Origin of the sequence: Clostridium tanneri (assembly GCF_033659955.1) — a bacterium.
In the GTDB taxonomy this organism is placed as follows: Bacteria; Bacillota; Clostridia; order Clostridiales; family Clostridiaceae; genus Clostridium_AM; species Clostridium_AM tanneri.
This window is the reverse complement of record NZ_JARUJP010000024.1, coordinates 1-57,535: the sequence shown is the minus strand read 5'-3', so window position 1 is coordinate 57,535 and position 57,535 is coordinate 1. Positions and strand designations below refer to the sequence as shown.

The following is a 57,535-nucleotide window of genomic DNA, read 5'->3' as shown; positions in this document are numbered from 1 at the left end:
ATCTGAACTTTCTCTCTTGAAATACTTGACTTATAGTGTTTGCATTCTACAATGGTTTTGTATGTTACACCCATAAGTTTAAACTCAATATATCCATCAATTTGGTAATTGCCGTCATCAACTTCTATTATTTTATTATGTTGAACTTTGCAGTCACTCAAATGTTTTACTTGCTGTAATAATATTTGCAAAGAATACTTTTCAAAGTCTGTAGGACTCATATCAAGTACAGATTCATGTGTTGGTATAAACATAATCTCCCCCCTCCCCATAAACATTGTTGAAAAGCTATAGAAATACTGGACAAAGATATGAGTAATTAGACTATTACTCATATTAAGATTGACATAGATCCATAGACAAATTGGAATTTTTCTATTTTTTATTTTTGTTGTAAAAATCTATCATCATTTTTTCTATTATTTCAAATTCAAATGTTGGCACGGACAAACGATTCCCATCTGACATTCTACCACCAGTTTTTCTTCCCAAATCTGTTAATACCCAATCACCAAATTTGTCTTTAATGACCAAACCCATATCCTTCCACATATCATATACCCCTGTTGCTCTCATACCAACTTTTTGTGCTACAAACCTTGCTGACATTCTATTCATTTTGTTTCCTCCTTTACTTTTACAAATTCCTATTTGTCATTATTCCAATCACCACAACAAATTTATAATTTAACTGCAGCATTATGCTTATTTGATGAGGTTATGTACGAAAGCCCTCCACTATTTCTGTTGTTATTATTGTTGCTTTTTGAGTTTAACCGTTGTAGTCGTGCCCATAGCGGAAGCTTCATAGCTTAATACGCCGTTTTGGTATGTCATAATTTTAGTATCATCACTCGAAGCGAGCAAAGCACTTTCAGTTTTACTATGGTCATTTTTCGAAGTCCATGAATAAGGTTCGTCAGCAGTTGTTGGAGTGGAGAAAGAACCCGCCCAATAAAGTGATTTTGTGTTGCCATTATCACTTACCCAGTAGATTGTAATCGTATCACCACTTATTGTTGCAGCTTGATAAGAGTCATTGGATTTGCTATTTTCTTGTTTCCATTCCCCCATCAAGTCAGGTATTTTCTTTTCAGATGTCTTACCTCCATTGCCAGAGCTTGTCGGTGTAGAACTACACCCAGTAAATATTGTTATAAGCAGAGCCACGCAAAGGCTAGTTATCGCCAGTTTTTTCATTTTCATTATCCTCCTATATTTTTAGTCTAGTCTTAACTTAATCTAGCAGTCACCTTGTACTATATCAAGTAAAAGTACAAGTTAAATTACTATTTATCAAGTTATCTTTAATCTTCATTAAACTACTCATTATTAGCCTAATCAGCATACCATTAGCATGTCCAATTATTTGGATAATGAGAAGTTATACTAAGACTTATCAATACTATTATCTTTTCAGTGATATGTCATAATTTAAGAAAGTTCAGTCCGAATTGAATCTATAATTATGTTACCTCAACTCTACAAATTGGAATTTATTTGTTTAATCTTTTATGAGAATTCCAATCTTTTTTATCTTATGAGCGGTAATAATGGTATAACTATATGCATTAACTGTTATTTCACAATTATCTATGTCTATATACCAGTTTTTACCCTTTCTAACTATTATGGCATTGGAATTTAGTATTTTGTCGATACACCACTTTACTACATCGTCCACATCTAAAAAAAGATTCTTTTTAATCCGTCCAACTCCCAATTCGGTTGTGTGCAACTTATCTAAGTTTTGTATCACTTCACATTTATTATCATTCATTTTTGTCACCATGTATTTTCCTTCACAAAATTACTATTTATTGAGTGGTTTTTCATGTTTGATTAAACTTCCTATTATTAGCCTAATTAGAACACTAATTGTACCACATATTATATGGATAATGGGAAGTTACTACAACAAATAAAACTTCTCAGAACGATAGTATTTATTATCTTATAACTTCTGTTCCCATTCGTAATATTTGAGATTTTTTTCTATTGACTCCTGATATGCTTTATTAAATTTCTTGATCAACTCACAAACTTGATTTTGAATTTTTTCCAAATCTTCTTTCTCATTCATCTTTAAAAATATCGTATCTAATAATTCATTATTCCATTTGTCTTCATCTCCAATTGATATACCGGATATTAAGCAAGCACTAATTTTTAAAGGGCATATATATATAAACATTCTTCCCTCAGGAAAATATTGGTCATCAACTATGACATCAAGATAGGATTGAGGCAAATCCCAATCTTGTTCAATTGAATATTTTATTTTCTCAACTTCTGGCTCATGTGCGTCGAAAGGATTATATAGTGGATGATTGAATTTTAAAAAATTAGTTTGCTCTCTTTTCTGCTTATAAATTTTCTCAACTTTATATTCATGACTAACTTCAAACTTTCTACTTTTTAAATAATTTATTATTAAAGGCTGTAAATGAGATGGAATTTCATCAGCAGTTTGAATATCAGAAATAATAAGATCATTATCAAACTTCTCAATAGAATTTTGTTCATGTGTAATTTTATCATATATAAATTCAATATAATTTTTTAGTTTTTTAAGGTTGTCCTCATCTTTAATGCTTTTTATACTTCGTACTGCTTTAATTCTTGAAATTATACCATCTTTATTAGAATTTATTTGATTATCTTCTACTTTATCCTTCTGTTTTTCAATTGCTTTTTTCCTTCTTGCGATTGATATATTTCCTGCTATTGAGGAGTTAAATGTTGGAGTTTGTTTATTACCACTAGTACTATTCCATTTTAAAACTTTATCAACTACTTTTAACTTTAAAAGCTCTGGATATATTTCATCATCTTCATTAAATTCTTTGATGCTTTCTACTAAATAATAAGTAAATACGCCATGTCCAAATCCATTATTGGGATAACTATACTCATCTTCACGGCAAGACGCCAATGTAATCCACCCATCATTATTACTGTTTGCTATATCCTGCATAAATGTTTTATTGTCAATTTTACCTTTAGAACTTCTTACATCTTGTCCGGAATGGCAACAATCAAATATACGCACGTTGATTCTGTCATTTTTTCTTAATAATCCACTAATATCTCTTAATGGTAGTCCAGTCTGAGTAATATTGTCTCTTTGTGTATATGGTAAAACTAGATAAGATTCTCCATCAACATTATCCCCATGACCAGAATAATAAAATAGAATCGTATCTCCTGGTTCACTTTTATCAAGTAGTTTCCTTATTTCATCTAGTATGTTTTCAGGAGTCCTTTCATCATATATATTTAATAATTCACAATAAATATCCTGTTTCGCGAAATCACAACAATTGATAAGGGTCTCTTCTAATAAATTTACATCAGCATGACAATATGATATTGCTGAATAGTTTTTGTAATCTTTATACTCCTCACAACCTAAAAGTATAGCAAATCTTTTCACATTAATACCTCCATTTATTCTCTATTGATTTATTGTAACTAGAAAGTACTTATAAAATTATTAACTTAATGTTAAATTCTTCAGTTCTAATTATTAGCCTAATGAGGATTATAATTATTAAAAATTATAACGTTTCTAATTTCCGACGCCGAGAATCTTAGAAAGCTCTTTTATTAGCTTTTCAGGTGTAGCTTGGCTATCTTTTCAAGCCAAACTGAACGGAAATTTTTTGATAGATGAAGTACCTCTAAAGAGCATTATTAGCTTTTAACAATCCAGCAAGCTCTCTTTCCTGTATAATCCCTATCGGCCAGTTCATTTGATCCTGCAACTTCTTTATATAGTTTTCTAAGTTCTGTGAGCACTTCTTAGCAGTAATAAAAACTACAACACATTTTTCAAATTCAATGAACGGTCTGACGATTTGGTACGCTATTCCTACTGGAACTGAGTCTGTTTTTATCTCTTGCCCAGATTTAAAAGGCATACATAAAAATATCTTTTTGCCTTTGTAAAAAATCGGAATCTCCATATCAGATATCTCAAAAACTCCATGTGGTTTCTTAGACTCCCTATCTAGAATTACTGGATCTACACCATTAATAACAGAAGCTATTTTTTCTCTTAACTGATCATCATTTAATTGTATTAATTTATCAATATCTTCTTTAGTAACTTTTGTGCTTGAAATATATTGATATTTCTTATAAGTGTTTTTCATATAGTCATAAATATCTATTACCTCAAATGGCTCAAATAAATTCAACTCAACTTGCCCTGTTTCATTTGTTAGTAACAGATAATCTGCAATATTTCTGAGCAGTAAAGCTTTCTGTAATTCATTCATCTTTTCTATATTTTCTAATAATCTTTCAAATGTTAGTTCTAAACTTTTCTTAAAATACTCTTTATCTATTATTTTTAGACTAGTCAGTACTCTTAATAATTGGGTATTATCTAATTCCTTAAAATTAACATCTAATTCCTGGTTATCAACTACATCTTCATTCTTTGTTTCAGCATATAAATTTTTTTGAGATTTAATAAACATTCTTAAAGAGTGATTATCATCGATTAACTCTTTTAATTCTGAATTATTTAAGCACTTATTAACCAAGGTATAAATTTTCTCTACAAGCACAACACACTTCTCAGAAAATTTACTGTGTCCAGATAATATATATAAGCATAAACTCTGGTTTAGATTACAAATAGCATAGATTCCTGGTATATATAATTCATCTAATTTTTTATTTAATATATATTCTAGTCCCCATATACATCTATCCATTCTTGAAAAGAAATAGTTATCTGTAGAATTTCCAATTTCAGTATATCCTCTGCTAAAAGCTTTTATTTTTAAAAACATAGCCATAGTATCTAAATTTATCTTTTGTAAACTTATTTCCTGCTTTTCTAAATCAGACCCTTTCATTGTTGAGTAAGCATAATAAAAACTATTATAATAACTTAAAGATTCTTCATCATAAACAATTTGATAAGCTTTATTAAATGCTCTATCTAAAAGTACCTTTTCATGTGGAATTAAAACGTTGCTATCTGCTAAAGCCGCCACAGCTAACGCTGATTCTGCTATTCCTTGTCTTTCTCTCATACTTAATCGTTCTCTAGTTTTTCTATCTAAAATGACTTTATGAATATCTCTCACTAGGTCTGGTAATATTACTTTAATTTTATCTCTCATAAATAATTCTCCCTTCATTCGTAATGCTTTTTATAAAATCTCCATTTTCCAATAATACTTTTTCATATTCTTTCTTTGTCAAACAAATCGGATCAATATTGTACCTACTTAGAATACATCTTTTAACTATACTCCTTCTTTTAAAAGTCGAGAAATCGTAAAAATCATCTGAAACTACAAGTAAATCAATATCTGTATGACTACCCATCAAACTGCTTCCGAACAAAATTATTCTGTTAATTTCTAAATATTTAATTAAATAATCAATATTTAATCCCATCTCAAACTCCTTAAACTGTATTTCATCTAACTACGGTATTTGTAAAACTCTTAAAACAAGTATTCATATTCGCTTTTTCAACTACGCATTATAGACATAATCTGCAGTACTTAGAGGTGTTGAATATATTTACTTTCATAGTGTTTTTTACAATATAACTCATATTTTACCATAAAACCAACAAAAAATATATAAAAAGTAAGAGTACTGTCGTCACTTCACAGCACTCTTACTTTCCAAACCATATTAAACTTAATATACCTACTTCTTATCTTCCTTAGAATTAATCACTCCAACAAGCGCATCAATACTAGTAGCTATTCTAGCAATATCCTTAGTTATAACTTTCAAATTAGTAAGAATATCCTTCATATCCTTCAAAAGTGTTTCAGATGCATTGGGAGATAGATTCAAAGTTGCTTGAGTAAGGTACTTTTGAAACTCTTTATCATCCTCTTCACCTAAAAATTCTAAATAGTTAATTTGGTTGTCCCTTTGCCATTTATTTTCATCTTTATTCCAAACTAACTCCAGATTTATATAAACATATTTCTTAAATCTAGCTAAGTTTGTTATCGTACCCTCTAACTTAATTTTCTTTAATTCTTCTAGTATTTCTTCTGGACTAAAGTTCTTATCAATGTAGTTACCTATTATATTGTTTTTAACTTTAGATATCAAATATGAAAAGGACTCATAATTTTTATTCAGAACAAAGCACCTCTTAATTCTTTTTACCTTACCATTTTATTTTCTATAATTATGTTATATACTATTTTCATTAAAGAATTTGCTTTCAACTCTTTGCATTACTATGTCTTATAGCAATTATTCATTGTATAATTTAATGATGAATTTATATACTGTTGAGGTGGGTAAGGAGTCCATCACGGTATACCGTGATAGACTTCTTACCCACCTCAACACATTAAAAATACCTCCCTAAAAATTCAAATGAATTCGGGAGGTAAAAATACAATTTCTTTTATGTTTGCTTTTTTATTTTCTTTATCATACTCTATTTCTATAGTGTCAATAAAGTTAACTATAAACTCTCTTCTAATTCTAGTTATTTCTTTCATATTAGGTTTCATAAATAATGCTGGTATAAACATATAAACTATGTTATCAAATTCACCTCTAGCCATCTTCTTAACCTTTAGTTTAGTTTTCAGCATTTCTCTTGTACGTTTATAGTTTTCCATTAAATTTCCATATACAGCGTATTGAAGCTGAAAAATTTCTTTTAAATTTTGTTCTTTTTCAACTTCTATTTGATTTTTAATTTTATTTAGTGTTTCTTCAGTTTCTTTTTCTTTATCTGTAACTAAATCTATAGTACTAACTATATCTTCTACTCTCTTGTCAAACTCTAAATTATAGCATTCCCAAAATCTATCTGTATTTTGAAATTTGAATAGATCCATTGTTAAATATTTCATAAATTCGTCTTCTGCAATACTGCATGGAATAATGATATTACACTTTTTTCTTTCTTTTTTATTATTTGCACATTTATAAACCGTGTTTCTATTTACACCAGGATACTTAGGTTTCATAGCTCTTTTGCATTTAGAACATATTAGTTTTCCTTTTAAAATGTACTCTGTATCATAATAAAATGGGTCCTTATTCTCAGCCCTTTGACACCTTTCCTGTAAGATTTCATTCCAGTGATCTTTATTGATAATAATATTTTCATCACTTAAATAAGACTTAATTGGCTCATAATCATGCTTACCCGGATTTCTCCTTCCTCCTCTTCTGTCCCATAACATTTGACCAGTATAAGTTTCATTTTTAATTATTGCTTCAACTTTACTCTTGCTCCATTTAATAAAGCTGTACTTTTCATTCATCTCTTTAGCAATTTTTCTGTAACCTAATCCAGAAGCGTATAAGTCAAATATTTTTTTTACTAACTTACTTTCAAGTTCTGATACTTTAAGCTTTGTATAATTCTTTTTCTTATCTTGTAAATCTCCTAAATGTCTATCCGCTACATAACCAAAGGGAACTTTACCTCCTGGCCAATTACCTTTTGATATACAAGCTTTTCCCCCTTCTTTTACCCTAGTTGAAAGTAAATTAATCTCCATTTCAGCAAGACTTGTAAATATGATATGCAGAAGTCTTTTTACTTTTGGATTAGAATCTTCAAAGTCTTCTCCTTCTTTAACATAATGTATTTTGACCTTACATCTTTCAAAAAAAAGTTCTAGTGCTATTGCATCTTCTACAACTCTTGATAGCCTATCTCTTGAATATATGATTAAATGCTTAAATTCTCTTCTCTGGGCCTTGTGTAATAATTCTGTAAGTTCTGTTCTTCCTCTAAAGTTATCTATAATATTTAATTTATCAAACTTTTTACCTGATACTTTAGTTGCGGGCTTTTTCTCTTCAAATATCAGTGAGTCTTCTAATATCCATTTTTTATATTCAGCATAATTTTTTGCAGCACTTAGTTGACTTTCTATAGAGTTCCCCTCTTCTCCCTGCTTTGTAGTAGATACTCTTAAATATGCTGCAGCAGTTATTTCATATTTATTTTTATTAGCGTTGTTTAATTTTAATGGCTTTTCCATCAATTAGAATCTCTCTAATATCTGTATTTAATAGCATCTCTAAAATAGCAGGGTGGTTATTTACAAGATCATCTATAATTATAGTTACATAATCTGATTGCATTATTGGTAGAATTATAGATTTAAAATTTTGTTCTAAGAAGACAATTTTATTTTCAAGTTCTTCAATTTCTTTTTTTATTTTTAATTGGTCATCATTAGCGGTTAGTATACTTTCTCTAAGCTTCTTATTACTGTTATCCTTTAAATAGCTTTCAACATCAGCACTTTGATTTTTTATAATATTAACTAATTGTTTTTTACAATTTCTTTTTCTCTGACTTAATTCGGATATAACTACTTCTAATACACTGTCAATTTTATATCCAAAAATAAGTTTTTCAAATAGACGCTCTATCAAATTCTTAATAAATTTGTCTTTTCTTATTTTTATACAATTTTTAGTTTCACACTGAAAAAAATCACCCTTTGATTTAATGCTTTTAAAGCATTGCTTACAGTAAAGCATACCACTAAACAAGTTTTTTTCTTTCCTGGGTTTTATATTTCTTACCTTTTTATCACTTCTATAACCATTATATTTAACCCATTTGTTAGCTGCTGCCAACCATTCAAAAGGCTTTATCAAAGCATCTACATTCGTACATGAATGAAAGTGATCAATATCTAAATCTAAAATTTCCTCATCATATTCTATTTTAAAGTCTTCATATTTATACTCTAAGTACTTAGTCTGTAACCCAGCATATATAGGTCGGCTTATTATACTTTCTATTTTTGTGTTATCTAACTTATATACTTCGTTAATATATTCCTCTCCCTTTCCTTCAGATTTTAGTCTAAGTTTTACTTTTATATCTTGTGGATTCTTTACATCATCTGTATCTAAATAGATATCAAATATATTCTGTACAATTTCTGCTTTAATTCCATCCTTTACATATTGATTTTTTATTTTATCGCGATAATGTCCAAAAGCTGCTCTTTTGTCATATGTTCTCTCTCCTCTTTTAACTTTCATCCCTGCTAATATTCTTTCTCTAATATTTTGTGGTTCTAATTCAGCAACTGCCATAATTAAATTTTCTATAAAATTCGATGCATAGTCTTTGGTTTCTGTTAACTGAACATCATTACTATAAAGTATCTCAATTCCTAATTCTTTAAAAGTGTTTTTTATGTCTATATAATCTTCAAATCTTCTTGTAAGTCTATCTCTTTTAGTCACAATTATTTTCTTAAAACAACCTTTTTCCGCATCTTTAATGAGCCTTAAAAATTCACTTCTCATCTTATAATTCTTTTGTGAAGCTGAAATGAATTCTTCATACACATCGTATACAAGCAAATTGTTTTCTGCTGCATATCTCTTATTTGTTATAACCTGAGTTTCTAATCCTGACTTATAACCTTTATTGGATTCTCTAGCATATATCGCAACATATTTATAAGCATTATCTATCATGTTTTCTACCGTCTTTTCTATAGTTGGAATCTTCAACTTCATCCAAAATCACCTTAAATACTTCATAGTTATCTAGTATTTTATTTATTATAAAATTTATAAGTTTATTCGTTGATTCTTCATTATTTTTAAATATAACTTCAATATTTTCTTTTCCTTCTATCTTTTTCATTGGTACCTCCAAGAATCTTTTTATATGATAGATTTTTTAATTTCCTATAATATTAATTGGAAAATTAATTTGCACTTATAAAATTATTCATCAAAATAAAGGCATAATTAATATCTATATTCCTAATAGTTTTAGTAACCTTTTTATTATAGTTTAAATAGTAGTAACTTATATAACTTGGATATAGATTAATCTGATAGTATACTAGTATCATTGTTAGTGCACATCTTAAGTCAAGAGGAAAATCATCAGCGTGCCTCCTAACATATCCACTCTTATAATCTATAACCTCTATGCTTCCATCTGCTCTCTCAATAACTTTATCTACTTTAGCAAATAAAGTTACTCTTTTATTAATCTTTTTTCTTAGTGTTTTATTTGTAATTAGGCTATCAATACCAATATCTTGTGGATTGTAGTAGTAGCTTAAAAGCATATTGTGTGCTCTAATTTTAAACCTTCCCTCCTCTCTGTATGACTCATATCCTTCTTCAATCCAATTTCTCTCAAGTAAATTTAACAGCATTTTTATTGTCTTTTCTTCTCTATCTATAATCATATTAAAATCAGCCATTGTTTGATGAATGCTTTGATCGAAAGATAAAAACTTATTACTTTTTAGTACTTTACTTTTATTACTATTTCTTTTTACTAAAACAGAATTGAAAAATTCTTTTCTAAGATATTCAGAATATAAATTGCTGTAACCCACTGCTACACCTCAACATTAATTAATCATTAAACTTTGCTACGATGATGTTTAATATTTGATACAAAATGAGAATATTTTTTAAAATTTAATTGGGCAAATTAAATTCCTTTTAATTAGAATTTTTAAATGACTTAACTCATTTCCGACGCTTAATGCGTCAATTAAATTATATAACTGACGCATTATAATATTCAATAGAAGTTTATGGTATAGTTTCCTATAAAAACATTGCATAAATATATAGTTTTCAATAAAATAGTTTTAGGTATATTTTTCCTTTAATATAAATTCGGCAGTGTAATTTCACTGCATAGTTAAGAGGTGCAATTGATGAATAGTTTCTCAGAAAGATTTAAGCTGTTGAGAGTTGAGAAGGATTTATCTCAACATCAGTTAAGTATAGAATTAAATATTCCCAGGACAACTATTTCGTCCTGGGAATTAGGTAGAAGATCACCTGATATTAAAACAATTGAATATCTTGCTGATTTTTTTAAAGTTTCAATAGATTACTTATTAGGTAAAAATGACACTCGCAATCCATTACATTTAACTGAAATAGCAAATAGTATATACAGTACAATTAAAGAGGATGTTGAACTAGCTCAGTTCATAGAAAAGCTTTCTAACTGTAAAGAGTTGCAAATTGTATCAAAACAGATAAAAGATTTATCAAAGCCTACCCTTATGACCCTAAGTAAAATAATTAAAGCCTTAGAATCTGATGAAACCACTATTAAATAAGTCTTTGAACTAGTGTTATTTTTTACGCTTGTACCTATCATCTAGTTCTGGCCAGTTTACCTTGTGCTTTATTCTAGATTTTTCAAATTCATCACAAAAGTACTGATATTCTTCATCTGTAAGTTGCTCTTTATTGAATTCTTTACCGTCATCTGTTACGAAAACTGTCTTTAATAGTTTCAACGAATCTTTCTCTGATATAAGAATCACCCCCTTGTTCAAAATATATGAACAAGGGTTTTCTTATACCACAAAATATAACCATGTACCGGTAAATAATACCTAAGATAAGTATATATATTTTTTTATGCAATAAATATATATTATAAGCTACCAAATATACTAGATGCTTGATTATAATTTATAAACAATTTTGTCGAATGAAATGTTATAATCAACTTAGGCAAATTAAAAATGTACTTAGCTATAACTAAAAAACAATAATATACTCTTAAAATAATAAGCTGCGTCACTTTTTGTTTCAATAGTGCACATATGATGTTTTTGATACAGCATGAGAACTTTATGGAGTGATAGTTATGGCAGATCTAAAACTTAACAATAAAAAGGCTGTTTTATACGCCCGTGTAAGTACTGAAGAGCAGGCATCAAGAGATAATTCTATTCCTGCTCAGATAAAAGCTATTAAACAATTTGCATTAAAAAATGATTTAAATATAGTTAACGAATATGTAGACGAAGGAAAATCTGCAAGAACTGCGGACAGGCCTCAGTTTCAACAGATGATTAGTGACGCAAAGAAAAAAGATAAAAACTTTTCAGTAATATTGATACACAAAACAGACCGTTTCGCTAGGAATAGATCAGATTCAGTTATTTATAAAACACTTCTCCAAAAGGAATGCGGGGTTGAAGTTATAAGTATTACAGAAATATTTGATGATTCTCCTACTGGTAAGCTACTTGAGGGAATGATGGAAGTGATAGCTGAGTTCCACTCTCTAAACTTAGCACAGGAAGTCATGAAAGGAATGAAACAGAAGGCTGGAAAAGGTCTGTATGTTGGACGAACCCCCTTTGGATATTTTTTAGATGAAGATACAAAAAAACTAATGGTTAATGAAAAGGAAGCTGACGTTGTAAAACAGATTTTTCACATGTACTCCAATGGAGATAGCTTTGCAACAATTAAGGCTCATTTAAATAATGCCGGAATTTTTACTAGAGAAAATAAGCCTTGGGATTCATCTGCACTCAGACGTATGATTAATAATCCGGTATACACAGGAAAATATATATGGAATAAAACTAGACGTTCCACGAATCTTAAAAAGGATTCTTCAGAATGGATAACCGTTGAAGATTCGCATACTCCAATTATTACGAAAAATTTATATGAAGAGGTTCAAAGCGTAGCTAAATCTAAGTCTACTATTAAAGGCAAAGCTGCTAAAAGTATTTACCTACTATCCTCTATGATAAAATGCGGTCATTGTGGTCACAATATGATAGGTGATAAGAAGAAACACGTCTCTGGTAAGACATATTTTAGGTATGTGTGCGGCAATTATCTTAATCATAGACTGTGCTTTTACAATTTTGTTCATAAGGATGAAATTGAGAAGTTAGTATTTGAAAATATAAGAGAAATAGTTAGGACAGGCATAGTAGATCCTAAAAATATAATAGTTGTGGAATCTAACGCTTCTAATTCTGAACTGGACATCTTAAATGCAAATCTGAAGAAGATAAAACAAAAGTTTCAGAGGCAGTTTGAAGCTTTTGAAGCTGGCATTATATCACTTGATGAACTTCAAGAGGCTAAAAATAGAGTGTTAAGTGAGGAGAAAGAGGTAAATCAACAGATTAATGCCTTAAAGAAAAGCTTACAGAGTACTGATGCTAGTAGCAGCCTTAAATTGACTTTTAATGGGATTGAAGATATCCTAGAATTAAATGATCCCACTAAAATAAAGCTTTGGTTAAAGGAACGAATTTATAGTATTGAAATATTGAATAAGAGGGATATTATAATAAAATATAAGTTGCCAATATAATTCATTAAATATATTAGTTAGACGGATTGATTTTCATCTCGGTCTAACTAATATATAAATTAAGTCATATATTTCTTAGGAAAACTATTCCTATGCCTATATACGCTCTTCATAAAAAGATTCTATGTTTCAGTTTAATAAACAATCTACTACCTTAATGCTAAAACTGTGATTAAAGATTTATAAAAAGTTATTTCATATTAATAAATGGCATTAGTTACACAATGTGAATTGTAGATTATTACTTAAAATTTTTATCAATATCTCAATTCTTTAATAGGCTTGTCTTTTTCTCCGTCTTTATACTTCCAAAACACCCACCCATTTGTAGCTGTATCTTTCCCTGATATTTTTTTCTTTGCCTCAACTGCTGCTGTAGATACTGATTTATATTTAATTCCGTCTAAAAACACTTCTTGTGTTTCTCTATTGAATTTAGCATTAATGACTTTCTTGTTATATATAGCAAATATATCGATATTATTGCCAATTGACTTTTTCTTTTCTTTGTAATATGTTTCTTTAATCTCATCTTTCTTATCTATAATATGCTTTTTTATACATTGAAAAATTTTTTTAGCTCTATCTTCGATAAAAACTGAAAAAAATTCATTATAGACACCATCCATAATTTCAATTGGTATCATATGTTTTTCTAATGATTCTTTTAGTTTGTCATTTTTATGGTATAATTCATTCAAATACTTATCTGGAGCGTTTTTGCCTACCTTAATATTCGTAATTTTAGGAACCAATGTTCTGTTGACAACACAATCAATATATGTAAGGTCCTCATCCTCTGAAACATACTCTTGTAAATAAGCTTTGGGGAATATGTGATGATCATCAACCTTTTCATTAAATAATATCTTAGAATTATTCTTCCAATCTGTTAGCCCTCCAGAAATATAATTTATAAAGGTTAATATTCCTTTATATACAGCACTACCTTTTTTGCTGAAACTATATAAATCTTCTGGTTGGTCAAATACTATCTTGAAATCCTTAAAATAACTTTCATTAAATATTTTTTCTTCTCTAGCTATAAGTGTCAACACTTTACTATCGAGAATAATTATTTCATTAGTTGCCCCACCCGTATATCTTTGAGCAAATATTGACCCCCAATACCAATATCTAACGAATTCTAATTGGTATTCATTCATTTGATTAAATAATTTATTTGGCAGATTCTCAAGAAATATCATCAACGGAATCAACATATTACTATGTGGTATCCAATCTTGTGTCATAATAAAATTATTCTTATACAAAAAATCTAGTGTGTTTATGTATAATTTACATATATTATTCCAATATAAATTAAAATGCTCACAAGTTAAAGTTGATAATATATACCCTTTATCTACATGCTGTCCTTCGCTTACAATAAATGCAACAGTTCTTACCAATATCTCCCTTTCAATATTATATCCTGTCGAATTCTTCAATTTCTCTAATTCTGTTCTTAATCTAAAGCCACTATTTAGCTTAGCTACTAGAATATCAATAAAATCTAACCTAACTCCTAAGCTATTACTTCTTTCAAAAAATAAGGCAAACTTTTCTGAACTCATATCTAAAAGAAAATATGACACCATTTTTTCAGCTTTAAATAAGTCCTGCAACTTACCAACTACTATTAAAAACCTTTCGAAATAGTAATCTATATTTTCACTGTCTAATTGCTGTACAAAATCGAGGCTGTTAAAGTATTTTTCTTGAAGAGGTTTTTCTCTCATTTTATTTTCAATCATTTCAAAGGCGTCACCAACATTTATAGATAACCTAGAATCAGATTGTTTTCCAGAAAATCCATGCATTATTTCTTCTAACGACATTTCATTAAAATCTTTATCCCCATCAATCTCATCATCTTCTTTTAATATTAACCATACGTTATCAATTTTTTTAAGCGCCCTATAAATAGATGTAATTCTTTGTTGTCCATCTAATACTGCCCTAAATTTACCTATTTTAACTTTCTCATTTATTTGTTCCTTAGTAAAAAATAATGATTTTAAAGCTTCACGTTTTTTACCTTTGGATTTTCTAGGTCTAGTATCTATCTCTCTAACAGTTATCTCAAAAGAAGGTATTCCATAAATAATTGATCCTATAAATATGTCTCTTACTAATGAGTCAAATAATTCGTAAGTTTTACTTTCATCCCATACAAAATCTCTTTGGAAATCTGGTAAAACTATTTGCTTTTTATCTATTTCCTTTACTATATCTTGTATTGATTCTGTATTTTGTCTATTATTTTCATTCACTTTTCCTTCTCCTTACCTAGTTATTTCTTCTACATAACTTGTTTGCTTTGTAACTTTTATACCAAAACAGAAAAGTTTTTATAAATCTATAAGGTTCCATTCTGTCCTAGGAAATCTTAGCAAAGACTTAGTTTTAACAGTATTAGGAATAGCTATTGCTACTATTCGCTTGGCCCTAGTCATTGCAACGTATGCGGTCCTTATTTCTTCACTTTTGATTGGGTTAGTATTTATAACATTACTTGTTAATTTCCCTCTACTTTGAATAAGCAATAGAACTGCATCAAATGTCCTTCCTTTCACTGCGTGTATTGTAGAATTCAAATATTCAGACTTAAAACTTGTTGCATAAAAATTCTTTATCGGCTGTTGTTTAAAATCTTCAAATTTATTGTCCCTTGTTTTTATTTTAAGTTCAGCCCCATCTAAAACTTGAAGATTATATTTTTTAGATATTACTAAAATAAGCTTATTTAAATTATCTTTCCATAACCCTAATTTCGTATCTGCATTGGGCATACTTTTACAAAACTCAAATGTTAATTTTCTCCAATCTTCGAGTGAAACTGTTTTTTCAATGGCGTTCTCTCTCTCATTGCTTTCATTTATTATGGTTTCATTACTAATAAAATATAAAAACAACCCTTTTTCCACTAGCTCTAAGGCCTTTCCTACAGACTTATAATCTCTTTCATAACTTGCTTGTGAGAATAATCTCACTTCCTGAGATTGCCACAAATTTTGTATCTTACTATAATCCTTACCACATAATCCTGCCTTCCCTCTAACAAGCACAGCTACACTTTCTGGAGATATTCTAACACTATTTTCCTTGCACAATTTTAAAAAATAATCTATTGCTGACTCCTTGTCATCTTTATCATACATTATAATTTGCGGCTTAAAATCACATAACGAAGCTTCGCCTGATGCCTTTGATATACAACTTAAAGTTGAAAATACCTTTGTAGCATTACAGATTTTTTGTGAACACCTAAAGTTATCATTTAATTCCTTAGGTTCCCATTCAGTATCTTCAAATTTATTTAAAAATACTGATGGGTCAGCATTTCTCCATTCATATATAGCCTGATCTGGATCTCCAATAAGCATTATATCTTTAACTCCACATTTAGATAACAAATCAATTACTTTCATTTGGTATTTCGATGTATCTTGTGCCTCGTCTATTATTATCATTGGAAACTTTTTTGCTAATAGAATTCCTATTTGGGGGTATTCTTTTAACAATCTTAAAGCTATTATAGTAGCATCTTGATATGTTGCTAGTCCTTTTGAATATAAACTGTTCTTTAACACCTCACATGGCTTCCTACCGATAACATAGCATCCATGTTCACCATTAATATGTTTCACAAAACCTGCCTCATCAATATAAAAATCTAATATATCGCACTTATTTGTATGACACTCCTTTTTCCACCTTGTATCTGCTAGCTTCTTGATACTTATTGAATAATCTTGAAGTAATGCCGGTCGCTCACTGCACTTCATTATCAAATGTCCAAATGGAAGAAACAAAAATTGAGAAATAAAGCTGTCTAATGTTCCAGTGTAATGAGGGTACTCAATCTTATTTACTCCTGACAATGCATTGATCTGTCTGATAACTTCTTCATGCGCAACATTAGTAAATGATAGGAGTGCTATTCCTTTGTTTTTATATTTCCATCTATTCATTTCTTTTATCATCTTACTAGCAACCACGAAAGTTTTACCGCTCCCAGGACATGATTTTAAAATAGTTTTACCTGATGACTCTATGGCTAACTTTTGTGATTCCGTAAACACTTTAGCATTCATTTTTAAAATCCTCCATTATTGAATCAAAAAGTTAATTGCACTCTGAATATAATTAGGAACTTTAAACTTTTTATCTCCTTGCTCGCATATAGTTATCTTATTTATCTCACTTGCAAGACGTTGAGCAAATGCTCCCTTACAATCCCTAACTGCAAGCCAAATCATGATTGCAATTTTTTCTTGTTCCTCACCCTTTTCTATAAGTCCTTTAATTTTAGCTGAATTTTTAGGATGAATCTTATCTAACACTTTTAATAAAGTTTCAGTATTCTCTTTAGGTAATGCTAATTCATATTCTAATGTCTTCATTGCCAATTTAACAAGTACATTATCTCCACTAAATCCATTAAGTTTTTGGGCTCTGCTTGAGATCTGTCCTTTTTTAAGTTTATCTCTTATTGCATTTATATCTGCTTTGGAAAATGTTAGTTCATCATTTTTAATAACATATTTATCATCTTGATTTGTGCACCTATCATCGTCTGAAATAATTGCGCATAAATGCTTTAGATTTTTATGATCTCCGTTATCTGCGAATAATTTCGCAAACGGTTCAAAATCTACTCCATCAATATTTACCACCTCTACGGAATATTTATCAAATGGTTTTCCCATTAAATTCGCAAATTCACTAAGTAATATTGCTTCACTAATTCCTTCCACAAACACTATCCTTTTAGCGAAGAATAACTGCGATTTCGTAACATCTAAATATCTTTTTAAATCCTCTTTATCTTCATCTAATAATTGTAACTGACTTAATGATGAGCAATTTACTTTGCCATCTTGATTGTACATAATATTTAAACTATCGATATCTGCCTTGGAAACTAATGTAGGTGAATGTGATGTCATAAATATTTGTATCTTGTTCGATTTATCCGACTGCCTAAAAAAGTTAAATAGCAACTCTAGAAGCTGAGGGTGTAAATGTGATTCTGGTTCTTCCACAAGGAAAATTGATATCTCTTCATCTGATGGTTTCTTTTGAAGATCACCTAATGTAGTAGCCATAGATAGCAAATTATTGTATCCCAATCCATTTTGTCTTACAGCTAAATTATTTCCTTGTATTTTACTTATCAGTTCATTATATAATTTTACTAATTTACCATCTTCCTTTAACTTTTTAACATCTACCTTGATATAATCTTCATCTACATCTGATACTACATGACTTAAATCACTTATATCAAAGTGTTCTCTCAATTTTTTCAATTCATTTCTTAATATTTTTATATATCTTCTTGGAAACTCATAACACAAATCTAAATTACCAGCTATTGATTCAAATGTTGGAGAAATTAAATTAATGGATATTTGTTGATTTAATTCTTCTTTTTCTATTAAACTAAGATTACTATTTATTGTTTTCTCAACTGCAGAAATTGCTTCATCACCTTTTACTCTTTCATTAGCTTCTATAAATGTTGAAGTTATCCTCTCACGATCTTCATTATTAGGTGCGAACGTATATAATAAACTTGCTAATTGGCTATTCCTTGATGGTTTTAAATCATTTTCTACATCTCTCAATGCAGCCATAAAAACTAGATTAATATTATCAAAAGTTTCTTTATCAATAGGTTCATTTCTTGACCCCCCGTAAATATAATCTTTTACTTTTTCATTTCCTTTGTTGTCTTTATATGTTTGATAGATAACATGTAATTCTGCTTTGGACGTATTAGCCCCATCTGTTAGTTTATAAAATGCAACTGCCTGCTCCTCTGTTAACTCCTCGAAGTAGACATCTATTCTTATCTCACTTGCACGTTCACCAAATTCATTGATGTGAAAATCAGATATATTAATATATATACCTTTTCTATACTGTCCAGATAGCAATGCTAATCTTAATGCATCTATAATTGAAGATTTACCACCATTGTTTTCTCCTAAAATGATATTAATTCCTTTTCTAAAATTAAAAGTAACTCCTTCATCATTGAACTTTCTAAAGTTTCTTACAAATACTTCTCTTATATACATCCTGTTCCTCCTTGATGCTAACTAATAAATTTGTAGCACACAAATAGTAAATTCTACAAAATAATATAAATTCCTCCTACTTATAAATCATGTTTTATTCTAACTAAGAACATATAAGTTCGATTGTGCTAGTAACTTTCTTAAATTTCAACCTTTCATGAAAATGCATAAAAGCAAAAATTATACTATCAATTGCATAACTTTTGCTTTTAGCAACATATTCATTTGTATCTTATATCTTAACTAAATTGAAGTTTCTTTTTTTCATCTAAAAACAATTCTGCTAACATATTGATCGTCCCATAATAATCGGCATATTCCTTTGATTTTTTTGTTCTTTCTTGTTCTAAATATCCCTGAACTCGGCTTAAATGATTAACATTTCAGAAAATACTATGTATAATTGCATTATTCTCAATAACAATTCTAATGACTTTATTTCTATACTTTATTCTTCGATTTTATTACTTTTCTTCACCTTAAAAAGCAATCTATAATCTATAGAATCACAAAACACATCTGCAACAAAACGGATTATTGATGTTACAATATAATTTTGCTTTAATTTTAAATAGTGAAAATATCTTTGATGTGGGTACCAAGTCAGTCGGTAAACCTTCCACCCCTACCCCAAAGGGAAATTTCACAATAATAAATAAAGCAGTTAACCCTGGAGGCCCCTTTGGTGCAAGATGGTTAGGCTTAAGTGCTCGAGGTTACGGTATTCATGGTACTAATAACCCTTCCTCTATTGGTAAAGCTGTTTCTAATGGATGTATCCGTCTTCTTAACGCTAATGTTATTGAGCTTTTTAATCTAGTCTCTATTGGTACACCAGTTAAAATTATTTAACAAGTCTATAAAATTTCCTGCAGCTTCTTAGTTAAAAGGGCACAGTTTATAACATCTGTGTCCTTTTAATTAAATTTCACTTTTTTATTAATCTATAAACTAACACCTTCAAATTTTATTGTATATTCCAACATTACAAGTGAAAAAATACATTAGATAAGGCAAAAGGAGGTGAGTCTATGGAAAATGGAAATTTAGCTCCAAATGAAACCATGCAGGTTCATGAAATGTTAAATTTGAAAACTGTTTGTATGACCACATCTAAAATGATGGAAGGTGTAGTATTTGACCAAGAGCTTAAAGGGTTATTAGAAAAAGATGTACAACAATCTATTACAGCCATAAAGGACTTACAAAATCTACTAGAAAAAGCTCCTAAGTTAAGATAGGAGCAGATGGTAGTTACTAAGCTCAGTATGGGTAATATCAGGAGGTAAAATAGATGATTAATGACTATTTAGAACTACGAAATGCTGAAGGAATGCCTAAGCTTGTTGATGCGACTATGTCCTTAGCTTTTTTATTAAATGTGAAAAATGGGGTAAGGAATTGTGCAATAGCACTAACGGAATCTGCTACTCCAGAAGTGAAAGCGGTTTTACGCACCCAACTAGATACTGCCCTCAACCTCCACGAGGAGCTATCCAACCTTATGATAGAAAAAGGGTGGTTTCATCCTGTTAATCTAGAAAAACAATTTCAAATGGATATTGAATCATCACAAACCGCAAGTCAAATTGCCAGTTTAAACCTATTTCCAGGGGATACAAGTAGACTTGGTACCTTTGCAACTCCGGAAAAATAACTTAGGAGGTAAATTATAATGAAGGCTGTAACATTTCAAGGAATAAAAAATGTGAAAGTTAAAGAGGTGCAAGCACCTAAAATTCAAAAACCTGATGACATCATCGTGAAGATTACAAGTACAGCAATATGCGGCTCCGACTTACATCTTATTCATGATATGATTCCCAATATCCATCCTGACTATATTATAGGACATGAACCTATGGGCATTGTTGAAGAAGTTGGCCCAGCCGTTGATAAACTTAAAAAAGGTGACAGAGTAATCGTACCCTTTAATGTAAGCTGTGGAGAATGCTTTTTTTGTAAACACGATTTAACCTGTATGTGTGATAACTCCAATCCCAATGGTGAGGCTGGAGGATTTTTTGGATATACAGAAACCTTTGGCGGATACCCTGGAGGCCAAGCGGAGTATATGAGAGTGCCTTATGGAAACTTTACTCCTTTCCGCATCCCTGATGATTGTGAGGTAGAGGATGAAAAGCTGCTGTTAATGTCAGATGCTATGGCAACTGCTTACTGGAGTGTAGAAAATGCCGGTGTGAAAAAAGGAAGTACAGTTATTATTCTAGGCTGTGGACCTATAGGACTTTTAGCCCAAAAATTTGCTTGGCTTCACGGTGCCGAAAGAGTTATTGCTGTGGATTACATAGATTACCGTCTGCAGCATGCTAAAAAACATAATAAAGTTGAAATAGTTAACTTTGAACAACATCAAAATACTGGTGAATATTTAAAAGAAATTACCCATGGTGGAGCGGATATTGTTATAGACTGCGTAGGAATGGATGGGAAAATGACACCAATGGAATTTGTAGGCTCCGGTTTAAAACTTCAAAGTGGAGCACTAGGTGCTTTCGTTATGGCTACTCAAGCAGTTAAAAAAGGCGGAATGATACAAGTAACAGGAGTTTACGGCGGCAGATATAATGCCTTTCCTTTTGGTGATATAATGAATCGCAACATCAATATAAGAACAGGTCAGGCACCGGTAATTCCTTATATGCCAACTCTCTATAAATTACTTGCCGAAGGAAAGGTTGATCCAAGTGATATTATTACCCACAGACTGCCACTGGATGAAGCACCTCATGGCTATGATGTTTTTGATACAAAAACTGAAGATTGCATAAAAGTTGTTCTTAAACCATAAAAAACCCTATTTAAATTTAACTAAGGAGGATAAAATATGGATCAAAAAGGCTTTGCACCAAATGAAACTATGCAGCTGCATGAATTGTTAACCCTTAAAAATCTTTCCCTTACAAAATCAGTTACTATGTCACCTCTAGTTTCTGATAATGAATTAAAGTCAATTTTACAACAGGATGTTACTACAGGCGAACAACATATAAGAGAATTAAAAGGTCTTCTAGAACAATCAAGTATTGCTGCTTCAGAAAATACAAAATCTTAAGCTAATGTAGAAAGAAGGTGAAGTTATGAATGCATTAATAGAAACTCTTACTGGAATGGATAAGTTAAGTGATCAGGTTATAGCTACAGATTTTTTAGTCTCTGCTAAAAGTGCTGTCAGAAACTATTCAATAGCTCTTACAGAAACAACATCTCCAGAGATAAGATCCACATTAAGAAGACAGCTTAATGATGCTATAACCACTCATGAAGTAATTTCAAGTTATATGATGAGAAAAGGTTATTATCATGCCTATAATTTACAAGAGCAATTTAAGGTAGATATGCAAACTACTGAAACAGCCTTAAACCTTGCAGGAAAATAATAAATAGTCCTCCTTCTATTACAAAGCCCTACTTAGGGATTATACTCTTCTTCAAGAGTCAGAATAGCACGCTATAAAATGGCACAGATATACTCTCTGCGCCATTTTTATAATTTTGCTAGTATAACTATATTCTTACAGTATACATGAAAACATGCCATACTCCAAAGTTATCCTTTATGATAATATACCTCTTTCCTCCCATATCTGCATCTTCAAAAAATGGATAGCTTTGTCCTGCTGTATATCTGCCAACATAATTTCCACTTGAAATCAAAGGTTTTTCTTCAAACTGTATAGAACTTGCTGTAACCCTAATAACCTTTAAAACAGACTTATTGGGAAAGCTTTCATAAGTAGCTTCATAATCCTTTTGAGTTGAACTTTCTTCTCTTAAAAAATCTATATCTCTCTGCATAGCATCATTATTGCCACTATTAGGGAAGTTTATAGTCAAACCCTGTGTATATCCAGCCCATCTAACTACAGCCCCTGCCTTTGATAATTGAACTGCTGGTATATAAATATAAGAGTATACTGAACCATAAGGTTTAAAATTAAGAGCTGGAAATTGATTGCTGCTAACATTTACACCATTTAAAAAAACCGGTGAATTTAATAATTCTGCTCTTACAGCATTTCTATAGCCACACTCCCCTGAACAATCTGTATCTTTTTCCCTATAATCCTCTTGTTGTAAGTTTTCTTTATGATAATAATTTCTCCAATAAGGACAATTGTTGCAATACATCATCTTAAATCTCCTAAAAATTAGTACCTTTATACATTATGAAACAAGAATGACTTTCGTTCCTTAGTAAAAGGAATACTATGAAAAAGTTTTGAACAACATAACTTCATAAAAGAAAAATATAAATACTTTTTATTTAAAATCGTAATGTGGAAAAATTTAACTAGAGAGGAGAGTATGGTTATGTTTTAGTACGATTTTTCATAGCCAATAATATGTTTCTATGGATAATCCTAATGTTCAACGAATAGAAATAGAAAAAATTTATGGTAAAATAAGTCCTTTTGAACTTAAAGATAAATTAATTAGCTTAGCAAAGGGCCAGAAGGAAAAAAGCGCTCATGCACTGCTAGATGCAGGAAGAGGAAACCCAAACTGGATAGCTGCATCACCTCGTGAGGCCTTCTTCGCCTTTGGTCAATTTGCTGTAGAAGAAAGCCGTAGAACCTGGAATGAAAATGATCTTGCAGGGATGCCTCAGAAAAAAGGTATTGCAGACCGTCTAAAGGCTTACCTGGAGAAACATCATGGTGAGCCTGGTATAGAACTTCTAGAAAAAATAATTAATTACGGAATATCCCATAAGGGCTTTGATCCAGACTCCTGGGTACATGAATTAGCAGATGGAATTATCGGAGATAACTACCCAGTACCAGATAGAATGCTGGTACATATAGAAAAGGTAGTTCATGATTACTTAGTTCAGGAAATGTGTTACAACAAGCCTCCAGTGGGGAAATTCAATATATTTGCAGTAGAAGGTGCCACTGCAGCAATGTGTTATATATTTGATTCTTTAATAGCTAACGAATTATTAGGAAACAAGGATAAGATAGCCCTTATGACTCCAATTTTTACTCCTTATTTAGAAATTCCACTGCTGCCAAGATACAATTTTGAAGTAATTAAGATTAGAGCTACTGAAATGACAAAGGATGGTACCCACACATGGCAGTATCCTGAGGAAGAGCTTATGAAGTTAAGTGATCCAACGGTGAAAGCCTTATTTGTTGTCAATCCTAGTAATCCACCTTCAGTGGCAATAAGACCGGAGTCAGTAAAGCGCTTAACAGAAATTGTTAAAGAATATAACCCTAATATAATGATTATTTCTGATGATGTATATGGAACCTTTGTTGACAACTTCCGTTCCATAGTAGCTGATTTACCTTATAATTCAATTGGAGTTTATTCCTTTTCAAAATATTTTGGTGTAACAGGCTGGCGTTTAGGTACTATTGCCCTTTATGAACAGAATATATTTGATAAATTAATAAAAGAGCTGCCTGAAGATAAAAAAGAAGACGTTATGAAAAGATATGAGGCACTTTCTACTAATCCAGAAGATATTCCCTTCATAGACAGAATTGTAGCAGATAGCCGTCAAGTGGCTTTAAACCATACTGCTGGACTATCAACACCGCAGCAGGTACAAATGGCATTTTTCTCAGTCTTTGCCCTCCTGGACAAAGGCAATAGCTATAAGCAGTTAACTATTGACATCTGTCGTCGTCGTCAAAAGTTACTCTTTGATGGCCTTGGCCTAGATCTTAGAAAGGACCCTTATGATGCAGCCTACTATACAGAATTTGATTTACTAGAATGGGCTTGCCACTACTATGGAGAGGAATTTGCAAAGTTTCTTCAGGAAAACTACGAACCGATAGATATACTACTGCGTTTAGCAGAAGAGTCTTCTATTGTACTATTAAGCGGCGGAGGATTTTTTGGTCCAGAATGGTCTATTAGAATATCTCTGGCAAATCTTAGTGATGAGTCCTACTCTAGAATCGGAGAAGCCCTTCATCATACACTGCAAAATTACGTATCAAGCTGGGAAGCCTCTAAGAAGTAATTAATTTAAAAATATAAAAAGTCCTCGCCTATTTACTAAAGCGGGGGCTTTTATCTTTTAACTAAACTTCATTTGATATTTTTCTATATTTTACATGAGGAGCGCTAGTGTCAGCAATTTCGATGTTATTATACATTCCACTTTCTACTTCACTTTTAAATACCATTCCATCTTCCCCATGATTACTTACAGGAAAATCATCACTGGCAATAGCACTGTATTCAAAAGTTTGGCCTATGTTTATATTGGCTAGTTTTTCTTTATCTATGTGGCTTTTTGTTTGCATATTCTTATCCTCCATAATAATTAGTATAGTATCTAATATTATATTAACCATTACTAAGCTATATAGTCCGGTAATTTTTTCACCTTTTATTTCATTGTAGTTATATTTTAAAATAATTGGTCATAATAATAGACTGAGACGTTTTGCGGAAAGGATGATTACAATGAGTATAAAAAGCAAAGAGTTTATAATCACATTAATCTTCTTTATTGGCTTATTGAGTTTCCAATATTCCTATGGTTATGTAAAATCACAACGATTATATTCAAAAAACTCTGCACATGCTGATAATAACCTAAATACTAGTAGTACAACAAATAAAGACACTGAAAAAAAATCTAACAGCTCAGTAAACAAAAATATTTCTGAAGAAAAACAAGTTAAAAATCATACTAAAGAAGATAGACAAGCAACCTTAAGTATATCACCAAACAATAAACAACCTTCTAGAGGAGGTAACATTAGTAACACTATTGATATTAATCTAACCTTCTATACTAGCTTACCAGAGGAAAATGGAGGCCATGAAGGTATAAACTGCAGCGGCAAAAAGCTTACACCAGGCACCGTTGCTAACAATGTACTTCCCCTAGGTACAAGAATCTACACCGAAGAATTTGGAACCTTAACTGTTGAAGATAGAGGCGGCGATAACTTTAATACTATACATAGACTAGATGTTTATGTGCCTCGGAAAGCTGGAGAAAGTATTGCTGATTATAAAACAAGGGTAATTAATATGGGAATAGTTAAGGTAAAAGGTTACATAGCTAACTAAAGCTAATGTAAGGGATTTCAATTAAATCCCTTACTGTTCTACTAATTCAGCTGTAATCTTCTGACTTTCAAACTTCATAAAAATTGCTGACCAACTGTCATCTTTAAAATGAATAAAGATTCCTCCATCTTGATATATTCCCTCATCTTTTTTCCACTTTTCTTCATCGCAATTTCCTTGGTTCATATGAATATCATGTATTCCCTTTGGCCCTTTTTCTCTTAATAGGTTAAACTTTTCTTCTAAGGTAAAATCTGTCCTACATTCCATTGGATAAAGATCTCCAAAGATATATAAATCAGCGTCCTCCTCCTTGGCATCCATAATGTATTTGTGCAGCTCCTCATTTAAATCAATAGTTGTAGGAACAGACTTAAATTCCCCTATGTTAAATAAATTACTTCTAATATAGTCTAATGCCATGCCTTCTTTCTTGTTTTCTTCTCCACAGTTTAATAACTTTATCCCATAGTCTAATTGCTCCAATTTCTTTAAAGAAAACTTTTCTTCATCCTTTATTTTAAGGTTATCTATGAATAGATATTCTAATTTAGGAGTTTTTCTTCCTTCATGGGATCTAACATTAATTTGTATTTCAACTTTTCTGTCTTTAAAATATAAGCTCTCTTCTCCCATATATAAATTCTCACCATCTATTTTAAAATGATAGTGAAATACTCCACCTATTTTTTCATATTGGCAATGAATGTTTCCTTCCAGTACTTGGTGTCCTTCTCTCTTTGGAATTTCACTTCCTATATCGCTAATTGAGCTTCCCTTTGCTTTGCAAAGAACATATATTGGAATAGCCATATTCAGCCCTCCTTCTCAATTTATATTACCTGTGTATCTAGCTTTCACATAAGATAAACTACCTAAACCTGTAATATTTTTGAAAAAATTAATATTAATATGGAAATGGTCAATGTAACATTTCAGCTTACTACACATACTATAAAGCAAACAAAGGACAAGCTTTTTGCAAAAAATTGATATTTACCTAGGATTAATAAAGTGGAGGGAGATTTATGAGTATATTAGTAATATTCCTCGCGGCACTTGGTCTATCTATTGATGCCTTTACAATTTCTTTTACTGGCGGTATTCTAACGAAAAAGCAAAAACTAAAAAGTGCTTTTGTTATAGGTTTGTATTTTGGAACTGTTCAAACAGCGGTAGCAGCCTTTGGATGGTTTTTAGGAGATAAATTTAAAGGTTATATAGCAGAATTTAGTGAAATGTTTGCCATTGGATTGTTGCTATTCATTGGATTAAGGATGATATTTCAGTATATTAAGGAAAGAAAAGAAGCTGACTATGAAGCCAAGGAGTTAAACAGTAAGTTTTTCCCTCTTCTTGCAGTACTAGTTAGTGTAGATGAGCTTGCTGCTGGAGTAAGCTTTAGTCTTTTCAATGCTAACATTGCTGAAGTTTTAATAATATTTGGAGCAACCTTCTTTATTACAGCCTTTGTTGGAATTCTCGTTGGTAGAAAGCTTGGACTTATACTAAAGAGGAAAGCAGACCTTATAGGAGGACTAATGTTCATGCTGCTTGCTTTGGTAAACATCCTCAAGGGTTAAATCTTAGCTATAAAAGAGGGAAGTAAACCACCCCTTGGTGCTTACTTCCCTCTACTTTTTCTATAACAACTCTAATACCTGTTTCTTTATAGCCACAAATTTTTCTGAGGTTATTAATTCCTTTGTTCTATTCTTCGGCAGATCCACTAATATTTCTCCTTTAATATAAGCGGGCTTATCTGACAGCACATATATTCTGTTGGAAAGATAAATAGCCTCTTCTATATCATGAGTAATAAATAATATAGTAGTGCTTAAATCCTTAATTACCTTTAGCAGCCAGTTTTGCATCTTACTTCTTGTAATGGCATCTAATGCTCCAAAGGGTTCATCCAAAAGCATAATATCACTGGAGGTCATATAGGTTCTTAAAAAGGCAGCTCTCTGTCTCATGCCTCCAGACAGCTGAAAAGGATATTTAAATTCATATCCTTTTAATCCGTAGGGTTCAAAATAATTTTTAACCTTATTCCTTCCCTCTGCCTTGCTCTTTCCTTTTATATATAAAGGTAAAGCCACATTATCTATTACCTTTTTCCAAGGAAGTAATAAATCCTTTTGATGCATATAGCTTATTTGTCCTAATACCTTTGCTTCTCCAGCGTCAGGCTCTAGTATTCCAGATATTATATTAAGTATAGTGCTTTTTCCGCTTCCACTTGGTCCTAAGAGAGTTACAAATTCTCCTTCTTCTACCTTAAGACTTATATCTTTAAGTATACTGTCCCCTTGAAAGGATTTGGAAATATTTTTAAGCACAAGTTTTTTCTTACCATTGTAATTATTCAATCCAGTCTACTCCTTTAGGATTATTTAGCTGGAAGGAATTCATTTGTAAATGCCTCTTCCGCCTTCATATCCTTGTTTATTAACTTATTATTAAGAAGAAACTTTGTATAGTTGTTCCAAACAGATGCCTTCATTTCTCCCCATCTTGAAGCATCTTCTTTATACTTATTCTTTAAGTATTTTTGACTTTCAACTACAAGAGCTTTATCTAATTCTGGTGCATTTTTAAGCAATACCTCTGCTGCTTCTTCTGGTTTTTCCATTGAGAATTCATATCCCTTTGAAGTAGCCTTCATAAACTTTTTAACTAAGTCTGATTTATTCTTTAAAGTATCTTCATTAGCTATTAAAATAGGAGTATAGTAGTCTAAATCAGAATTTAACTTTCTTAATTCTATGTAGTCGATAGGTATATTCTTTAATTTAGCATCTACTCCTGCCCAGCCTTCATATATCCATGCAAAATCTACATTACCTTTAGTAGCAGCAAAGAAATCCTGCTCACCCATGTTTACTATTTTAAGCTTACTAAAGTCAGCACCTTCCTTTTGCATAACTGCCTGAAGCACAGCATTTTCTGAAGGAGATCCCCAACCACCATAGGTTTTTCCTTCAAAGTCTTTTACAGTTTTTATATTTTTATCCTTTGGAGCTGCTAAACCTGAAGTATTGTGCTGAATAATAGCAGCTATAGCCTTTATAGGAAGTGGATTATCTGAAGTTCTAGCATAGGTTAAGTCTTCCTGATAAGAAACACCAAAGTCTCCCTTTCCTGCAGCTATTAGATTTCCTACTGTTCCCTCAGAAGGTTGAATTATTTCAACATCTAATCCTTCTTCTTTATAGTAACCTTTATCCTTTGCCACATATAAACCGGTATGATTTGTATTAGGTGTCCAGTCAAGTATTACCTTTACTTTAGTTAATTCCTTATTCTCACCAGTACTGCTCTGTGGTGTCTTATTGCCTTGAGCACAGCCTGCAAATATTGAGGCAGTTAAAAGAGTTGATGCTAAAAGTGCTAAAAACTTTTTTCTTTTCATATTAATATCCTCCATCTTTATTTATCTTTAATTTTTCTCTGCCATGGCATAAAAACATATTGAAGTATATACATAAACCCAAACAATGCCATACTTAATATTATTATTACAACTATAGCTGCAAATATTTTATCTAAAGCATAGGCATTCTTTGCTCTTACCATAAAAATTCCTAGACCTCTCTCCCCTCCAAGCCATTCACCAATTACCGCTCCCATTATGCTGTAGGTTGCAGCTATTCTAAGACCGGAGAAAAAAGCACCTAGGCTATTCGGAAACTTAACATAGATAAACTGCTGAAGCCTTGAAGCCCCCATTGTATTCATAAGGTTTAGCATATCTTTATCTGCAGCCTCCAGTCCGTCTACGAGGCTTATAACAATAGGAAAAAAGCATACCATTATAACTACAATAACCTTTGGAAGCATTCCAAAACCAAACCATATTATGAATATTGGTGCCAAAGCTATAGTTGGTATGGTTTGAGAAACTACCAGTATGGGATAGATGCAACTTTTTATTACTTTTACGTTATCCATAAGCACAGAAAGTATTATTGCCAATATTACAGAGAGTAAAAAACCTAAAAGAGCCTCCTGTAATGTAGCATAAATATGAGGTTTTAAGGCCGGCAGTGTTTGAAATAAGGTATCTATAATATCCTTTGGAGAGGGAAGTATATATTTAGGAACTCCCCCCTTATCCACTACTAACTGCCATAATAATATTAAAAGCACCTGAAAAACAATGGAAATAGTTCTATTTACTGATTTGTCATATTTTTTCACTTAATGCACATCCTATAGTTAGTTTTTAATTAAACATTATTTCTATTAGTTTTATGTTTTTATAGCTTAAATATTAGGCTTGTTTAAAGCAAAAATATAAAGCCCTTTTCCTGAATTGGAAAAGGGCAATTTAACCAAAAATAAATTTCCACTATGTTCCCTCCGTTGGCATTACCCAATTCAGGTTATAAGGGTCGAAACTTTAAGTTTCCTCTCAGACAATGTTATTGCCTCCCCTATTTTATACTATTGTGAACCTTTACTGTTTTCAGTATATCATTTTGCAAATAAATATGTCAAATTTTTTATAGTTTTATGTTAGAATATAAGTTATGTATCAACCCTATATTTAATGGCAAGGTATTAGCCTTAAAGGAGATGTTTTAACTTGGAAAAACTTTATTATGAAAATCCTTATCAAAAGGACTTTACAGCAGAAATAGTTAATGTGATTGAAAAGGATAATAGTTATCATATAGAATTAGATAAAAGCTGCTTTTACCCAGATGGTGGAGAACAGCCCTATGATATAGGCTTTATAAATTCTTCACCCATAACCTATGTTTATGAGAAAGATGATAAAGTATATCACGTAACAAATATAAAACCTTTAAAAATTCACAGAGTGAAATGCAGCATAGACTGGAAGAGAAGATTTGATTATATGCAGCAGCACCTTGCGCAGCATATAATCTCTGCCTGCTTTTCTGAATTGCTTAACATAAACGTTACCTCTGTTAACCTTGGAGAAAGCAGTTCCTACATAGATATAGATAAATCTATAGAAGATGCCCAAATTAGAGATGTTGAAAAAAGAGCTAATGAGATAATTTTAAATAGCATCCCTGTAGAGACCCTGTATCCAACAAATGCTGAACTAAAAAAATTATTAGGCAAAAAAGCCTCTATTAAATCAAATGAGAAAATCAGACTTATTAGAATTGAAGATGTCCTCATAACTCCCTGTTATGGAATTCATCCTAATTCTACAATAGAGCTTCAGGCTATCAAGATTATAAAGTGGACAAAAAAAGGAACTGGTACTAGGATTGAATTTATATCTGGTTCACGGACTATTTCAGACTATTTTATAAGATATGAATGGATAGAAAAGATGTCCAGCATTTTATCCTGCAATGAGGCTGCTCTTTTAAATGAGGTGAAAAACTTTAAGGAAAACCTAAATAAGGCTCTTTCCGAGAATGGCAAGCTGAAAGCCGAGATTGCTGAATATGAAGTACAAAATATACTGAACTCCTGTGAGAGCATAAATAATATAAGGATTGTAAAGTCTATATATGATAATATTGACCTAAAACACGCTACCTTATTGGCATCTAAGTTAACAGCTTTCCCTAATGTTGTAGTTTTATTTGCAGTAAAGTCAGGAGATAAATCTAACCTGCACTTTAGTTGTTCTAAGGATTTGAAGATTCTCAGCATGAACTCCCTGCTAAAGGATGCTATTACCTTAGTTGATGGAAAAGGTGGCGGAAATGATTTTTCTGCTCAAGGTGGCGGAAAGAATAATAATAACTTGGACTCTGCAATCCAATATGCTTACAATAAGGTTAAAGACTATGTAGTAGGTAATTCTAAAATTTAATAAAAATTTGTTATAAAAAACCAATTATTAACAAAAAGTTCTTAAAAATTAAATATTTACTACACAATTATCTTATATAATAATAACTGTCCTAAGTTATATAACTTAGAGGAAATAGGATACATTAAGTCCCCCTTATTGTATAAGCACCGGTAGAAATATCGGTGCTACTTTCATATGGTTTTATTTTCAACCTATCGCAAAAAACACCGCACATAATGCTTATTAATATGCAAATGCTATACTTGTACTTTCTTATAAATACAAAAGCTAGTTTTCCTTAAATACTGGATATGACTAAGAATTAAATATATTTTAAAAGTGGAAAGGAGATATCTAGATGAGAAAAAGAAAGTTAACTAAGAATTTAAAGATAAATGAACAAATGGACAATATGGGAGATAGCGGCACCTTTGCTGCCTTGGATGCTGCCAGCGGTAAAATGAATAAAGGTAGTAATAAGAGAAATAAGTTGCAATAATAGAAAGAGCCTCGGAGATTTATTATCTCTGAGGCGTATAAATCTTAAGGCTTTGCAAAGGGATATTTAAAGGCAGCCTTTAGTGCTGTCCAGAAATTTCTAAAGTTATAATTCTTTATACCACAGAGAATATAGTGCATAAATATTCCCTTCCGTCCCTTCATTTCCTTTCCAAATACCGCTCCTATACTGGAAATATAAATAGGTATTATCCAACCTAAATCTATAGGTTTAAAGCTCTTTCTCTCTTCCTTATTTATTACTGCAGCAATATTTTTTCCTCCATGCTTTCCAGACATCTGTGCAAAGGTAACTGCCCTTCTAAGGAAATTATTATTTTTATCCTTCATTGCTGCTGCATCTCCTACAGCATAAACTTCTGGGTATTCTGGAATGGATAAAAATTCATCAACTATAATTCTTCCATCTGGAAGTGATAAATACTCTCCAACAGGTTTTACAGAAGACTTAACTCCACTGCACCAACAGAAAAAAGTATCCTTTATAATCTCACCGTTTTTTAAAGTTATATTATTTCCGTCAAAGATTGTAATTTGGTTATCAGTATATATTTTAAAATTTAAACTATTTAATTTTTCTATCACATGTGCACATAGTTTTTCTGACAACATAGGCAAAATTCTGTTAGCTCTTTCCACAAAAATAACTTCTAAATTCTTATTTTTTCTTTTACTTAGGTCATAGAGATTGCAGGCAAGCTCCATTCCTGTAAAACCTGCACCAGATACTACTAAAGTGCCTTTATCTCTTTCCTCTAAATACTTAGAGAATTTAGCCTTAATATCCTCTGCAGCCTCTAAAGAATCTAATACATTTACTTTATCCAGATTCTGATCAAAACCAAACAGATTGGTTGTAGAGCCTGCTGCTAACAACATATAATCATAACTATACTCGTTAACTGTAGTCTTGATTATTTTTTTATCTAAATTTATTTCTAATATTTCTTCCTTTATAAACTTCACAGTAGATGGTATTAAATTACTTATTTTTTCTGTAACATCTCTACTTTCAAGTCTTCCACTTGCAACCTCTGGGAGGTTTGGGAGCATAGTAGTATAATCTTTCTTGTCTATCAAATATATTTCATGTTCATTGGAAAGCTTTTTTGAAAGAACTTTTGCAGCACTTATGCCTGCAAAGCCGCCTCCAACTATAAATATCTTCATACTAACCCCTCCTTATTTCCCATATTTAGATATATCCCAAGAAGTTCCTACCTTATGTCATATACGAGATAGATAAATTCAGTAACTAGGCTTCAGCCCTTTGTAAGCTCCACAACTTATAATACCTGCCTTTTAAGGCTAGCAGTTCCTTATGGGTACCTCTCTCTACCACTTCTCCTTGGTTAAGAACTAAAATTTCATCCATCCTATCCATACTTATAAGTCTATGGGTTACCCATATACAACTCTTATCTTTTATACTGCTATGAAGAAAATCCACAACCTTCTTTTCAAGTTTAGTATCTAAGCTTGCAGTAGGTTCATCTAATAGGACTATCTTACTTTTCTTCAATAAGGCCCTTCCAATTAGAAGCCTCTGTTTTTCTCCACCAGAAATTTTGAAACCATACTGACCTGTTATTGTATCTAGCTTATCTGGTAGTTCCTTAATTAAAGTATCTATTTGGCATTTTCTAAGTATCTCCATTATTTCTGCATCCTCTGCCTTATCCTTGGCTATAAGAAGATTTTCTCTAATTGTAGTGTTAAAAATATATGAATTTTGCTCTACATAAGTAAAAAACTTTCTTATTTCTTCCTTATCTAATTGACTATAAGACCTACCTCCTATTTTTATATCTCCTCTATGAAAGTTAACAAAACCTAACAAAGCCCTTAGTACTGTACTTTTTCCTGAACCACTGGTTCCAACTATTGCTATCTTTTTTCCATAGGGAAGATTAAAGGATAAATCTCTAATTAGAAACTTTTTAGAACTGTTATATATACTTAAGTTATTAACACTAAGATTACAATTGCTTATGATATCATTGCTGTAGTCTATGCTTAACGATGACTGTGATGTAAGTTTGCCTATTACATTGTTGCTGAAATTTAAATTTTCTCTATTATTGCCTCTTTTGTTCTCTATACCAATTATGGACAATATGTTTTTTCCAGAGTTATCTGCTTCTTTAAACTTATAAAGTACATTAGTCATGGGAATCAGTGCTTCAAAGGAAGCCATAATTGAAAGGGGAACCATTGCATAGTATATACCTTCTAGCCTTCCCTCTACTATTAAAGGTGCGGTTATAACTAAAGATAAAAGCACTAGTAAGCTTAAAGCTAAAGAATAAAGGTTATCTCCTACTGCATTAATAAAATTCTTCTTTTTTTCTATTTCCGAAAGCTTATCCATAAGATAGTTTACTTTGTCATTAAATTCCTCTTTCAGAGAATAGATAGATGCCTCCACCACTCCCTTTAAAAAGTCTAGTAAAATTAAGTTTAGTTCTTCCTTCAATTGACTCTCCTTCTGTATTAATCTTCTGCTTAGAAAAAATAACGCTAAGGGAAGTATAAAACCGCAGCCTATATAAAATAAGATATAGTATATAGAAAGAGGTATGCTAAAATAAGAAAGAACTACTACTGTCACTAGGCCTGTTAAAATAGCTATAAATAATGGATATATACCCCTTAGGTAAAACTCCTTTAACACATCTACGTCCTTTACAATTTTTGTATATATGTCTCCAGTCTTATATCCTTCATGACCTTCTGAATAATTATCATTAAAGTTTTTATAAACCCATCTTCTTGTAGAACTTAGCACTCTAAAGGTAGTATCATGGGAAAAAAATCTTTCTAAATATCTAAAAACACCTCTTGATATTCCAAAAAACCTTACTGCTACTATAAGAACCATTAGATCCAATACCTCAGGATGAAGGGCAGCCCTTGAGATTAGTATGGAGGAAGTTGAAAGCATGCCTACATTGCTTATAATAGTTAGAACTCCCATAAATATTGAAAAGATAACAAAGAAAATATGCTTCTTCATAAGGTAGTTTATTAAGTTAAAAATCCTCATAGCTCTTCCTCCAAAATTCAAAGTACCTTCCCCTCTTTGCCATCAGTTCTTCATGACTGCCTGATTCCACCAAATACCCCTCTTGAAGAACTAAAATTTTATCTGCTGCTTTTATTGTATTTAGCCTATGAGCTGCAATTAACAGGGTTTTATCCTTTAAATACCCCTTTAAAAGTTCTGGAATAATCTCTTCTGTTTCCGGGTCCAAGGCAGAGGTAGGTTCATCTAGTATGATAAAGGGAGTGTTCTTAAGTACTGCCCTGGCTGCTGCAATCCTCTGTCTTTCACCGCCGCTAATGATTACTCTTTCTCCTTCCCCAACTGCTGTATCATATCTATCCTTATACTTTACTGCAAATTCTTCTACCTTCGTAGTTCTACATACGTTATAAAATTCTTTAAGATCAGTCTCCCTATTTGATAAAAGAATATTATCTTTAATACTCTTATCAAAAATATGAGGAAATTGAGGTACCAATGCAATGTTTCTTAAGTAACTCTCTCTGTTTATTAAATTAATATCTATGCCATTTATAAAAACAGTTCCATCATTAACCTTTAAAAAACCACTTAAAATATTAATCAAAGTACTTTTCCCACTGCCGCTTTCTCCAACAATAGCTACTTTTTCCTTTGAACTAATTTTAAAGCTTATGTTATTTAAAGCTTCTCTATTTCGGTGGGTAAAGCTTAGATTTTTGACTTCCACAGTAAATTTATCTTTTTCTAGTTCTGCTTTCCTACAGTTATCCTCTCTTTCCTCCAGTTCTTTTTCCAGCTCCTCTAATTTTTCTACAGCTATCTTACCATTTAAGGAGGAATGAAATTTTAGACCTAACTGTCGAAGAGGAAGATAAAAATCCGGAGCTATTATAAGTATAAAAAAGGCCTGTAGAAAATCTATTTTGCTGTATACAAGTCTTAAGCCAAGATTAACTGCTAAAACTGCAATGCTTATAGTAGCGGTGAGTTCTAAAACTAAAGATGAAAGAAAGGTTACCTTTAAAACCTCCATTGTACCTTTTCTATAGTCCTCACTTATTTCATATACCTTTTCTTCCTGAATCTTACTCCTTCCAAAAAGCTTTAAGGTACTTAAACCTTGAAGTACATCTAAAAAATGTGAACTTAATGTATTCAACTTATTCCACTGATTATTGTTTAATTCCTCTGTTTTATACCCTATAAGCACCATAAACAAAGGTATAATAGGATAAGTTATAATCATTATTAAAGCAGACAACTTATCTGCCATTGCTGTAAAGATACAAATTAGTGCTGGAATTAGAAAGGCTGAAAAAATTTGAGGTATATACTGAGAGTAATAGGAAGTAATACTTTGAAAGCCCTCTGTAAGCAAGTTAATGATTCTTCCTGTATCTATATTTTTAATCCTATAGGGGTTAGAAGAAAGGATTAAATTAAAAGCCTTTCTTCTAAGCTGTTCTTTTATATCCTCAGCACAGTTCTTTATATGTTTTTCTATAAAAAGATTGAAAAGAAATTTTACTACAGCATTTATTAAGAATAGCAGTATATATATTTTCATATCTTTTAAATTGCTTTTTTTTATAAATATTCCGTCTACCAGCAGTGCCATAAATAAAGCGGTAAGTATACTAAATAAGGAATTAAGTACTCCATAAACTACAGCAGTTGGAATATATGATCTCTTGCTTAGAGCTTCCTTTAGTAATCTCTTGTTTATCATAAAAACCTGCTCCTCTATATTGTTTTTATCTAGTACTCTAAATCCTCATCACTAACTCTTTTTCTAAATATCCAGTAGGTCCAGATTTGATAGGCCAGTATAAAAGGAATAAAAATCAATGCAACCTTTGTCATAAGAGAAAGAGTATTTGCACTTGAAGCTGCATTAAATATAGTTAAGCTGTATTCTGGCTTTATGCTAGAAACCATAACTCTTGGGAATAATCCTAGGAACAGTGATCCTATCCCCAGTGCAATGGAAAGTCCATTACTTATCATTGCAATCCACGACTTCCCTCTTTTGATAAAAAAATAGGATAACAGCAAAAGAAGAAAGGCAGCTATAGCAGCAGCTAATGCAGAGCTGCTTTTAAAAATATCTGTTTCTAGGAAACTTTCCAGTATCAGTAATAAACCTGCAACTGCTCCACCTATTCCAAAGGTACTAGCAGTTTTTAAGGCTCTTTTTTCTATATCTCCTGTAGTTTTTAAAGATAGAAAGACTGCGCCATGAAAGATAAATACTAAAAGTGTTGTCACACCTGCCGTCAAAGTATAAAGGGATATTAAATCAAAAAAACCTCCTACATAATTCATACTTTTATCTATAGGAACACCTTTAATAAGGTTTGCTAATGCTACTCCCCAAAGTGTAGCTAAAAGAAAGCTGCTTCCACATATTATTTTATCCCAGGTGCCTCTCCACATTTTGCTTTCATGCTTCCCTCTAAACTCAAAGGCAACTCCCCTAAGTATAAGAGCCAAAAGAACTAGTAAAAGTGCAAGATAGAAACCGCTGAACATGGTGGAATACCAGATTGGAAAAGCTGCGAAAATTGCTCCTCCAGCAGTTATGAGCCAAACTTCATTACCATCCCAAAAAGGCCCTATGCTGTTAATAATAATTCTTCTTTCTCTGTCGCCTTTACCAAGGAATGGTAACAGTATTCCTACACCAAAGTCAAAGCCTTCTAGAAAGAAAAAGCCTATAAAGAGAATGGAAACTAGTAAAAACCATACTACTGCTAAATCCATAATGAGCCCCCCTTATTTCCTTTTATCTCGTAATTTACAGGTCCCTTTTTCACAGGGGATTTCTTTGCAAACTTCACCATTAGGAATATATCTACAAGTATTAAAACCGAATATACCACAGCAAAGGATATTAAGGAGGTTAAAACATAGGATGCAGATACTGTAGGTGACACTGCCTCCTCTAGCTTTAATAATCCAAAGACAATCCAAGGAGTACGACTAATCTCTGTTAAAATCCAGCCAGTGGTATTGGCGATATAAGGCAGAGCAATTGCAAACATTAACAGCTTAAGTAATTTAGTACTTTCAAATATTTTCTTTTTAAAATAGCAGTACAAGGCTGCCACTGAAAGTATAAGCATAACCATACCAGCACCTACCATTAGCCTAAAGCTATAAAAGGATATAGTCACTGGTGGAATATAGTTCCCTGGTCCGTATTCTTTTTCATATCTTGTCTGTATGTCATTTATTCCTTCTACCTTTCCTGAAAAACTGTTATAGCTCATAAAACTCAATAACTTAGGCACAGCTATTTCAAAGGAATTTTTCTTATTTTTTTCATCAATTACCGCCACTACTGCTAGCGGTGCAGGATCCTTAGATTCCCATAACGCTTCTGCTGCTGCCATTTTCATTGGCAGATGCTTAACTAAGTATTTTCCCTGAATGTCCCCCATACCTGCTACAAAAATTGTTGAAATCAAGGAAGCTATAATTCCTATCTTCAGCGAAGATTTAACCCAGGCATTGTTATTTTTCTTTAATACATGATAAGCACTAATACCTAGTATAAAAAAGGATGCTGTAGCTAAAGAAGCAAAGATTGTGTGAGGAAACTGGACCCAAAGATGAGGGTTTTGTATAATTTCCATAAAACTAGTCATTTCTGCTCTTCCATTTTTAACTACATAGCCAACAGGTTCATGCATAAAGGAGTTAGCGGTTAAAATCCAAAAGGCAGAAAGAGCAGTGGCAAAGGAAACAATCCAAATAGAAAGAAGGTGTATCCTTTTAGAAACCTTTTCCCATCCAAAAATCCATATTCCCAGAAAAGTTGATTCTAAAAAGAATGCCAGTAATGCTTCTATTGCCAAAGGTACTCCGAAAATATCTCCTACATATCTGGAGTAATTAGACCAGTTCATTCCAAATTGAAATTCTTGAACCAATCCTGTGACAACTCCCATAGCAAAATTTATAAGAAACAACTTACCCCAAAACTTAACCATGTGCTTGTATTTTTCATCGCCTGTTTTTACATATAGTGATTCCATTACTGCAATTAAAAAGGATAAACCTATTGTTAAAGGTACAAAAAAGAAGTGATAAATAGTTGTTATAGCAAACTGCCATCTTGCTAAGGTCAAAACCTCTCCCATGAAATATCCTCCTAAATAATTATTAAATAACAATTCCTATTAATTATTCTATGCAGTATCGTTAAATAATTGACTACTTTTTGCTAAAAGAATTTTTAAATTCCCTTTAGTATTCTATGGCTGTATAAAATCTGCTTTTATATAACTAAGCTAATTAAAAATTGTAATCCAAATATAAGATATAGCTTTGCAGTTGTAGGTATAAGAAGCCTTCTATTACTATACATATGCTTTCTTATTTCTTTTAATAAAGGTATCGTTGATAAAATCACCACCGAATACCAAGGCAAAATCTTAACAATAGTTAACAGGAATGTGTTTATATAAGCAAAACATATTAAAGAAAGGTACAGTATTTTTCCCCTTTTAAAGCCTATACGAACAGTAAGAGTGCCTACTCCCCTACTTTTATCCTCTTCGTAATCTCTAAGTTCATTTGCTAGCAAAATCGCTGGTATAAATAATCCTAAGGCACAGGAATACAGTATAGGTGTAATTGAAAATTGTGATGTAAAAATAAAATAGCTGGCATATACCATAAGAGGTCCCATCATTAAAAAGGACATCACTGTTCCTAAACCTAGCTTCTTATAACTAAAGGGTTCCCCTGCATAGGCATAGGCTGAAAAAATTCCTGTGATTTCAATAACAAGAAGCTGCCAACCAGAGTAATAGCTTAGATATAGTCCAATGACAGCAGTAATTATAAAAAATACTATACCAACTTTAAAGGCTGCAACCTTCTCCTCTTTTTTGGTATAGGATAGAAAATTATCTCCTGTTTTTTCTATGTTCCCATCTTTTTCTTCCTCAAAAAAGTTATTTATTAAATTAGTTCCGCCTTGAAGCAAAAACCCAGCTATAATTACTAAAAATATTCTCCAACTATCCCATAAAATGCTGCTGCCAATATAACCTTCTCTATATGCTGCTGCTATTCCCAAGGTAGTTGATAACAGCGTTACAACTAGTGTCGCAGGTCTCACTTCTTTTAGAATCTGTCTAACCATTCTAATCCCTCCATAAAATTATGGTCTATGTCTATAAAAAAGAAAATAAACTAGTTACAGGTAAATATATATTAAAGTTAACTGCATATAAGTATGAACATTCTTTTAATTATTACATTTGTAAAATTCAACATGGAAAAGAGGACGAGTATGTTAAAGGAAAAAGATTATATTAGTAGTATTAATGAAAATTCATTAGAACTTAAAGAAATCTTAAGAAACAGTATAGAGGATATAAAGTTAAAGCCCCTTATAAATGACCTAGCACCAGGGGAAGGGAAGCTAGTCAGAGGGCTATTCACCTTAATAGGAGGAAGCTTTGGAAGAATTGACAGAAAGCGGATTCTTGAAATATCTGCTGCTGTAGAACTGCTACACCTAGCTACCTTAGTTCACGATGACATAGTAGATGAATCCAAACTTAGGCGTGGGAGAATAACTATACATAGTAAATATGGTGTGAAGGCAGGGCTATTTTTAGGAGATTATTTATTTTCTCAAGCTTATATCTTATTCTCAAAAAATTGTTCTTCTGAGAGCATAATAAAAGTATCTGAAACTATCAAGTTTATTTGCACAGGAGAAATAGACCAATTTTTTTCCACCTATTCCTTTAACTCCTCTATAAAGGATTATTTAAAAAGAGTTAATGGAAAATGTGCTTCTCTTTTTTCTCTTAGTCTATGGATTGGAGCTTACGAAGGGAAAGTGAGTATGGATATAGTAGAAAGATTAAAAAAGATAGGCTACCTTACTGGAATGGCCTTTCAATTAATAGATGATATACTTGATATAACCTCTTCTGAAGAAATTTTGGGAAAACCCTGTGGAAATGACATAAGGGAAGGAATATATACTCTGCCAGTTTTGTATGAGCTAAATAAGGAAAATGATTTACTGAAGAAATATCTTGAAGAAGGTGAATATTCCCAGGCTGTAGATCTTCTAAGAAGTTCTAAGGGTCTAGATAAAACCAGAGAACTTGCTGAAAAATATACTATTAGATCGTTAAACTTAATTAAACAGCTTCCTGAGACTGAAGGTAGAGAAGATTTAAGGAAGATAGTAGAAAAAATGCTTTTTAGGGTGTATTAACATCAATTTCACTTTTATATTAAAGAAGAATAAAATGCCTGCTTAAAAAAAGCTCTCAGGGGAGATTGAATAAATAGCTATATGCAAAAGGCAGCTGCTTTTATCTATATATAAACTTAAGCAGTATTTTAAACAATCTCCCTAAGGATTATAAATCTATTTGTCTTAGTTTGCTCTTCAACATTCTAAGCTTTTCCATTACTACTTCACTTTCCCCATCTGTTAACCTATCTACATAGATTATACAGCGAAAGGCTTTTCTCTTATTTTTTTTACTATATTTTTTTTCTAATATAAAATTTACAACTCTTTGTATTATGCTAGGCTTATACAACTTAGCAGCATCACCAAATATTTCTTTAATATGCCCTTCTCTGATCAGCCATGTGTCTAGCATTATATTTTTTCTGTATATCATAGCGTACAGTAAAACATCTAGACAGATTTCCATAAACTTTTTTCTGCTGCCCTCACAAATATTTTCTACATGAACTTCAATAAATCCAGTAGGATTATACATACTACCTATTGGCATCTCTCTCCAGCTAAAAACCGTAACATAAGTAAATATTGTTTCTGCAGCAATTCCTACGATAATCAAACATATGGTAAATGCTCTAGTGCCTAGAAAGTTAAGAGCAAAAAAAGATATTATAACCCCATAACAAAGTAAACAAAAAATCCATTCAAATAAAGATACTCCTCTTTTCATAGAGACTACCTCCTATCTAAATAAACAAATTGTTCTAAATTAAATTATATAAACTAATAAACAGCTTAATGTGAACCTTACCTTTGGGCAGATGAAATCTTAGACTCCTCTTTCTATAACCTTTATAATATTATACATAACTTGGTTAACAGGGGTGTCTATTTTATACTCTCTTCCTAACCTACATACCTCTCCCCCAAAGGTCTCCACTTCTGTTTTTCTGCCGCACTCAATATCTTCAAGCATAGATGTTCTGCTGCTAGGGTCTAAAGAGTATAGGACCTCATACCACTTTAAAATATCCTTCTCATTTAAATTGACACCAACTTTTTCTGATAACTTAATTACCTCCCACATTGCAGACTCCATAAGCTCTTTTGCTTCAGCAGTACTTTGAAAAACATTATAATGGGCTCTTAATATTGCAGAAGCCTGATTTATTCCAACATTAACCATAAACTTCCACCAGAGTTCACGGAACATATTCTCTGGTATGTCGTAAGGAATATTAGCTTTTTCAAAAAGTTCCTTTACTGCTATAACTTTTGATGAGTAAACTGTGTTTTTCTTCTCCCCGAATTTTACCTTACCAGTACTGGAGAAGTAACTCTTATTCCCTTCCCGTACCGCATCAATCCCAATACACAACCCATATAAAATCTTGTCCATTCCGAACTCATCACCTAAAATTTCCTCACTAGAAATGCCATTTAAAAGAGAAAGAATAATAGTATCCCTTCCTACATATCTTTTCATATCTTTTATTGCATTACTCAACTGATGAGTCTTTACAGACACAATAATTAAGTCTGCAGCATTAAACTGATCTTTAGGAGTCAGGTAATTGAATTCATATTCTTTTCCGTTAATTATAAACCCCTGTTCTCTGTATCTTTTAGCCCTTTCTTCACTAGCTATTACCTTTAAACATTTAGCATTCATATCATGCAGTCTACTTGCATAAGCAGTTCCTACTGCTCCTAGCCCTATAACTAATATGTTTTTCATAATATCACCTGATTTCCAAGAGAATATTTATACTATTATTATACAACTTATAGAATTGCAATCCTACCCAATAATTACAAATAGTGCACTTTAAACTGAATTTTATAAATAATTATTTTGCATAGAGATAGCTAAAATGGGAAGGTTATAAAAAACCACCTTTCTTTTGTGAAAGGTGGTTATCAATACTTATTAAAATATCTTTGCATAACTATTATAGTAGTAATATATATTTATTGCTCCCATTTTATTTCCGCCAAAAAAGTAATTACATCCTAGTTTATACCTCTTAATATACTTATTACATTTTCCATTGAATCTGCTACACTTTTTAAATTCTCTTCAGACAAAGCAGATAACCTTTTTCTCATTTCTTCTCTTAACAACTTTAAAATATCATTTGCATAGTTTTTCCCTTTTTCAGTAATGTTAATGTTTATTACTCTTCTATCCTCTTTGTCATGTATTCTCTCTACAAGATCTTCTTTTATAAGTTTATCTATTATACTGGTCATCTGTGGTTTTGATATGTATAATTTCTTACCTATTTCTGAAATAGGTAAACTCCCCTCATCATAAAGTGTTGATAAAACCATCATTTGATTTACTGGAAGCATCATATCATTAGAGCATTTATTAGGCTTCAATAACTTTTTATGTAATATAGGACCAAGTTCAAATAAATTTTCTACTAATGTGTCTAAAGTATCTTTAGCCACTACCAATCTCCCCCCTTATACTAATCAGTCTCTACAAAATTCAACTATATTTCCTTTTTCAATTTACTGAATAGTTACATATATTTATCTTTAGTATATAAAAATCTACTTTTTATTTCCAAATACTTAACTTAGGTATTATTATTTATAAAAAGGTATTTTATATACTCTTTTTAATATATAAAATACCTTTTTAATTCTAAATTGTATCTAAATCTGTTGTATTACTTTAATAGATTTAGTTCTCTTATACCAGTAAGCATAAACTTAAATTTTATTTAGCCATTTTGACTTTTTCTCCATTATTCAACAGGTTCTGTCCTTCTGTAATTATATCCATACCTTCTTTTATATTTCCTTTTACTTCTGTAGTCTTGTCATTAGAAATACCTGCATCAATGGATATTTTTTTAACAGCTCCATTACTAACTGTATAAAGATAATTTACGTTATTTTCCATTTTAATTGCTTCATTTGGAACAACTAAAATATTATCTTTACTTTCAGAAGGTAATGATACTTTAACAAACATACCTGCTTTTAACTCACCATTTGAGTTATCAATTTTTACCTTAACAGTATAAGAATTGTCCTTGGAGCTAGAGTTTGGAGAAATCTTATCTATTACTCCTGTCACTTCCTTATTGTCCAATGCACTTATAACTACTGGAACTGATTGTCCAGCCTGGATTTTTCCAATAGCCTTATCCGGTACGCTTATATCTACAATAAAACTACTTGAATCAATTATAGTAACGGAACCTGATTGACCACTAGCAAGCTGTCCTACTTTAACATCTTTAGCAGACACTACTCCAGAAATCGGTGCAGTAATAGTACCATTATTTAACTGCACTTGCACAGAATTAATTCCCGCCTGTGCTTGATCTACTTGTGCAGCTGCAGCTGCAGTAGTTTGAGGAGCTATCTTTTCTAGTAAAAGATTTAAATTAGCTTGAGAAGCCTTTAAATCTACATCTGCATTGTCGTATCTTAACTTTGAATTATCCAATTCTTGTTTAGATATAGCTCCTGTATCATATAATTTTTGCATTTTTTCATAATTATTTTTAGCATCATTATAAGATAATTGAAGTTTGTCAACAGATTGTTGTAAAGCTGTTACCTGTTGTTGAATGCCGGAATCACTGGCTTTAGCTAAATTAGCTTGTGCTGCAGCTAAAGTTGCTTGTTGTGCTTGAAGCTGTGCCTGAAGTTCCGCTGTATCTAAAGCAAATAGTACTTGCCCCGCTGTAACTTTATCACCAATATCTACATTTAAGCTAACAACCTTACCTCCTGTTTTAGGAAAAACCGTTACTTCCTGTACAGGATTTAACTTACCTGCATACTCTACTTCAGTACTTATAGAACCAAAAGCTACCTTTTGTACTTTTACAGTTCTAATATCTTGCTTTTCATCTGCTTTTTTATCTCTGTTAAAGATAGAAACACCACCGGCAATAACAACAACTACACCTAAAGCTATTATTAAACTCTTTTTATTTAAACCCTTAAACTTCATACTGTTGAACCCCCTTTACACTTCTCTTTTTTCGTCCAAATATAGCATTTTTTAAATCATCCATTAAAGTATAGACTATTGGCACTACTATAGGGGAAAGTACTGTTGACATAACCATACCTCCAATTATTACTATCGCCATACCTTTTTTCATTTCACTTCCTTCACCTATAGCAAGGGCAATAGGAAGCATTGAAACTATCATTGTTGCACTTGTCATTATTATAGGTCTTAATCTAGTGGTTCCTGATTCTATAAGAGCATCTTTTAAACTCATACCTTTTTTCATAAGCGTATTTGCATAGTCTATTAGCAGTGTACCATTTTTAGATGCTAATCCCTCTAACATTATAAAACCAATTGCTGACATTATACTTAAAGTCTGTCCAGTTAAGGCCAGTAATCCAAGCGCTCCTATAATAGCACAAGGTAATGCTACCATTCTGATAGCCGGTGTAAGGAATGATTCATATAGCACTACTAGTATCATATAAACAAGTGCTAATGAAGCTGCTAAAGCTAGTATTAAAGATCTAAAGGATTCTGCCATATCTTCTTGATTTCCACCAAAGTTTATACTATATCCTTGAGGCATAGACACTGGTTTTAAAGCAGTTTGTATCGCCTTAGAAGCTTCTCCGAGAGTTTTGCCTTGTAAGTTAGCTGAAATAGTGATAACATCCTGCTTATCCTCTCTGGATAAAGATGGCTGACTATCTTCTTTTACAACTGTGGCAACTTGGCTTAAGGATATTTGTTGTCCAAGTGAATTTCCGATTTTTATAGATTTAATGTCCTCTGCATTTTTTATCTGATTATCCATAAACTTAACTGTTATGTCGTTCTGTTCATTATTAGCTCTATATATCCCTGCTGAAGTACCTGCTAAAGCAGTTCTTACAGAAGTACCTACATCCAATGTAGAAATACCATACTGTGCTGCAGCAAGACTGTCAATGTTTACCTTTAACTCACTGCTTTTTGTATTGGAGGAATTACTTACATCTATAACTCCTGGGACCTTTTTTACAATTTTTTCAACTTCATTTGATAAATCCGCTAAAGTATCCCTATCTTTTCCTTTTATACTAATTGAAATAGGCTTACTGCTTCCTCCAGCAGATTGTGATTCTGTTACGTTAAAGTCTATACCAGGAATATTTTTTCCAAAATCACGAACCTCAGCTGCAAGTTCACTCTGAGTTTTTTTACGTTCATTCTTAGGAACTAAAGTAACCATGACCTGACCGCTAGCCTTATCACCATTTCCCATTCCGCTTTGTCCTATCATTGTAAAGTAATTCTTTACTTCTTTTATTCCACTTAAATGTTTTTCTATCTGTGTAATTTTGTCATTTGTTTGCTGTAAGGTTGATCCTGGTGAAAGAGCAACATCAATAGTAAAGCTGCTTTGATCCGATACAGGTGTAAGCTCAGTTTTTATTACCCCCATTGGAATAAGAGAAATACTAAATACAACAGCGATAAGAACAGGAGTCAAAACCTTCCATCTATGTTCTAGAGACCATATAAGAATTTCTCTGTATTTTTTTATTAACTTAGTGAAAAACTTACCATTTTCCTCACCTTTATCTCTTTTTAGTACGCGGGATGAAAGCATTGGAGTAACTGTAAATGATACTAATAGCGAGAACATTGTAGCTACAACTATTGTTAATCCAAATTCTTTAAACATTTGCCCTATCATACCAGACATAAATGCTATAGGCGCAAATACAACTACGTCACAAAGACTTATTGCTACAGCAGCCATCCCCACTTCATCACGACCTTGAATAGCTGCAGTTTTAGGGTCCTTACCTAGTCCTAAGTGTCTTTGTATACTTTCTATTACAACTATTGAGTCATCTACAAGTGTACCTACAACTAGTGAAAGCCCCATTAAAGACATCATATTCAATGAAAAATTAAGCTTGTACATCATAAAAAATGTAGCTATAAGTGATGTAGGTATAGAAATTAAAACTACTAAAGAGGATCGGAAACTACGGAAGAATAAATAAAGAACAACGGCTGTAGTTGCAATTCCCTCTAGAAGGTTATGCTGTACTTGCTTTAATGAACTAGTAATGAATGTTGTAGTATCAAAGGCAACCTCTGCTTTAACACCACTTGGGAAAGTTTTTTTAATTGTTTCTAATTCTTTTTTTATACTATCTGCTACTTTTACCACATTGGCATCACTTTGTTTTGAAACAATTATAGCCATAGTTTTTCTACCGCTAAATCTTGTTAAGGACTCAGCTTCTGGAACTTCTAAATTTATTTCTGCAATATCCCCTAAACGTATAGTTCCACCGCCAGTAGTAGGCACTAACATATTTTTCACGTCATCTATGTTCTTAAACTGACCAATAACTCTAACAGATTGGTTCATCTTGTCCTGTTTGATTTCTCCAGCAGGTACGTTTGCATTAACTGAGTTTAATTTACCAACTACAGTATTGACACCTATGCCATAGTACTCCATAGCAGTTTTATCAAGTTTTATTATTAATTCTTTTTTTTCAGATCCTAATAAGCTAACACTTCCTACTCCAGGTATCTTTTCTAGCTTATCTTTTAGTATATCGGACTCATTATAAAGTTCATCATAGCTGATATCTCCACTTAGTGCAATTCCTAAAACTGGAATAGCATTAGTGTCCATTTTAAATATAGTAGGCTTATCTGCATTTGCAGGAAGTCTTCTACTAGCATTTTCAACAGCTTTTTGAACATCTAAGTATGCAGTATTTAGGTTAACTCCCATTTTAAAGTTTATTGTAACAGTACCATATCCTTCTTTTGCAGTGGAATTAACTTTGTCTAGACCACTTATTCCTGAAACTGCATCTTCAATAGGTTCTACTACATCCTTTTTAATATCTTCAGCACTGGCACCATTATATGTAGTCATTACTGATATGGAAGCTATGTCCATACTAGGTAATAAGTTTGCTCCCATACTTTTATAGCCTATAATACCTAGTGCAACTAGTAGAACTACTACCATCCACATTGCAGCTGGCCTTTTTACTGATATTTCAGTTATTTTCATTTTTGCCCTCCTAACTAATAATTAATCTAATAAATAATTAATCCAACAAATAGTTAACTTCTTTAACTATTTGATATTATAATATAGTATGAAATAGAAATCAATGGTTATCATAATTTTAAATAAATTATAAATACATATATGTGTTATAGTAATTGCAAATATAAAAAGATTGTTCAAAATATAGTACGTCTAAAGGTACTACATTTTAAACAATCTCAAAGAAATAAATCTCTATTTGAATAAAAACATTAATATGCCTATCATAGTAACTGCGGCGATAACTAAAAGTATAATATCTGACTTGTTTTCTGGCAAAACGTTATCTTCTTTAATAATTTCTTTCTGAGATGTGAAATCTTCCATTTATCTACACCTCCATAATTAATTTTAGATGAATTTATAAATAACTAATAGATTCTCAGTATACTAACAAAAATTCTTTAGAAAACGTTATCATTGCTTGGTAAAAAAATTAGAATCAGCTATTTATAAACTCTAGGTAAATCTTATTACTTAATAATATTATACACCATTTTCAGAATATTTTGAATAGGATTTGAAAATTTTTACCTAAAAAATTAAAAATAGTTAACAATACAAAAAGAGACTGAAGCAATAGCTCAAGTCTCCTATAAATATCTCTATAAAATTCTCAATATGTGCAGCTGACTATGGCACATGTAAGCGCTAGACATTTGTCTAGCGCTTACATAGTTTATACCTTTACTTGCTTAACATATTTTTAGGTTTTCATCTACTTTCGTAGATTTTTAAAGAAAGCTTGTACCTTAATTATTCAAAAATAATCACTAATTCCATACTACGGAACGTTTTATTTACCCATTGATACTAAAAGTGATTTATTTAATTTTTGAATGTTAAGTAATACATCTCTTTTGATAGATATTATATCTAGCGGCTTGCTTCGTATTGTCTTAAAAGTTTAACAAATAACTCAGGAACCTTCATCATGTTCTCAGGAGTTTCTACGAATGCAATACGGAACTGAGTGTTTCCTGGATTATTCTCGCCTGCTGGAATATCATAGAATCCTTTTAAAGGTGCTACTAGAAGAGTTGTTTCAACTCCATTGTAGTTAACAGATCCTTTTTGTGCGCAGTAAAGAACAAAGTCAATTGCATCAAATCCTGGTTTTACAACGTTTCTAACGTCAATTACTGAGTATATAGATGCATCTGGGCTGGAAACGATTAATCCTGGTTCCTGCTCCTTTAGACCATTGTATACTTTGAATATAACGTCTTTATAGTACTCACGAATGCTCTTGCACCATCCAGCGATGCTTTCCTTACTTTCGTGTGCTAGTGCTCCAAATATATACTGGCCAATTGCGTTAGCGCAAAGGTTTGCAGTATATTCAGCTATTGAACGATCATAGTATTCTGGATTGTCAGTAATTACAGCACCGATTCTTAAACCGCATGCATTCCATACCTTTGATGTTGTCTCGATGCTTATTCTTCTTCCTTCTATACCAGGTACATCTGCATCGCTAAGTCCCCAAATACTTACTAAGCTGTTATCGCCTGTATAGTATAGTTCACGATAAGCCTCATCACTTACCATCCACATGTTGTATTTTACACATAGTGCAGCAAGTCCTTTAAGTGTTTCATAGTCATAAAGCTGTCCTGTAGGATTGTCATAAGGTATAACAAGAAGCGCTCCAGGATTGTGATTTTTAATAGTTTCTTCAATTTCGTCAAGTTTTGGAAGACTAAACTTACCTTCTTCACTTAAACTACGTTTTACTGTAACAGTTTTACGTCCTAATCTTTCTGCGAAAGAAATATAGTTTGTGTATGCTGGGTCTATCATCATAAGAGGTTTCTCATCAGTGCCTGCAGGTCCACAAACGCCAAGTAGCAACAATTCCATACCTGTTGATCCACCGTCTGTTATTTGAACTAGTAATTTGCTAGTATCAAAGCCTTCGCAAGCAAGAATATTTTTAAATGCATTCTGACACTCTTCAGTACCAGCAGTTCCTGTATATCTTACAACGCCCTTTGCAAATGGGCTTTCAGGTGCATTTAGCGCAAACATTCTTTTTTGCATAGCAGGATTTGTTGGAAGTGAAACGTTTCCAATACCTACATTAATTACAGCTTCAGGTTTAACTTCACGCTCTGCATATTTCATTTGTGCTAATCTAACGTCTGATGGTGTTCTTGACTCAAAATGAGCTGATAAAACTGGTTTATTCATATATATCCCCTCCAAAATATTTTATGTAACACATTCTACCTTATATTATCATTTAATTCAGATTATTGCAATGCCGTACTAAAAACAATTTAACTGAAAGTAGAATGTGTTTTCTCCTAACTTTTTCTATATTCTATTTTGCCTCTACCATTGGTCTCGGATTTTTAACTTCAGCTTGAGCTGCTGCAAGTCTTGCTGCTGGTACTCTAAATGGTGAACAGGATACATAATTTAATCCAACAGCATGACAAAATTCAACAGAGGATGGATCTCCTCCATGTTCTCCACATATTCCAAGATGAATATCAGGTCTTGTCTTTTTTCCAAGCTCTGCTGCCATCTTAACAAGCTTTCCTACTCCTCTTTGATCCAACTTTTGGAACGGATCGAATTCATATATCTTTTTCTCATAATAATCCTTTAAGAACTTACCAGCATCATCTCTTGAAAAACCAAAGGTCATTTGAGTTAGGTCATTTGTTCCAAAGGAGAAGAATTCAGCTTCCTCGGCTATTTCATCAGCAGTAAGAGCTGCTCTTGGTATTTCTATCATAGTACCTACCAAATATCTTAAATCTATTCCTTCTTTAGTAATTACTTCGTTAGCAGTTCTAACAACTATATCCTTAACATACTTTAACTCTTTTACTTCTCCAACTAGTGGTATCATTATTTCTGGAACTATCTTATAGCCTTTTCTTTTCTTAACATCTATAGCAGCTTCTATAATAGCTCTAGTTTGCATTTCAGCCATTTCTGGATAGGATACTGGAAGACGACATCCTCTGTGTCCCATCATTGGGTTAAATTCATGTAAGGATTCAACAGTTTGTTTTAAATCTTCGAAACTTAATCCCATTTCTTTAGCTAAATCTCTTATATCTTCATCAAGTTGTGGTAAAAACTCATGTAGTGGTGGGTCTAATAATCTTATATTTACTGGTCTATCTTCCATAGCTTCATAGATTTTAATAAAATCTTCTCTCTGCATTGGAAGTAATTTATCTAATGCCTTTCTTCTTTGCTCTTCAGTTTTTGAAACTATCATTTCTCTAACTGCTGGTATTCTCTCTTCATCAAAAAACATATGTTCAGTTCTACAAAGTCCTATACCTTCAGCTCCGAACTTAATAGCCTGCTCAGCATCTCTAGCTGTATCTGCATTAGTTCTAACCTTTAATTTTCTTATTCCATCAGCCCAAGCCATAAGTGTTCCAAAATGTCCACCTATTTCATTCTCGATAGTTTTTATAGCTTGTCCGTATATGTTTCCTGTACTACCGTCTAGAGATATATAATCTCCTTCATGATATACCTTTCCGCCTAATTCAAAAGTCTTAGCTTCTTCATCTATTTTTAAGTCACCACATCCAGCTACACAACAAGTACCCATTCCTCTAGCAACAACTGCAGCATGGGAAGTCATTCCTCCTCTTGCAGTAAGTATACCTTCCGCTGCTACCATTCCTTCTATGTCCTCTGGAGATGTTTCAATTCTTACTAATACTACCTTTTCACCTTTTTCATGGTGTTCTTTTGCTGTTTCTGCTGTAAAATAAACCTTACCACAAGCAGCACCAGGTGAAGCTGGAAGACCTTTTGCTATAATTTCTGTATTTTCTAATTCCTTAGAATCAAAGTTTGGGTGCAAAAGTGAGTCTAATTGTTTAGCATCAACCTTTAATATTGCTTCTTCTTTTGTAATAAGACCTTCTTCTACTAAATCAACAGCAATCTTTAATGCAGCCTGAGAAGTTCTCTTACCATTTCTTGTTTGAAGAAAATATAACTTTCCTTGTTCAATAGTAAACTCCATGTCTTGCATATCTTTATAGTGTTTTTCTAATCTTTCTGCTATTTCCATAAACTGTTTATAGCACTCTGGTAAGTCTTCTTCTAGTCTTGATATTGGAAGCGGAGTTCTTATACCAGCAACAACATCTTCTCCTTGAGCATTTATTAAATACTCACCAAATATAAGCTTTTCTCCTGTAGCAGGATTTCTAGTAAATGCAACTCCTGTTCCAGATGTTTCTCCCATATTGCCAAATACCATTGATTGAACGTTAACTGCTGTTCCCCATTCCCTTGGAATGTCATTTAATCTTCTGTAAACTACTGCTCTTGGATTGTCCCAAGATCTAAATACAGCTGTTACAGCTTCTAATAACTGCTCTTTTGGGTCCTGCGGAAAATCTTTTCCCATTTCTTTTATATATAAAGCTTTATATTTCTTAACAACTTCTTTTAAGTCTGATGAAGTTAAATCTGTATCAAATTTTATTCCCTTTGCATCCTTTACTTCATCAAGAATGTCTTCAAATTTTCTCTTCTCAATTCCCATAACAACATCAGAAAACATTTGAATAAATCTTCTATATGAATCATAAGCGAATCTTTCATTATTGGTTAGTCCGCTTAAACCTTCTACTGTTTCATCATTTAAACCTAAGTTTAATATTGTATCCATCATTCCCGGCATTGAAACTCTTGCTCCTGACCTTACTGAAACAAGTAGTGGATTATTTACGCTACCAAACTTTTTTCCAGTGGTTTCTTCAATGCTAGCTAATGCACTATAAATTTGACCTACAACCTCTTCAGATAACTGCTTATCATCCTCATAGTATTTTGTGCAAGCTTCTGTAGACAATGTGAAGCCTTCTGGAACAGGTATGCCTAGATTCATCATCTCAGCAAGATTAGCTCCTTTTCCCCCAAGTAAATTCTTCATCTTTGCATTTCCTTCATTAAAAAGATATACGTATTTTTTATTTTCCATTAAATCGCACGCCCCTCTATATAAACATTTTGATGTATATTTATTATATATTATGTATTATATACGATATAGTATATACTATATCGTATGATTGTGCAATATGTAATATACGATATATGTTAAATAATAATTAAAATTTAGTTATGAGATAGCATAATAGAAAAAATCAGATACTTTTCTATTCTATTTAAATGTTTATACCCTTATAAACAAAGTCTTCCCCTGAAAGTAAAATTTTAAAAAAGCAGCTTATAATTTGACATTAAATTCGTTTCACTGTAAGCTATGTCTTGGGTAAATTTCAAACTAAATAGTTTTAAATTTATATTGCTGTGAAAGAGCTTCCTGTATAGTTAAATTAGAAATAAATGCAGCAGAATTTATTGCCCCGAGGAGGAAACTTAATGAAGATAATACAAGTAAAAGGAAATACATTTTGCATTGATACTGGAATGACCTACATACCTTTTTATAAGATTAATGATGAAGAAATTATTATGTTGGATTCAGGATGGGCGCAGGGAGAAAGAGAGCAAATCGATAAGCTTTTAGATACCAATAATTTTAAAGTGTCTGCTATAGTATGCAGCCATGCACACATAGATCATATAGGAAATGCTGCATATTTGAAGAGAAAGTATAACTGTATTATTGCTATGTCAGCCTATGAGGCTCTCTTCTGCAGCTCCACAGTAAACTTAAAGGTTTATTATTGTAGTCAAACCTTATCTGATGTTACAAAGCATTTTGGACATATGGTTTGTGAAACAGACATTATGATTTCAGACGATCATGATAAAATATATGTGTGTGGTATTAAATTTAAAATTATTCATACACCAGGTCATAGTCCTGCACATATATGCATTATTACCCCTGATGATGTTGCCTATTTAGGAGATGCCCTCATAAGTTATGAAGTAATGGAGGGTGCTAAAATGCCTTATGCTTATATATTACAGGAGGATTTAAAAAGTAAAGAAAAACTTTACAATTTAAAATGCAGTAAATATATAGTAGCACATAAAGGTATGTACAATGATATTACAAAACTTATAGCTGATAACATACATTTTTATAAAAACAGAGCTGCAAGAATATATGACATTATAGATGGTACCATGACAATGCAGGATATTATGAAGGCCGTTATTAAAAACTTTAATATTCCAGTAAAAAGCATATATAAATATGCGGTAGTAGAAAGAATGTTACGATCCTATGTGGAATATTTAAATGAAACTGGGGCCCTAGAATTAAATATGGAAGATGGCTTTATTAAATATTCAAAAGACAAAGCCTGCAGAAGTATTTAGTATACCTCATTAATGAAGCTTATGAAATTAAACCAAGAATCCAGTAGGGTTTCAACCCCGCCAGATTCTTGGTTTAATTAATTTTAAGCATTTTTAAATTAATTATTTTCTGATAGCTCTAGATGCTTTATATATTTCCACATAATAAAATCCTTTAAAGATTTTCTTTTGTTTCTAAGTTCTTTAAGTTCCTCAGCTGTAGTGCTATTCAATATGTATTGTTCGAAGCTAGAAGCATCTTCTTCATTAAAATTATTATCTACAACCCATTTGTACCCCTTATTTGCTGCTACTATTAGTAATGGGTCTACTGACTTTTCCTTAAGTACTTTTTTAATTTCATTAATGTCCATTTTTTCACACTCTCTTCTTTCTACTAGATTAACTATTACGTATTTATAACAAGTTATATCTTTATAATCTTATCTTTAGCATATAACTTACTTGAAATCCACATCCAAAGCATAACATATAAAATTGAAAAATATAAGGAATCTAACCACTGGCCTGCCCAAGGAGTCACAAACCTTAATGTTACCCATCTGCAAAAAAGTAAGGGTTCCTTGAATTGAGCATCGTAGATAGGAATTCTCCAAATAGTTTTCCTTATAAGTTCAGAAACTAGGTAAACAAAAATTGGACTACTTCCTAAAAATATAAATGGCTTTAATAAGCCTTCTTTCTTATAAATATCACAAACCAAATACAACAAGGCTAAACTTAAAGCTGCCACAGCCCCAGTTATAAGTACAAAGGAACTGGTCCATATCATTTTATTATACGGAATAACCCTACTAAATAATGAAGCTCCTATAAATCCCACTATGGATAAAGCTATCATACCTGCTACTTTATAGTAGTCATTTATATTTTTATAGTTTAACAAACATCCCATTATGCAGCCTAATAATCCTGTGGCTATTGACGGTATAGTACTAATTATTCCCTCTGGATCCCAAGTTATATAAGCTAGATGCCCACTTAAATAATAGGAATCTATTTTTTGTTCTAAATTTCCTTCAATATTGAATCCATAAGGCTTTATGAAAAAGTAGTATCCTAAAATTATTATAAAAGAAATTATTATTAATGAACCTATAACATATCTATCATCCTTAAAGCTCTTTTTAACAATTAGAAATACTATAGATGCAAATAAATATACTATTCCCAGTCTTGCTAAAACGCTAGGTATTCTCATAGAATGAAAATCAAAAATTGGAAATCCATTTAAAAATAATCCTAAGAGTATTAATATTATACTTCTTATAAAAACCTTTGAAATTATAGCTGCCATTCCTACCTTTAATGCTAATCTCTTTTCTATTACAACTGGAATAGTAATTCCCATTACTATTATAAAAAACGGAAAAGCAAAATCAGCAAAGGTTAATCCTCCCCAAGGCATATGCCTTAATTGAATATAATTTCTATCTGTATTTCCAGGATTATTGCATAAAACCATCATAGCTACTGCAAATCCTCTAAGTACATCTACAGACCTTATTCTTGAATTCAATAATTTCACATCCCTCTTTATAAGTTAATTTTATATTTACTAATAAGCTCACCTTACTTGCTAATGCCACAGAGCACAGCGAAAAAAGTGAGCTTTATTGTTAAATATTTTCTACAAATTGAATTTTTAATCCATTTGGGTCTAATACATAGAAAAACCTAGTATGTGGATTTGGCTGGAAGGGTCCACCATAAATGTCCATGCCTTTTTCTTTAATATAAGCCATCATTTCATCTACTGAATTCACTTCAAAGCCAAGAGAAATATCGTGTCCATAGTTTACATCTTTCAAAGCCTCATTGCATATAAGTTCAATCTTTGTTTCACCATCCCCTAAAAATACAATTTCTATTCCTGGGCCTGCATTGAATCTTCTGTCCACATTTAGTCCAACTATGTCCCTGTAAAACCTTAGAGATTCCTCTAAATTTTTAACCATTAATGTACTCCAGCAAAATTTCATAATTTAATTCCTCCCTAAATTATTTTTATTATTTAATATTCCACCTATAGACTCTTTTCTATGTCTATATATGAATTATACGCCTATACCTTTAATATATATAGCCTTATAAAAAATGTTAGTAAAATATTAATGGATTATTTTTATTGAATCAATGCAAAAAATAAAAATCGCTAAGCAACTAAATTGCTTAGCGATTTTTTACTTACCTGGCAGCGACCTACTCTTCCACTCAGTCTCCCGAGCAGTACCATCGGCACTATGAAGCTTAACCATCGTGTTCGGAATGGGAACGAGTGTAGCCTTCACGTCATAACCACCAGATGA

54 protein-coding genes, 1 rRNA gene and 1 riboswitch are annotated in these 57,535 nt (G+C 31.7%); of the genes, 15 read left to right on the top strand and 40 right to left on the bottom strand.

All coding sequences use genetic code 11. The annotated features are described in order from the left end of the window. The 12 genes from P8V03_RS16000 to P8V03_RS15945 all read right to left on the bottom strand — a co-directional run. A partial coding sequence (locus P8V03_RS16000) for a restriction endonuclease (protein ID WP_318798950.1) occupies nt 1–254 on the bottom strand: 254 nt, incomplete at its 3' end. Nucleotides 255–375: 121 nt separating this feature from the next. Then, nucleotides 376–618: a hypothetical protein gene (locus tag P8V03_RS15995; RefSeq protein ID WP_318798949.1), complete on the bottom strand. Its 243-nt coding sequence runs from the start codon at nt 616–618 to the stop codon at nt 376–378. A 135-nt stretch (nt 619–753) separates the two neighbouring features. After that, entirely contained in the window at nt 754–1,200 is a 447-nt protein-coding gene (locus P8V03_RS15990) for a hypothetical protein (RefSeq protein WP_318798948.1), read from the bottom strand. Nucleotides 1,201–1,504: 304 nt separating this feature from the next. Further along, a complete protein-coding gene (locus tag P8V03_RS15985; protein ID WP_428978985.1) occupies nt 1,505–1,780 on the bottom strand; it encodes a DUF3781 domain-containing protein in 276 nt (91 codons plus the stop codon). 174 nt (nt 1,781–1,954) lie between these two features. Then, nucleotides 1,955–3,436 carry a caspase family protein gene (locus tag P8V03_RS15980; RefSeq protein WP_318798946.1) on the bottom strand — a complete coding sequence of 494 codons (1,482 nt, stop codon included), beginning with the start codon at nt 3,434–3,436 and terminating at the stop codon, nt 1,955–1,957. A 247-nt stretch (nt 3,437–3,683) separates the two neighbouring features. Further along, nucleotides 3,684–5,141, bottom strand: a complete 1,458-nt coding sequence (locus P8V03_RS15975) for a hypothetical protein (RefSeq protein WP_318798945.1) — start codon at nt 5,139–5,141, stop codon at nt 3,684–3,686. Beyond that, a complete protein-coding gene (locus tag P8V03_RS15970) occupies nt 5,131–5,421 on the bottom strand; it encodes a nucleotidyltransferase domain-containing protein (protein WP_318798944.1) in 291 nt (96 codons plus the stop codon). Before P8V03_RS15970 ends, P8V03_RS15975 begins: the two co-directional genes overlap by 11 nt. A gap of 261 nt (nt 5,422–5,682) precedes the next feature. Continuing rightward, a complete protein-coding gene (locus tag P8V03_RS15965; RefSeq protein WP_318798943.1) occupies nt 5,683–6,102 on the bottom strand; it encodes a hypothetical protein in 420 nt (139 codons plus the stop codon). Between the two features lie 269 nt (nt 6,103–6,371). Next, nucleotides 6,372–8,009 (bottom strand): recombinase family protein, encoded by a 1,638-nt coding sequence (locus tag P8V03_RS15960; protein ID WP_318798942.1) that lies wholly within the window; start codon nt 8,007–8,009, stop codon nt 6,372–6,374. After that, nucleotides 7,978–9,516: a recombinase family protein gene (locus tag P8V03_RS15955; protein WP_318798941.1), complete on the bottom strand. Its 1,539-nt coding sequence runs from the start codon at nt 9,514–9,516 to the stop codon at nt 7,978–7,980. Before P8V03_RS15955 ends, P8V03_RS15960 begins: the two co-directional genes overlap by 32 nt. Beyond that, entirely contained in the window at nt 9,464–9,646 is a 183-nt protein-coding gene (locus tag P8V03_RS15950; RefSeq protein WP_318798940.1) for a hypothetical protein, read from the bottom strand. The genes P8V03_RS15955 and P8V03_RS15950 overlap by 53 nt, the downstream gene beginning before the upstream one ends. A gap of 64 nt (nt 9,647–9,710) precedes the next feature. Next, complete coding sequence (locus P8V03_RS15945) at nt 9,711–10,358, bottom strand: PD-(D/E)XK nuclease family protein (protein ID WP_318798939.1); 648 nt, start codon at nt 10,356–10,358, stop codon at nt 9,711–9,713. Nucleotides 10,359–10,688: 330 nt separating this feature from the next. On the opposite strand from P8V03_RS15945, the gene P8V03_RS15940 reads away from it, so the two are divergent. Beyond that, a complete protein-coding gene (locus P8V03_RS15940; protein ID WP_318798938.1) occupies nt 10,689–11,102 on the top strand; it encodes a helix-turn-helix domain-containing protein in 414 nt (137 codons plus the stop codon). Between the two features lie 15 nt (nt 11,103–11,117). On the opposite strand, the gene P8V03_RS15935 is transcribed toward P8V03_RS15940, so the two are convergent. Beyond that, a complete protein-coding gene (locus tag P8V03_RS15935) occupies nt 11,118–11,285 on the bottom strand; it encodes a hypothetical protein (protein WP_318798937.1) in 168 nt (55 codons plus the stop codon). A 356-nt stretch (nt 11,286–11,641) separates the two neighbouring features. On the opposite strand from P8V03_RS15935, the gene P8V03_RS15930 reads away from it, so the two are divergent. Next, nucleotides 11,642–13,120 carry a recombinase family protein gene (locus tag P8V03_RS15930; protein WP_318798936.1) on the top strand — a complete coding sequence of 493 codons (1,479 nt, stop codon included), beginning with the start codon at nt 11,642–11,644 and terminating at the stop codon, nt 13,118–13,120. 257 nt (nt 13,121–13,377) lie between these two features. Here the strand turns inward: P8V03_RS15930 and P8V03_RS15925 are convergent, their stop codons facing one another. From P8V03_RS15925 to P8V03_RS15915, 3 genes are all read right to left on the bottom strand, one after another. Beyond that, a complete protein-coding gene (locus tag P8V03_RS15925) occupies nt 13,378–15,396 on the bottom strand; it encodes a GmrSD restriction endonuclease domain-containing protein (protein ID WP_318798935.1) in 2,019 nt (672 codons plus the stop codon). A 78-nt stretch (nt 15,397–15,474) separates the two neighbouring features. After that, nucleotides 15,475–17,220, bottom strand: a complete 1,746-nt coding sequence (locus P8V03_RS15920) for an ATP-dependent helicase (RefSeq protein WP_318798934.1) — start codon at nt 17,218–17,220, stop codon at nt 15,475–15,477. A gap of 15 nt (nt 17,221–17,235) precedes the next feature. Beyond that, nucleotides 17,236–19,212, bottom strand: coding sequence for an ATP-dependent nuclease (locus P8V03_RS15915; RefSeq protein ID WP_318798933.1), 1,977 nt, complete (start codon nt 19,210–19,212; stop codon nt 17,236–17,238). Nucleotides 19,213–19,752: 540 nt separating this feature from the next. On the opposite strand from P8V03_RS15915, the gene P8V03_RS15910 reads away from it, so the two are divergent. The 6 genes from P8V03_RS15910 to P8V03_RS15885 all read left to right on the top strand — a co-directional run bounded on the left by P8V03_RS15910 (nt 19,753) and on the right by P8V03_RS15885 (nt 22,613). Further along, nucleotides 19,753–20,064, top strand: a complete 312-nt coding sequence (locus P8V03_RS15910; RefSeq protein WP_318798932.1) for a L,D-transpeptidase — start codon at nt 19,753–19,755, stop codon at nt 20,062–20,064. Between the two features lie 179 nt (nt 20,065–20,243). Continuing rightward, entirely contained in the window at nt 20,244–20,453 is a 210-nt protein-coding gene (locus tag P8V03_RS15905; RefSeq protein ID WP_261669727.1) for a spore coat protein, read from the top strand. Between the two features lie 53 nt (nt 20,454–20,506). Beyond that, nucleotides 20,507–20,869, top strand: coding sequence for a spore coat protein (locus P8V03_RS15900; RefSeq protein ID WP_261669726.1), 363 nt, complete (start codon nt 20,507–20,509; stop codon nt 20,867–20,869). A gap of 18 nt (nt 20,870–20,887) precedes the next feature. Then, the gene (locus P8V03_RS15895) at nt 20,888–22,024 is read left to right on the top strand and encodes a zinc-dependent alcohol dehydrogenase (protein WP_318798931.1); all 1,137 of its coding nucleotides are present in this window, start codon (nt 20,888–20,890) and stop codon (nt 22,022–22,024) included. A 36-nt stretch (nt 22,025–22,060) separates the two neighbouring features. Next, nucleotides 22,061–22,288, top strand: coding sequence for a spore coat protein (locus P8V03_RS15890; RefSeq protein ID WP_318798930.1), 228 nt, complete (start codon nt 22,061–22,063; stop codon nt 22,286–22,288). 25 nt (nt 22,289–22,313) lie between these two features. Next, on the top strand, nt 22,314–22,613 hold the full coding sequence (locus P8V03_RS15885; protein WP_261669723.1) for a spore coat protein: 300 nt from the start codon (nt 22,314–22,316) through the stop codon (nt 22,611–22,613). 127 nt (nt 22,614–22,740) lie between these two features. Here the strand turns inward: P8V03_RS15885 and P8V03_RS15880 are convergent, their stop codons facing one another. Beyond that, complete coding sequence (locus tag P8V03_RS15880; protein WP_318798929.1) at nt 22,741–23,367, bottom strand: hypothetical protein; 627 nt, start codon at nt 23,365–23,367, stop codon at nt 22,741–22,743. Nucleotides 23,368–23,587: 220 nt separating this feature from the next. On the opposite strand from P8V03_RS15880, the gene aspD reads away from it, so the two are divergent. Further along, nucleotides 23,588–25,219: an aspartate 4-decarboxylase gene (gene aspD, locus P8V03_RS15875; protein WP_318798928.1), complete on the top strand. Its 1,632-nt coding sequence runs from the start codon at nt 23,588–23,590 to the stop codon at nt 25,217–25,219. Nucleotides 25,220–25,280: 61 nt separating this feature from the next. Here the strand turns inward: aspD and P8V03_RS15870 are convergent, their stop codons facing one another. After that, the gene (locus P8V03_RS15870; RefSeq protein ID WP_318798927.1) at nt 25,281–25,505 is read right to left on the bottom strand and encodes a hypothetical protein; all 225 of its coding nucleotides are present in this window, start codon (nt 25,503–25,505) and stop codon (nt 25,281–25,283) included. 163 nt (nt 25,506–25,668) lie between these two features. On the opposite strand from P8V03_RS15870, the gene P8V03_RS15865 reads away from it, so the two are divergent. After that, the gene (locus P8V03_RS15865) at nt 25,669–26,283 is read left to right on the top strand and encodes a 3D domain-containing protein (protein WP_318798926.1); all 615 of its coding nucleotides are present in this window, start codon (nt 25,669–25,671) and stop codon (nt 26,281–26,283) included. Nucleotides 26,284–26,313: 30 nt separating this feature from the next. Here the strand turns inward: P8V03_RS15865 and P8V03_RS15860 are convergent, their stop codons facing one another. Further along, the gene (locus P8V03_RS15860; RefSeq protein WP_261669718.1) at nt 26,314–27,096 is read right to left on the bottom strand and encodes a YukJ family protein; all 783 of its coding nucleotides are present in this window, start codon (nt 27,094–27,096) and stop codon (nt 26,314–26,316) included. 215 nt (nt 27,097–27,311) lie between these two features. On the opposite strand from P8V03_RS15860, the gene P8V03_RS15855 reads away from it, so the two are divergent. Further along, entirely contained in the window at nt 27,312–27,866 is a 555-nt protein-coding gene (locus P8V03_RS15855) for a manganese efflux pump MntP (RefSeq protein ID WP_261669717.1), read from the top strand. A 60-nt stretch (nt 27,867–27,926) separates the two neighbouring features. Here P8V03_RS15855 and P8V03_RS15850 read toward each other — a convergent pair whose 3' ends face one another. From P8V03_RS15850 to P8V03_RS15840, 3 genes are read right to left on the bottom strand one after another with little or no spacing between them, the layout of a single operon-like run. Continuing rightward, complete coding sequence (locus P8V03_RS15850; RefSeq protein WP_261669716.1) at nt 27,927–28,655, bottom strand: ABC transporter ATP-binding protein; 729 nt, start codon at nt 28,653–28,655, stop codon at nt 27,927–27,929. 20 nt (nt 28,656–28,675) lie between these two features. Next, nucleotides 28,676–29,698: an ABC transporter substrate-binding protein gene (locus P8V03_RS15845; RefSeq protein ID WP_261669715.1), complete on the bottom strand. Its 1,023-nt coding sequence runs from the start codon at nt 29,696–29,698 to the stop codon at nt 28,676–28,678. Nucleotides 29,699–29,715: 17 nt separating this feature from the next. After that, nucleotides 29,716–30,486, bottom strand: coding sequence for an ABC transporter permease (locus P8V03_RS15840; protein WP_261669714.1), 771 nt, complete (start codon nt 30,484–30,486; stop codon nt 29,716–29,718). Nucleotides 30,487–30,626: 140 nt separating this feature from the next. Further along, nucleotides 30,627–30,734: riboswitch (TPP riboswitch) on the bottom strand. Nucleotides 30,735–30,874: 140 nt separating this feature from the next. Between P8V03_RS15840 and P8V03_RS15835 the strand changes: the two genes are divergently transcribed. After that, nucleotides 30,875–32,092 carry an alanyl-tRNA editing protein gene (locus tag P8V03_RS15835; protein WP_318798925.1) on the top strand — a complete coding sequence of 406 codons (1,218 nt, stop codon included), beginning with the start codon at nt 30,875–30,877 and terminating at the stop codon, nt 32,090–32,092. A gap of 340 nt (nt 32,093–32,432) precedes the next feature. After that, the gene (locus P8V03_RS15830; protein WP_261669712.1) at nt 32,433–32,573 is read left to right on the top strand and encodes a hypothetical protein; all 141 of its coding nucleotides are present in this window, start codon (nt 32,433–32,435) and stop codon (nt 32,571–32,573) included. Between the two features lie 44 nt (nt 32,574–32,617). On the opposite strand, the gene P8V03_RS15825 is transcribed toward P8V03_RS15830, so the two are convergent. The 6 genes from P8V03_RS15825 to P8V03_RS15800 form a co-directional block, all read right to left on the bottom strand. Next, a complete protein-coding gene (locus P8V03_RS15825; RefSeq protein ID WP_318798924.1) occupies nt 32,618–33,763 on the bottom strand; it encodes an NAD(P)/FAD-dependent oxidoreductase in 1,146 nt (381 codons plus the stop codon). Between the two features lie 85 nt (nt 33,764–33,848). Continuing rightward, a complete protein-coding gene (gene cydC / locus P8V03_RS15820; RefSeq protein ID WP_318798923.1) occupies nt 33,849–35,639 on the bottom strand; it encodes a thiol reductant ABC exporter subunit CydC in 1,791 nt (596 codons plus the stop codon). Continuing rightward, on the bottom strand, nt 35,626–37,350 hold the full coding sequence (cydD, locus tag P8V03_RS15815) for a thiol reductant ABC exporter subunit CydD (RefSeq protein ID WP_318798922.1): 1,725 nt from the start codon (nt 37,348–37,350) through the stop codon (nt 35,626–35,628). Before cydD ends, cydC begins: the two co-directional genes overlap by 14 nt. 29 nt (nt 37,351–37,379) lie before the next feature. After that, nucleotides 37,380–38,384 carry a cytochrome d ubiquinol oxidase subunit II gene (cydB, locus tag P8V03_RS15810; RefSeq protein ID WP_318798921.1) on the bottom strand — a complete coding sequence of 335 codons (1,005 nt, stop codon included), beginning with the start codon at nt 38,382–38,384 and terminating at the stop codon, nt 37,380–37,382. After that, a complete protein-coding gene (locus tag P8V03_RS15805; RefSeq protein WP_261669706.1) occupies nt 38,375–39,766 on the bottom strand; it encodes a cytochrome ubiquinol oxidase subunit I in 1,392 nt (463 codons plus the stop codon). Before P8V03_RS15805 ends, cydB begins: the two co-directional genes overlap by 10 nt. Before the next feature lie 137 nt (nt 39,767–39,903). Continuing rightward, nucleotides 39,904–40,776: a prenyltransferase gene (locus P8V03_RS15800; protein ID WP_318798920.1), complete on the bottom strand. Its 873-nt coding sequence runs from the start codon at nt 40,774–40,776 to the stop codon at nt 39,904–39,906. A 150-nt stretch (nt 40,777–40,926) separates the two neighbouring features. Between P8V03_RS15800 and P8V03_RS15795 the strand changes: the two genes are divergently transcribed. Then, the gene (locus P8V03_RS15795; protein ID WP_318798919.1) at nt 40,927–41,871 is read left to right on the top strand and encodes a polyprenyl synthetase family protein; all 945 of its coding nucleotides are present in this window, start codon (nt 40,927–40,929) and stop codon (nt 41,869–41,871) included. A gap of 148 nt (nt 41,872–42,019) precedes the next feature. On the opposite strand, the gene P8V03_RS15790 is transcribed toward P8V03_RS15795, so the two are convergent. From P8V03_RS15790 to ppdK, 8 genes are all read right to left on the bottom strand, one after another. Further along, a complete protein-coding gene (locus P8V03_RS15790) occupies nt 42,020–42,583 on the bottom strand; it encodes a hypothetical protein (protein WP_318798918.1) in 564 nt (187 codons plus the stop codon). Between the two features lie 99 nt (nt 42,584–42,682). Beyond that, nucleotides 42,683–43,591 carry a ketopantoate reductase family protein gene (locus P8V03_RS15785; protein ID WP_318798917.1) on the bottom strand — a complete coding sequence of 303 codons (909 nt, stop codon included), beginning with the start codon at nt 43,589–43,591 and terminating at the stop codon, nt 42,683–42,685. A 275-nt stretch (nt 43,592–43,866) separates the two neighbouring features. Beyond that, on the bottom strand, nt 43,867–44,310 hold the full coding sequence (locus tag P8V03_RS15780) for a MarR family winged helix-turn-helix transcriptional regulator (RefSeq protein ID WP_261669700.1): 444 nt from the start codon (nt 44,308–44,310) through the stop codon (nt 43,867–43,869). Nucleotides 44,311–44,584: 274 nt separating this feature from the next. Further along, nucleotides 44,585–45,835 (bottom strand): efflux RND transporter periplasmic adaptor subunit, encoded by a 1,251-nt coding sequence (locus P8V03_RS15775; protein ID WP_261669699.1) that lies wholly within the window; start codon nt 45,833–45,835, stop codon nt 44,585–44,587. Then, the gene (locus P8V03_RS15770) at nt 45,825–48,896 is read right to left on the bottom strand and encodes an efflux RND transporter permease subunit (protein WP_261669698.1); all 3,072 of its coding nucleotides are present in this window, start codon (nt 48,894–48,896) and stop codon (nt 45,825–45,827) included. The genes P8V03_RS15775 and P8V03_RS15770 overlap by 11 nt, the downstream gene beginning before the upstream one ends. Before the next feature lie 234 nt (nt 48,897–49,130). Then, the gene (locus P8V03_RS15765; protein ID WP_261669697.1) at nt 49,131–49,262 is read right to left on the bottom strand and encodes a hypothetical protein; all 132 of its coding nucleotides are present in this window, start codon (nt 49,260–49,262) and stop codon (nt 49,131–49,133) included. Nucleotides 49,263–49,811: 549 nt separating this feature from the next. Next, nucleotides 49,812–51,128 carry a pyridoxal phosphate-dependent aminotransferase gene (locus P8V03_RS15760; protein WP_261669696.1) on the bottom strand — a complete coding sequence of 439 codons (1,317 nt, stop codon included), beginning with the start codon at nt 51,126–51,128 and terminating at the stop codon, nt 49,812–49,814. Between the two features lie 133 nt (nt 51,129–51,261). Next, nucleotides 51,262–53,910, bottom strand: coding sequence for a pyruvate, phosphate dikinase (ppdK, locus tag P8V03_RS15755; RefSeq protein ID WP_318798916.1), 2,649 nt, complete (start codon nt 53,908–53,910; stop codon nt 51,262–51,264). Nucleotides 53,911–54,314: 404 nt separating this feature from the next. On the opposite strand from ppdK, the gene P8V03_RS15750 reads away from it, so the two are divergent. After that, a complete protein-coding gene (locus P8V03_RS15750) occupies nt 54,315–55,226 on the top strand; it encodes an MBL fold metallo-hydrolase (RefSeq protein WP_318798915.1) in 912 nt (303 codons plus the stop codon). 98 nt (nt 55,227–55,324) lie between these two features. Here the strand turns inward: P8V03_RS15750 and P8V03_RS15745 are convergent, their stop codons facing one another. The 4 genes from P8V03_RS15745 to rrf form a co-directional block, all read right to left on the bottom strand. Beyond that, the gene (locus P8V03_RS15745; RefSeq protein WP_261669649.1) at nt 55,325–55,579 is read right to left on the bottom strand and encodes a hypothetical protein; all 255 of its coding nucleotides are present in this window, start codon (nt 55,577–55,579) and stop codon (nt 55,325–55,327) included. A 53-nt stretch (nt 55,580–55,632) separates the two neighbouring features. Further along, nucleotides 55,633–56,745, bottom strand: a complete 1,113-nt coding sequence (locus P8V03_RS15740; protein WP_318798914.1) for an acyltransferase family protein — start codon at nt 56,743–56,745, stop codon at nt 55,633–55,635. A 100-nt stretch (nt 56,746–56,845) separates the two neighbouring features. Beyond that, on the bottom strand, nt 56,846–57,208 hold the full coding sequence (locus tag P8V03_RS15735; protein WP_318798913.1) for a VOC family protein: 363 nt from the start codon (nt 57,206–57,208) through the stop codon (nt 56,846–56,848). A gap of 207 nt (nt 57,209–57,415) precedes the next feature. Beyond that, nucleotides 57,416–57,532, bottom strand: a 5S ribosomal RNA gene (gene rrf / locus P8V03_RS15730). Nucleotides 57,533–57,535: the final 3 nt, after the last annotated feature.

Excerpts from the sequence above, each read along its gene's own strand:
- P8V03_RS15995 (WP_318798949.1), bottom strand. The coding sequence starts at position 618 with ATGAATAGAATGTCAGCAAGGTTTGTAGCACAAAAAGTTGGTATGAGA.
- P8V03_RS15990 (WP_318798948.1), bottom strand. The coding sequence starts at position 1,200 with ATGAAAAAACTGGCGATAACTAGCCTTTGCGTGGCTCTGCTTATAACA.
- P8V03_RS15985 (WP_428978985.1), bottom strand. The coding sequence starts at position 1,780 with ATGAATGATAATAAATGTGAAGTGATACAAAACTTAGATAAGTTGCAC.
- P8V03_RS15975 (WP_318798945.1), bottom strand. The coding sequence starts at position 5,141 with ATGAGAGATAAAATTAAAGTAATATTACCAGACCTAGTGAGAGATATT.
- P8V03_RS15970 (WP_318798944.1), bottom strand. The coding sequence starts at position 5,421 with ATGGGATTAAATATTGATTATTTAATTAAATATTTAGAAATTAACAGA.
- P8V03_RS15960 (WP_318798942.1), bottom strand. The coding sequence starts at position 8,009 with ATGGAAAAGCCATTAAAATTAAACAACGCTAATAAAAATAAATATGAA.
- P8V03_RS15955 (WP_318798941.1), bottom strand. The coding sequence starts at position 9,516 with ATGAAGTTGAAGATTCCAACTATAGAAAAGACGGTAGAAAACATGATA.
- P8V03_RS15950 (WP_318798940.1), bottom strand. The coding sequence starts at position 9,646 with ATGAAAAAGATAGAAGGAAAAGAAAATATTGAAGTTATATTTAAAAAT.
- P8V03_RS15940 (WP_318798938.1), top strand. The coding sequence starts at position 10,689 with ATGAATAGTTTCTCAGAAAGATTTAAGCTGTTGAGAGTTGAGAAGGAT.
- P8V03_RS15930 (WP_318798936.1), top strand. The coding sequence starts at position 11,642 with ATGGCAGATCTAAAACTTAACAATAAAAAGGCTGTTTTATACGCCCGT.
- P8V03_RS15920 (WP_318798934.1), bottom strand. The coding sequence starts at position 17,220 with ATGAATGCTAAAGTGTTTACGGAATCACAAAAGTTAGCCATAGAGTCA.
- P8V03_RS15915 (WP_318798933.1), bottom strand. The coding sequence starts at position 19,212 with ATGTATATAAGAGAAGTATTTGTAAGAAACTTTAGAAAGTTCAATGAT.
- P8V03_RS15910 (WP_318798932.1), top strand. The coding sequence starts at position 19,753 with ATGTTACAATATAATTTTGCTTTAATTTTAAATAGTGAAAATATCTTT.
- P8V03_RS15905 (WP_261669727.1), top strand. The coding sequence starts at position 20,244 with ATGGAAAATGGAAATTTAGCTCCAAATGAAACCATGCAGGTTCATGAA.
- P8V03_RS15900 (WP_261669726.1), top strand. The coding sequence starts at position 20,507 with ATGATTAATGACTATTTAGAACTACGAAATGCTGAAGGAATGCCTAAG.
- P8V03_RS15895 (WP_318798931.1), top strand. The coding sequence starts at position 20,888 with ATGAAGGCTGTAACATTTCAAGGAATAAAAAATGTGAAAGTTAAAGAG.
- P8V03_RS15890 (WP_318798930.1), top strand. The coding sequence starts at position 22,061 with ATGGATCAAAAAGGCTTTGCACCAAATGAAACTATGCAGCTGCATGAA.
- P8V03_RS15885 (WP_261669723.1), top strand. The coding sequence starts at position 22,314 with ATGAATGCATTAATAGAAACTCTTACTGGAATGGATAAGTTAAGTGAT.
- P8V03_RS15880 (WP_318798929.1), bottom strand. The coding sequence starts at position 23,367 with ATGATGTATTGCAACAATTGTCCTTATTGGAGAAATTATTATCATAAA.
- aspD (WP_318798928.1), top strand. The coding sequence starts at position 23,588 with ATGGATAATCCTAATGTTCAACGAATAGAAATAGAAAAAATTTATGGT.
- P8V03_RS15870 (WP_318798927.1), bottom strand. The coding sequence starts at position 25,505 with ATGCAAACAAAAAGCCACATAGATAAAGAAAAACTAGCCAATATAAAC.
- P8V03_RS15865 (WP_318798926.1), top strand. The coding sequence starts at position 25,669 with ATGAGTATAAAAAGCAAAGAGTTTATAATCACATTAATCTTCTTTATT.
- P8V03_RS15860 (WP_261669718.1), bottom strand. The coding sequence starts at position 27,096 with ATGGCTATTCCAATATATGTTCTTTGCAAAGCAAAGGGAAGCTCAATT.
- P8V03_RS15855 (WP_261669717.1), top strand. The coding sequence starts at position 27,312 with ATGAGTATATTAGTAATATTCCTCGCGGCACTTGGTCTATCTATTGAT.
- P8V03_RS15845 (WP_261669715.1), bottom strand. The coding sequence starts at position 29,698 with ATGAAAAGAAAAAAGTTTTTAGCACTTTTAGCATCAACTCTTTTAACT.
- P8V03_RS15830 (WP_261669712.1), top strand. The coding sequence starts at position 32,433 with ATGAGAAAAAGAAAGTTAACTAAGAATTTAAAGATAAATGAACAAATG.
- P8V03_RS15825 (WP_318798924.1), bottom strand. The coding sequence starts at position 33,763 with ATGAAGATATTTATAGTTGGAGGCGGCTTTGCAGGCATAAGTGCTGCA.
- cydC (WP_318798923.1), bottom strand. The coding sequence starts at position 35,639 with ATGAGGATTTTTAACTTAATAAACTACCTTATGAAGAAGCATATTTTC.
- cydD (WP_318798922.1), bottom strand. The coding sequence starts at position 37,350 with ATGATAAACAAGAGATTACTAAAGGAAGCTCTAAGCAAGAGATCATAT.
- cydB (WP_318798921.1), bottom strand. The coding sequence starts at position 38,384 with ATGGATTTAGCAGTAGTATGGTTTTTACTAGTTTCCATTCTCTTTATA.
- P8V03_RS15805 (WP_261669706.1), bottom strand. The coding sequence starts at position 39,766 with ATGGGAGAGGTTTTGACCTTAGCAAGATGGCAGTTTGCTATAACAACT.
- P8V03_RS15800 (WP_318798920.1), bottom strand. The coding sequence starts at position 40,776 with ATGGTTAGACAGATTCTAAAAGAAGTGAGACCTGCGACACTAGTTGTA.
- P8V03_RS15795 (WP_318798919.1), top strand. The coding sequence starts at position 40,927 with ATGTTAAAGGAAAAAGATTATATTAGTAGTATTAATGAAAATTCATTA.
- P8V03_RS15790 (WP_318798918.1), bottom strand. The coding sequence starts at position 42,583 with ATGAAAAGAGGAGTATCTTTATTTGAATGGATTTTTTGTTTACTTTGT.
- P8V03_RS15785 (WP_318798917.1), bottom strand. The coding sequence starts at position 43,591 with ATGAAAAACATATTAGTTATAGGGCTAGGAGCAGTAGGAACTGCTTAT.
- P8V03_RS15775 (WP_261669699.1), bottom strand. The coding sequence starts at position 45,835 with ATGAAGTTTAAGGGTTTAAATAAAAAGAGTTTAATAATAGCTTTAGGT.
- P8V03_RS15770 (WP_261669698.1), bottom strand. The coding sequence starts at position 48,896 with ATGAAAATAACTGAAATATCAGTAAAAAGGCCAGCTGCAATGTGGATG.
- P8V03_RS15765 (WP_261669697.1), bottom strand. The coding sequence starts at position 49,262 with ATGGAAGATTTCACATCTCAGAAAGAAATTATTAAAGAAGATAACGTT.
- P8V03_RS15760 (WP_261669696.1), bottom strand. The coding sequence starts at position 51,128 with ATGAATAAACCAGTTTTATCAGCTCATTTTGAGTCAAGAACACCATCA.
- ppdK (WP_318798916.1), bottom strand. The coding sequence starts at position 53,910 with ATGGAAAATAAAAAATACGTATATCTTTTTAATGAAGGAAATGCAAAG.
- P8V03_RS15750 (WP_318798915.1), top strand. The coding sequence starts at position 54,315 with ATGAAGATAATACAAGTAAAAGGAAATACATTTTGCATTGATACTGGA.
- P8V03_RS15745 (WP_261669649.1), bottom strand. The coding sequence starts at position 55,579 with ATGGACATTAATGAAATTAAAAAAGTACTTAAGGAAAAGTCAGTAGAC.
- P8V03_RS15735 (WP_318798913.1), bottom strand. The coding sequence starts at position 57,208 with ATGAAATTTTGCTGGAGTACATTAATGGTTAAAAATTTAGAGGAATCT.